This window comes from Campylobacter sp. W0014, assembly GCF_020135975.1.
Lineage (GTDB): Bacteria > Campylobacterota > Campylobacteria > Campylobacterales > Campylobacteraceae > Campylobacter_D.
Genome location: NZ_JACHTR010000006.1, coordinates 1 through 56,567 on the forward strand (window position 1 = coordinate 1; position 56,567 = coordinate 56,567).

Annotated in this window: 66 protein-coding genes and 1 pseudogene (1 of these 67 running past the window's edge); 32 read left to right on the forward strand and 35 right to left on the reverse strand. The window is 29.8% G+C overall.

What is annotated here, in order from left to right; genetic code table 11:
* Positions 1-115: 115 nt before the first annotated feature.
* The 20 genes from H2277_RS02930 to H2277_RS03025 all read right to left on the reverse strand — a co-directional run bounded on the left by H2277_RS02930 (position 116) and on the right by H2277_RS03025 (position 20,595).
* Positions 116-2,476 (reverse strand): flagellar protein, encoded by a 2,361-nt coding sequence (locus H2277_RS02930; protein WP_337200889.1) that lies wholly within the window; start codon positions 2,474-2,476, stop codon positions 116-118.
* Between the two features lie 12 nt (positions 2,477-2,488).
* Positions 2,489-3,859 carry an NADH-quinone oxidoreductase subunit N gene (locus tag H2277_RS02935; protein WP_337200891.1) on the reverse strand — a complete coding sequence of 457 codons (1,371 nt, stop codon included), beginning with the start codon at positions 3,857-3,859 and terminating at the stop codon, positions 2,489-2,491.
* On the reverse strand, positions 3,849-5,339 hold the full coding sequence (locus tag H2277_RS02940; RefSeq protein ID WP_337200892.1) for an NADH-quinone oxidoreductase subunit M: 1,491 nt from the start codon (positions 5,337-5,339) through the stop codon (positions 3,849-3,851). The genes H2277_RS02935 and H2277_RS02940 overlap by 11 nt, the downstream gene beginning before the upstream one ends.
* A gap of 1 nt (position 5,340) precedes the next feature.
* Complete coding sequence (gene nuoL / locus H2277_RS02945; RefSeq protein WP_337200893.1) at positions 5,341-7,131, reverse strand: NADH-quinone oxidoreductase subunit L; 1,791 nt, start codon at positions 7,129-7,131, stop codon at positions 5,341-5,343.
* 1 nt (position 7,132) lies between these two features.
* Entirely contained in the window at positions 7,133-7,426 is a 294-nt protein-coding gene (gene nuoK, locus H2277_RS02950; RefSeq protein WP_337200894.1) for an NADH-quinone oxidoreductase subunit NuoK, read from the reverse strand.
* Complete coding sequence (locus H2277_RS02955; RefSeq protein ID WP_337200895.1) at positions 7,423-7,941, reverse strand: NADH-quinone oxidoreductase subunit J; 519 nt, start codon at positions 7,939-7,941, stop codon at positions 7,423-7,425. The genes nuoK and H2277_RS02955 overlap by 4 nt, the downstream gene beginning before the upstream one ends.
* Positions 7,938-8,579: an NADH-quinone oxidoreductase subunit NuoI gene (gene nuoI, locus H2277_RS02960; RefSeq protein ID WP_337200896.1), complete on the reverse strand. Its 642-nt coding sequence runs from the start codon at positions 8,577-8,579 to the stop codon at positions 7,938-7,940. The genes H2277_RS02955 and nuoI overlap by 4 nt, the downstream gene beginning before the upstream one ends.
* A gap of 8 nt (positions 8,580-8,587) precedes the next feature.
* Entirely contained in the window at positions 8,588-9,586 is a 999-nt protein-coding gene (gene nuoH, locus H2277_RS02965; protein WP_337200897.1) for an NADH-quinone oxidoreductase subunit NuoH, read from the reverse strand.
* The gene (locus H2277_RS02970; protein WP_337200898.1) at positions 9,579-12,041 is read right to left on the reverse strand and encodes an NADH-quinone oxidoreductase subunit G; all 2,463 of its coding nucleotides are present in this window, start codon (positions 12,039-12,041) and stop codon (positions 9,579-9,581) included. The genes nuoH and H2277_RS02970 overlap by 8 nt, the downstream gene beginning before the upstream one ends.
* On the reverse strand, positions 12,038-12,730 hold the full coding sequence (locus tag H2277_RS02975) for a hypothetical protein (RefSeq protein WP_337200899.1): 693 nt from the start codon (positions 12,728-12,730) through the stop codon (positions 12,038-12,040). The genes H2277_RS02970 and H2277_RS02975 overlap by 4 nt, the downstream gene beginning before the upstream one ends.
* On the reverse strand, positions 12,727-12,954 hold the full coding sequence (locus H2277_RS02980) for an NADH-ubiquinone oxidoreductase subunit E family protein (protein WP_137624016.1): 228 nt from the start codon (positions 12,952-12,954) through the stop codon (positions 12,727-12,729). Before H2277_RS02980 ends, H2277_RS02975 begins: the two co-directional genes overlap by 4 nt.
* Positions 12,951-14,177, reverse strand: coding sequence for an NADH dehydrogenase (quinone) subunit D (gene nuoD / locus H2277_RS02985; RefSeq protein ID WP_337200900.1), 1,227 nt, complete (start codon positions 14,175-14,177; stop codon positions 12,951-12,953). Before nuoD ends, H2277_RS02980 begins: the two co-directional genes overlap by 4 nt.
* A 1-nt stretch (position 14,178) precedes the next feature.
* Positions 14,179-14,970, reverse strand: a complete 792-nt coding sequence (locus tag H2277_RS02990; protein WP_337200901.1) for an NADH-quinone oxidoreductase subunit C — start codon at positions 14,968-14,970, stop codon at positions 14,179-14,181.
* Positions 14,971-14,972: 2 nt separating this feature from the next.
* Positions 14,973-15,476 (reverse strand): NADH-quinone oxidoreductase subunit B family protein, encoded by a 504-nt coding sequence (locus H2277_RS02995; protein ID WP_137624019.1) that lies wholly within the window; start codon positions 15,474-15,476, stop codon positions 14,973-14,975.
* Positions 15,458-15,847, reverse strand: coding sequence for an NAD(P)H-quinone oxidoreductase subunit 3 (locus tag H2277_RS03000; RefSeq protein ID WP_337200902.1), 390 nt, complete (start codon positions 15,845-15,847; stop codon positions 15,458-15,460). The genes H2277_RS02995 and H2277_RS03000 overlap by 19 nt, the downstream gene beginning before the upstream one ends.
* 128 nt (positions 15,848-15,975) lie before the next feature.
* Complete coding sequence (locus tag H2277_RS03005; RefSeq protein ID WP_337200903.1) at positions 15,976-16,641, reverse strand: ATP-binding cassette domain-containing protein; 666 nt, start codon at positions 16,639-16,641, stop codon at positions 15,976-15,978.
* Positions 16,634-17,344, reverse strand: a complete 711-nt coding sequence (locus H2277_RS03010) for an ATP-binding cassette domain-containing protein (RefSeq protein ID WP_337200904.1) — start codon at positions 17,342-17,344, stop codon at positions 16,634-16,636. The genes H2277_RS03005 and H2277_RS03010 overlap by 8 nt, the downstream gene beginning before the upstream one ends.
* Positions 17,341-18,129, reverse strand: coding sequence for an ABC transporter permease (locus tag H2277_RS03015; RefSeq protein ID WP_337200905.1), 789 nt, complete (start codon positions 18,127-18,129; stop codon positions 17,341-17,343). The genes H2277_RS03010 and H2277_RS03015 overlap by 4 nt, the downstream gene beginning before the upstream one ends.
* Positions 18,122-19,057, reverse strand: coding sequence for an ABC transporter permease (locus H2277_RS03020; RefSeq protein ID WP_337200906.1), 936 nt, complete (start codon positions 19,055-19,057; stop codon positions 18,122-18,124). Before H2277_RS03020 ends, H2277_RS03015 begins: the two co-directional genes overlap by 8 nt.
* Positions 19,057-20,595, reverse strand: coding sequence for an ABC transporter substrate-binding protein (locus tag H2277_RS03025; protein WP_337200907.1), 1,539 nt, complete (start codon positions 20,593-20,595; stop codon positions 19,057-19,059). Before H2277_RS03025 ends, H2277_RS03020 begins: the two co-directional genes overlap by 1 nt.
* Before the next feature lie 372 nt (positions 20,596-20,967).
* On the opposite strand from H2277_RS03025, the pseudogene H2277_RS03030 reads away from it, so the two are divergent.
* From H2277_RS03030 to cgb, 7 genes and pseudogenes are all read left to right on the forward strand, one after another.
* Positions 20,968-21,237 (forward strand): annotated as a pseudogene (locus H2277_RS03030) (molybdopterin-dependent oxidoreductase); the annotation flags it as partial.
* A gap of 34 nt (positions 21,238-21,271) precedes the next feature.
* Entirely contained in the window at positions 21,272-21,913 is a 642-nt protein-coding gene (locus H2277_RS03035) for a molybdopterin-dependent oxidoreductase (RefSeq protein WP_337200908.1), read from the forward strand.
* 32 nt (positions 21,914-21,945) lie between these two features.
* Entirely contained in the window at positions 21,946-23,229 is a 1,284-nt protein-coding gene (locus tag H2277_RS03040; RefSeq protein ID WP_337200909.1) for a molybdopterin dinucleotide binding domain-containing protein, read from the forward strand.
* A 10-nt stretch (positions 23,230-23,239) separates the two neighbouring features.
* Complete coding sequence (locus H2277_RS03045) at positions 23,240-23,899, forward strand: DMSO/selenate family reductase complex B subunit (RefSeq protein ID WP_137622435.1); 660 nt, start codon at positions 23,240-23,242, stop codon at positions 23,897-23,899.
* Positions 23,886-24,752, forward strand: a complete 867-nt coding sequence (locus H2277_RS03050) for a DmsC/YnfH family molybdoenzyme membrane anchor subunit (protein ID WP_337200910.1) — start codon at positions 23,886-23,888, stop codon at positions 24,750-24,752. The genes H2277_RS03045 and H2277_RS03050 overlap by 14 nt, the downstream gene beginning before the upstream one ends.
* The gene (locus H2277_RS03055) at positions 24,752-25,303 is read left to right on the forward strand and encodes a molecular chaperone TorD family protein (RefSeq protein WP_337200911.1); all 552 of its coding nucleotides are present in this window, start codon (positions 24,752-24,754) and stop codon (positions 25,301-25,303) included. Before H2277_RS03050 ends, H2277_RS03055 begins: the two co-directional genes overlap by 1 nt.
* 76 nt (positions 25,304-25,379) lie before the next feature.
* On the forward strand, positions 25,380-25,802 hold the full coding sequence (cgb, locus tag H2277_RS03060) for a single-domain globin Cgb (RefSeq protein ID WP_337200912.1): 423 nt from the start codon (positions 25,380-25,382) through the stop codon (positions 25,800-25,802).
* A gap of 21 nt (positions 25,803-25,823) precedes the next feature.
* Here the strand turns inward: cgb and H2277_RS03065 are convergent, their stop codons facing one another.
* Entirely contained in the window at positions 25,824-27,458 is a 1,635-nt protein-coding gene (locus tag H2277_RS03065; protein WP_337200913.1) for a multidrug ABC transporter permease/ATP-binding protein, read from the reverse strand.
* Positions 27,459-27,584: 126 nt separating this feature from the next.
* Between H2277_RS03065 and fmt the strand changes: the two genes are divergently transcribed.
* From fmt to H2277_RS03190, 25 genes are all read left to right on the forward strand, one after another.
* Positions 27,585-28,502: a methionyl-tRNA formyltransferase gene (fmt, locus tag H2277_RS03070; RefSeq protein WP_337200914.1), complete on the forward strand. Its 918-nt coding sequence runs from the start codon at positions 27,585-27,587 to the stop codon at positions 28,500-28,502.
* Entirely contained in the window at positions 28,483-29,118 is a 636-nt protein-coding gene (locus H2277_RS03075; RefSeq protein ID WP_337200915.1) for a biotin--[acetyl-CoA-carboxylase] ligase, read from the forward strand. Before fmt ends, H2277_RS03075 begins: the two co-directional genes overlap by 20 nt.
* Positions 29,115-29,900, forward strand: coding sequence for a ParA family protein (locus H2277_RS03080; protein WP_137624032.1), 786 nt, complete (start codon positions 29,115-29,117; stop codon positions 29,898-29,900). Before H2277_RS03075 ends, H2277_RS03080 begins: the two co-directional genes overlap by 4 nt.
* Positions 29,901-29,904: 4 nt before the next feature.
* Entirely contained in the window at positions 29,905-30,744 is an 840-nt protein-coding gene (locus H2277_RS03085) for a ParB/RepB/Spo0J family partition protein (RefSeq protein WP_337200916.1), read from the forward strand.
* Between the two features lie 74 nt (positions 30,745-30,818).
* A complete protein-coding gene (locus H2277_RS03090; RefSeq protein ID WP_337200917.1) occupies positions 30,819-31,256 on the forward strand; it encodes a FoF1 ATP synthase subunit B' in 438 nt (145 codons plus the stop codon).
* A complete protein-coding gene (locus H2277_RS03095; protein ID WP_337200918.1) occupies positions 31,253-31,753 on the forward strand; it encodes a F0F1 ATP synthase subunit B in 501 nt (166 codons plus the stop codon). Before H2277_RS03090 ends, H2277_RS03095 begins: the two co-directional genes overlap by 4 nt.
* Position 31,754: 1 nt before the next feature.
* The gene (locus H2277_RS03100; RefSeq protein WP_337200919.1) at positions 31,755-32,276 is read left to right on the forward strand and encodes a F0F1 ATP synthase subunit delta; all 522 of its coding nucleotides are present in this window, start codon (positions 31,755-31,757) and stop codon (positions 32,274-32,276) included.
* Between the two features lie 11 nt (positions 32,277-32,287).
* Positions 32,288-33,793 (forward strand): F0F1 ATP synthase subunit alpha, encoded by a 1,506-nt coding sequence (gene atpA, locus H2277_RS03105; RefSeq protein ID WP_337200920.1) that lies wholly within the window; start codon positions 32,288-32,290, stop codon positions 33,791-33,793.
* A gap of 8 nt (positions 33,794-33,801) precedes the next feature.
* Positions 33,802-34,686: an ATP synthase F1 subunit gamma gene (atpG, locus tag H2277_RS03110; protein ID WP_337200921.1), complete on the forward strand. Its 885-nt coding sequence runs from the start codon at positions 33,802-33,804 to the stop codon at positions 34,684-34,686.
* A gap of 25 nt (positions 34,687-34,711) precedes the next feature.
* Complete coding sequence (gene atpD / locus H2277_RS03115) at positions 34,712-36,109, forward strand: F0F1 ATP synthase subunit beta (RefSeq protein WP_337200922.1); 1,398 nt, start codon at positions 34,712-34,714, stop codon at positions 36,107-36,109.
* 2 nt (positions 36,110-36,111) lie between these two features.
* On the forward strand, positions 36,112-36,498 hold the full coding sequence (atpC, locus tag H2277_RS03120) for an ATP synthase F1 subunit epsilon (protein WP_337200923.1): 387 nt from the start codon (positions 36,112-36,114) through the stop codon (positions 36,496-36,498).
* Between the two features lie 3 nt (positions 36,499-36,501).
* Positions 36,502-37,056 (forward strand): MotA/TolQ/ExbB proton channel family protein, encoded by a 555-nt coding sequence (locus H2277_RS03125; RefSeq protein WP_337200924.1) that lies wholly within the window; start codon positions 36,502-36,504, stop codon positions 37,054-37,056.
* 9 nt (positions 37,057-37,065) lie between these two features.
* Positions 37,066-37,455, forward strand: coding sequence for an ExbD/TolR family protein (locus H2277_RS03130; protein ID WP_337200925.1), 390 nt, complete (start codon positions 37,066-37,068; stop codon positions 37,453-37,455).
* 4 nt (positions 37,456-37,459) lie between these two features.
* A complete protein-coding gene (locus H2277_RS03135; protein ID WP_337200926.1) occupies positions 37,460-38,230 on the forward strand; it encodes a TonB C-terminal domain-containing protein in 771 nt (256 codons plus the stop codon).
* A gap of 19 nt (positions 38,231-38,249) precedes the next feature.
* Positions 38,250-39,461, forward strand: coding sequence for a Tol-Pal system protein TolB (tolB, locus tag H2277_RS03140; RefSeq protein WP_337200927.1), 1,212 nt, complete (start codon positions 38,250-38,252; stop codon positions 39,459-39,461).
* Positions 39,462-39,540: 79 nt separating this feature from the next.
* Positions 39,541-40,038 (forward strand): peptidoglycan-associated lipoprotein Pal, encoded by a 498-nt coding sequence (gene pal, locus H2277_RS03145; protein ID WP_337200928.1) that lies wholly within the window; start codon positions 39,541-39,543, stop codon positions 40,036-40,038.
* A gap of 3 nt (positions 40,039-40,041) precedes the next feature.
* A complete protein-coding gene (locus tag H2277_RS03150) occupies positions 40,042-41,001 on the forward strand; it encodes a tetratricopeptide repeat protein (RefSeq protein WP_337200929.1) in 960 nt (319 codons plus the stop codon).
* Positions 41,002-41,015: 14 nt separating this feature from the next.
* Positions 41,016-41,579, forward strand: coding sequence for a peptidylprolyl isomerase (locus H2277_RS03155; RefSeq protein ID WP_337200930.1), 564 nt, complete (start codon positions 41,016-41,018; stop codon positions 41,577-41,579).
* Positions 41,579-42,502, forward strand: a complete 924-nt coding sequence (fabD, locus tag H2277_RS03160; protein ID WP_337200931.1) for an ACP S-malonyltransferase — start codon at positions 41,579-41,581, stop codon at positions 42,500-42,502. The genes H2277_RS03155 and fabD overlap by 1 nt, the downstream gene beginning before the upstream one ends.
* Positions 42,499-43,185: a 5'-methylthioadenosine/adenosylhomocysteine nucleosidase gene (locus tag H2277_RS03165; RefSeq protein ID WP_337200932.1), complete on the forward strand. Its 687-nt coding sequence runs from the start codon at positions 42,499-42,501 to the stop codon at positions 43,183-43,185. Before fabD ends, H2277_RS03165 begins: the two co-directional genes overlap by 4 nt.
* Positions 43,182-43,937: a tRNA 2-thiocytidine biosynthesis TtcA family protein gene (locus H2277_RS03170; protein ID WP_337200933.1), complete on the forward strand. Its 756-nt coding sequence runs from the start codon at positions 43,182-43,184 to the stop codon at positions 43,935-43,937. The genes H2277_RS03165 and H2277_RS03170 overlap by 4 nt, the downstream gene beginning before the upstream one ends.
* Before the next feature lie 9 nt (positions 43,938-43,946).
* On the forward strand, positions 43,947-44,468 hold the full coding sequence (locus tag H2277_RS03175; protein WP_337200934.1) for a cysteine hydrolase family protein: 522 nt from the start codon (positions 43,947-43,949) through the stop codon (positions 44,466-44,468).
* Between the two features lie 23 nt (positions 44,469-44,491).
* Positions 44,492-45,106: a recombination protein RecO gene (gene recO / locus H2277_RS03180; RefSeq protein ID WP_337200935.1), complete on the forward strand. Its 615-nt coding sequence runs from the start codon at positions 44,492-44,494 to the stop codon at positions 45,104-45,106.
* Entirely contained in the window at positions 45,103-45,507 is a 405-nt protein-coding gene (ybeY, locus tag H2277_RS03185) for an rRNA maturation RNase YbeY (RefSeq protein WP_337200936.1), read from the forward strand. The genes recO and ybeY overlap by 4 nt, the downstream gene beginning before the upstream one ends.
* Before the next feature lie 95 nt (positions 45,508-45,602).
* Positions 45,603-47,060 carry a DASS family sodium-coupled anion symporter gene (locus H2277_RS03190; RefSeq protein ID WP_337200937.1) on the forward strand — a complete coding sequence of 486 codons (1,458 nt, stop codon included), beginning with the start codon at positions 45,603-45,605 and terminating at the stop codon, positions 47,058-47,060.
* Positions 47,061-47,409: 349 nt separating this feature from the next.
* Here H2277_RS03190 and H2277_RS03195 read toward each other — a convergent pair whose 3' ends face one another.
* From H2277_RS03195 to rpmE, 14 genes are all read right to left on the reverse strand, one after another.
* Positions 47,410-47,832, reverse strand: coding sequence for a hypothetical protein (locus H2277_RS03195; protein WP_337200938.1), 423 nt, complete (start codon positions 47,830-47,832; stop codon positions 47,410-47,412).
* A 10-nt stretch (positions 47,833-47,842) separates the two neighbouring features.
* Positions 47,843-48,049, reverse strand: coding sequence for a hypothetical protein (locus tag H2277_RS03200; RefSeq protein WP_337200939.1), 207 nt, complete (start codon positions 48,047-48,049; stop codon positions 47,843-47,845).
* Complete coding sequence (gene bamE / locus H2277_RS03205; RefSeq protein ID WP_337200940.1) at positions 48,042-48,365, reverse strand: outer membrane protein assembly factor BamE; 324 nt, start codon at positions 48,363-48,365, stop codon at positions 48,042-48,044. Before bamE ends, H2277_RS03200 begins: the two co-directional genes overlap by 8 nt.
* Positions 48,362-48,568 carry a YqaE/Pmp3 family membrane protein gene (locus H2277_RS03210; RefSeq protein WP_337195876.1) on the reverse strand — a complete coding sequence of 69 codons (207 nt, stop codon included), beginning with the start codon at positions 48,566-48,568 and terminating at the stop codon, positions 48,362-48,364. Before H2277_RS03210 ends, bamE begins: the two co-directional genes overlap by 4 nt.
* A gap of 315 nt (positions 48,569-48,883) precedes the next feature.
* Complete coding sequence (gene trxB / locus H2277_RS03215) at positions 48,884-49,822, reverse strand: thioredoxin-disulfide reductase (protein ID WP_337200941.1); 939 nt, start codon at positions 49,820-49,822, stop codon at positions 48,884-48,886.
* Between the two features lie 124 nt (positions 49,823-49,946).
* Positions 49,947-50,261 carry a thioredoxin gene (trxA, locus tag H2277_RS03220; protein WP_137624056.1) on the reverse strand — a complete coding sequence of 105 codons (315 nt, stop codon included), beginning with the start codon at positions 50,259-50,261 and terminating at the stop codon, positions 49,947-49,949.
* Between the two features lie 53 nt (positions 50,262-50,314).
* Positions 50,315-50,653 (reverse strand): YraN family protein, encoded by a 339-nt coding sequence (locus H2277_RS03225; protein WP_337200942.1) that lies wholly within the window; start codon positions 50,651-50,653, stop codon positions 50,315-50,317.
* Positions 50,654-51,901, reverse strand: a complete 1,248-nt coding sequence (locus H2277_RS03230; protein WP_337200943.1) for a homoserine dehydrogenase — start codon at positions 51,899-51,901, stop codon at positions 50,654-50,656.
* A gap of 2 nt (positions 51,902-51,903) precedes the next feature.
* Entirely contained in the window at positions 51,904-53,106 is a 1,203-nt protein-coding gene (locus H2277_RS03235; RefSeq protein WP_337200944.1) for an LL-diaminopimelate aminotransferase, read from the reverse strand.
* Between the two features lie 9 nt (positions 53,107-53,115).
* Positions 53,116-53,922: a hypothetical protein gene (locus H2277_RS03240; protein ID WP_337200945.1), complete on the reverse strand. Its 807-nt coding sequence runs from the start codon at positions 53,920-53,922 to the stop codon at positions 53,116-53,118.
* On the reverse strand, positions 53,916-54,854 hold the full coding sequence (locus tag H2277_RS03245) for a hypothetical protein (protein WP_337200946.1): 939 nt from the start codon (positions 54,852-54,854) through the stop codon (positions 53,916-53,918). Before H2277_RS03245 ends, H2277_RS03240 begins: the two co-directional genes overlap by 7 nt.
* The gene (locus tag H2277_RS03250) at positions 54,847-55,530 is read right to left on the reverse strand and encodes an RNA methyltransferase (RefSeq protein WP_337200947.1); all 684 of its coding nucleotides are present in this window, start codon (positions 55,528-55,530) and stop codon (positions 54,847-54,849) included. The genes H2277_RS03245 and H2277_RS03250 overlap by 8 nt, the downstream gene beginning before the upstream one ends.
* A 14-nt stretch (positions 55,531-55,544) precedes the next feature.
* Entirely contained in the window at positions 55,545-56,369 is an 825-nt protein-coding gene (gene rsmI, locus H2277_RS03255) for a 16S rRNA (cytidine(1402)-2'-O)-methyltransferase (RefSeq protein ID WP_337200948.1), read from the reverse strand.
* Positions 56,370-56,371: 2 nt separating this feature from the next.
* On the reverse strand, positions 56,372-56,567 hold the 3' portion of the coding sequence (gene rpmE / locus H2277_RS03260; RefSeq protein ID WP_137624064.1) for a 50S ribosomal protein L31. The gene runs 5 nt beyond the window's last position; 196 of the gene's 201 nt are visible here — the last part of the coding sequence; the start codon falls outside the window, past its right edge — the gene reads right to left on this strand; its stop codon occupies positions 56,372-56,374.

Below are 56,567 nucleotides of genomic sequence, written 5' to 3' on the forward strand. Positions count from 1 at the left end.
TTTTCATTAAGTCTTGCAAAATATCGGCGAAATAAAAATTAAAAAAATCTTTAATAAAGACTTTAAAAATGAAATTTGTCTACATAATAATTTAAATAAAAAATAATCAAAAAAATCATTTCAAAATTTGATTTTTATCGCGACATAAATTTTGCCAATTTGAAGGTTTTAATTTTAAACACTGTTGCAAACTTTCTTTTTCAGCTTCAATATTTTTCATTTTTTCGTAAGTTAAACTTTGTATATACAAAGCCCTTGCCCTATCATCATCAGAAAGTTTTAATTTTAACAAATCAGTTAAAACAGCTAAGGATTTTTCGTTTTCATTTATTTTAGTTAAAGTGTCAAGATAAATAAATTCAAGATTTGGGCTATAAAGATTAATTCCTTTTAAATTTTGATAATCAATAGCCTTGGGAGCATAAGTAAGAATGGTTGTTTGCATCTTGTGATCATGTGCGTAAGATAATAAAGCATCATAAGCTTCTACCATATTGAAATTCATTGGAAAAGTTTCTAAAATTTTTAATACATTAATAGCCTTATTATAATCATCTATTTTTAAATAAGATAAAAATTGTAAATAATAGGCTTTAAAATTTTCCTCATCGCTTTTTAAAATTTTTGAATCGGCTATTTCTTTAGCAATTTTTAAAACTTGTCCATACTGCTTGTTATCATAAAGTATTGAAGCTTTTTTTAATCCAAAAAATATAGAGTCTTCGTTATAATTTTTATCCGCATAATCCATAGCTTCTTCAATTTTAGAAGTTCTGATAAAACAATTTAACATATGTTTTTTATCGTTTATTTTTTGTCCTAATTCATAAGCTTTAAATTGTCCGAAAATAGCTGTTGCCTCAATACAATTATCAGATTTTAATTTGTTGTTTAAAAGATCAACTGCGGCTTGCTGTAGCAATTTTAAAGAATTAGGAAGTTTTCTTTCTTCTATTTGTTTTTTATATCCTAAAATAGCACTAAAATTTCCCTCTTTGTAATAAAGTTGTATATCTTTATCTAAAGCCTTATTAACTATATTTTCATCTTTTTGAGCATATTCTTTCATAAGCTTAGCATAATGTTTATGTGAAAGTGTAGAATTTTCATCATCCATCACAAAAAACAACTCATCTCTAACTTTTCTAATCTCATCTAAATACTTGCCATCATCTAGATATTCATTTAAATACAAATCAATATATTTTTTAGCTTCATCTGCTTTTCCTGCCAAAGACAAATTTAAAGCCAAATCTTTTAAAACTTCTTCATATTCTCGATTTACTCTTGACATCTTATCAAAGACATTTTGATAAATATTAGAGCTAAGATTATATTGTTTATTTTGATCAAAAAGTTTAGCAAGTTCTAAAGATCTAAATCTATCTTTTCCAAAATACTGCGGATTAGCTTTTAAAACCACATTTGTATATTCTATTGCTTTATTTATATTGTTATTTAAAATGTTATCTTTGGCTAAAGCAGTAGCTGCTCTAGCAGCTAAATCCAAATTCTTGGTATTTAGATAAATATCTTCATAAATGTCTATAGCTTTACTTCTTTCTCTTAAGCCATAAAGATAATCAGCATAATCAAGTTTTGCCAATTGAGAAAAATAATTATTAGACTGATTATTTAAAATTGACATCATATAATTAATATCAGAATTCTTAGATAAAGCAATATAAGCTCTTAACATTATATAAGATACTTCAAAAAAATTTCTATCACTTGTAAAAGTTCGAGTCCAGTTTTTAGCATCTGCAATCATTTTTTCTAAAATTTTTCTATCCCTAAAGCTAGGATCTTGAGTATAAAGTTGATTTTCAGCTCTTAATTTATAAAGAATAAATTCGCTCATAAAAATACTCTTTGTATAACGCTTTATTGCATTATCAGCATCAATAGCTACTTGTTGATAATTAGCTTTATCATACTCATCTTTAATACGCAAATAAGTATTAATATCGGCACTTTGTGGAATTATAACAGGATTAGAATTTAAATCAAGCGCTCCTACATAAGGTAAGCTTTCATAGGGAAAATTGATGCCAAAATTAAGCCCATCATATTCTTTTTTTCTAATCAAATTATCAGTAAAGATAAAAGTAAAGCCTTTACTTTTATGAGAAGTGGAATTGCTTAATTCTTTGTCGATGTATATATTTTGAGATAAATCAAACATTCTTGCATCTGTTTTAGGCAATATAATCATTTTAATTTTTTGAGTTTCTTTGACAAATTTCAAATCAAATGTTGCAAAATTTTGATTATTTAAAGGAGTGTCGACAACACCTGGAATAATGCATTCAAAACGTATTTTATTTTCAGTTGTAAATTTTTGACAAGTAAAATCTAAATCATTTTGAACATGCAAAACCGCGAAACTTTGCTTATTTTCGCGGCCTGTATTTAAAGTTAATTCAAAAGCAAAAAGAATATAAACATTCAGTAAAAGTAAAAATATAATTCTCATAAAATAATTATATTATATTTTTATAAAAATAACACCAAAAATACTTATTAATACACAAATAGCTAAAACAAAACCTTGTATAAAATTAAATTGCACACAAGAAGCTTCGGAGCTGCCTTTAATAAAAAGAGTATGGATGATTACTTTTAAATAAGAATAAAGCATAAGTACCGAAGCTAAAGCCATAAATACAGCTAAATACCAATAATCTTCAATAATTAAAGTTTTTAGAACGATAACTTTTCCCCAAAAAGCTCCAAAAGGTGGAATTCCTGCAAGTGAAAGCACACAAAAAGCGAGCGATAAAGCGATTAAAGGTTTTTTAGTCAATAAAGCATTAAGATTTTCAAACGAAGTGAAACGGAAATTACTTAAAATCAAAAACACCCCATAATTAGAAAAACTAAACAAAGTCCAATAAATAAATATAGGATTTAAAATCCCTTCTTTGGCATCAAATAAAGGGATACAAGCAGCCAAAACAAAACTAGAATGTACCACAGAACTATAAGCGAACATTTTTTTCACATCTTTTTGGCTTAATGCAGCAATCGCAGCAACTAACATGGAAAACACTGCTAATATACTGATAATATTTTCAAATCCGATATGATCAAAAAATCCAAAAAGTCTCAATACTACTACAAACATAGCTATTTTTGGCACTACTGAAATAAAAGCTGCTAAATTTGAATAAGTTGCAAAATATACATCTTTTAGCCAAAAATGGAAAGGAGCTAAAGAAAGTTTTACAGCGCATAAAATAAAAATCATCACTCCCGCAACTAAAAGCATAGGATCTTTTTCTAATGCCAATTTTGCATCCAAATCCAAAGTTCCGGTTTTCATATAAATCAAAGCTGAAGCCATCACGAAAAATCCAGAACCCACAGCAGCAACACTAAAGTATTTAATAGCACTTGAAACCGCATTATTGGTTCCACGCATTGCTATAAGAGTATAAAGAGCTAAAGATGATGATTCAAGTCCTATAAAAATTAAAACTAAATTTGAGCTTGAAACCATAAGCAATAAACTAGAAATCATAAACATAAACAAGCTATAAAATTCGCCTTTGTTTTCATCTTTTTGCATCAAAAGATATAAAAATGAAAAACATAAAATGATCAAAGAACTATAAAAAGAAAAGATGTCATTATTTAAAGTCCCTAAAAATGCCTTTGATGCGCCTAAACCAGAAGAAGATACATTGCTTAAAATTAAAAAGGTGCTAACGATTAAAGATAGAGCACAAATGCCCACATAAAATGTTCTATGAAATTTTCCAAAAGCCGAGCATAATAAAAGAACAATAGCAATAGCAATTAAAAACAAAAAAGGATAAGATAAGGAGATATTTAAATTACTGATATTATCTAACATTGTTTTCTCCTTTGATATGATTTAAAAAATTTATATTTTCTTGATTTATAGATCTCGTTTTCATCAATTCAACAAGAGAATTAACATTTTTTTCTAGTGGATCTAAGAAAATTTTTGGAGCTAAACCTAAAGAAAAAATTAAAAAAGCTATTATAATAAGAGTAATAATTTCTTTTGCCTGCAAAGAAAAATTTTCAAGATTTGTATCTTGTTGCATAAAAAACATTTTTCTAAACACAGCAAGCATGTAAATCGCTCCAAGTATGATCACAAATCCTGCTAAAAATGCATAAAGCAAACTTACTTTAGCTATGCCTAAAAGAGCTAAAAATTCACCTACAAAAGATATAGTTAAAGGTAAAGATATACTTGCTAATAAAATCAAAGTAAAAAAGATGCTAAATAAAGGTGCTTTACGTGCTAAGGAATGATAATATAAAATTTCTAAAGTTCCATATTTTTTATATAAAAGTTCAGCCATTAAAAATAAACTCCCAGTAACCAAACCATGCGCAAACATATAAAATATAGCTCCGGTAATTCCTAAAATATTTAAAGAAAAAATCCCTAAAACCATAACTCCAATATGAGAAATGGAACTATAAGCGATCAATTCTTTTAAATTTGAAGCACGATAAGCAATTAATGCATTATAAATAATACTTACGATACATAAGGCTGCGATTAAAGGCATAAAATAAATGCTCGCATCTGGAAAAAGCGGCAAGCAAAAATGTAAAAAACCAAAAGGAGCCATTTTAAAAGCAACCAGCATCATAGAAACTAAAATTGGCGAATTTGTATAAACTTTTGGCGCCCATGTGTGTAATGGAAAAAGGGGCGCTTTGATGGCAAAAGCGATAAAAAATGCTCCAAAAAGTAAAAGTTGTTCATTGAAACTAAATGCAGAGGCATTATTTTTCCAAATTTCTAAATCAAATGTGAAAACATTTAAAAGTTTATAAGTAGCATACGCTTGATAAATTAAGGCTAAAAGCATTAAAATAGAACCAGCAAAGGCATAAATGAAAAATTTAATACCCGATCTATAATCCTTACCATAAACACCCATGATATATAATAAAGGTAAAAGAGAAAACTCCCAAAATACATAAAACAATAAACCATCAAGTGAAGAAAATAACCCCATAATGGCAAATTCTAAAAAGAAAATACAAGAAACAATTGCCTTTTTTTCAATTTTTAAAAATAAAAAGCTTAAAAATATCATTAAAGAGCTTAAAAGCATCAAGATTAAAGAGATGCTATCTGCTCCAACATGGTATTCAAATAAATTAGCTATTTTAAAAGGGAGTTTGTATTCAAAATCAACTCCATTAATTCCATCAAAGAAAAATTTAGCATTTAAAGCAAGTATAATTAAACTCGCCAAAACACTAAAAATCTTCACTCCGCCACGATTTAAAATAAGAGTAATTAAACCCGCAGCCAAAGGAAATAAAATTAAATAATTTAGCATTTTACACCATCCTTGCCAAAATAAGTAAAATCACAAAACCGGCCACCAAAAATCTAAGCATTAAATTTAAGCTATTTGGCATAATCATTTTTTTAGAAATCAAATTAGCATAAAAAGAAATTTTTTCAACAATTGCATCGAAAATAAAAATATCACAATGCTTCATAATTGCACATAAACTTTCGTATTTATTTACTATAAATTTATGATAAAAATGCGGTATAAAATAATCATTACTTAAAAGTTTGTGTATTTTATTTTCTTCTATGCTTGGCTTAAACCAAGAAAATTTATACGCAATGATGGCCAAAAGTATTCCTAAAATTCCTGCCGCACTAGCACAAATCATCACGATATGATCTTGAGCATCTATAAATACAAGTTTAGAGCTGATATAATTAAAAAAGCTGTGCTCAAAAAATCCTGAAATAATCGCTAAAATCATCAAAGGAGTCATAGCCAAAAGTGCTATTTTGCTTGCCTCGTGTGGATGTGCATCGTGTCTTGAATTGGTAAAAAATACAAGCATTAAAAGTCTAAAACTATAAAAAGCTGTCATAAAAGCTGCGATTAAGAGCACTAAAAATATTCCATGATTATGAATTATAAAAGAATATCCCAAAATCAAATCTTTTGAGAAAAATCCTGCAAAAGGATAAATTCCCACCAAAGCTAAAGATCCTATAGTCATAAAAATAGCCGTGATTTTTAAAGGCTTAAATAATCCACCCATTTTTTTAATATCTAAATTATCATTCATAGCATGCATTACGTTTCCAGCACCTAAAAACAATAAAGATTTGAAAAAAGCATGGGTTGCTAAATGAAATAAAGCTATACCATAAGCTCCAAGTCCAGCTGCTACAAACATATATCCAAGCTGAGATAAAGTAGAATACGCTATGATGCGTTTTAAATCCCTTGCCACTAAAGCCATAGAAGCTGCAAATATAGCCACAAAAGCTCCAAGAATAGCTATAAAATAAGAAACTTCAGGAACTAAAGAATAAATTTCCCCTGCTCTAATAACCAAATAAACCCCTGCTGTAACCATGGTTGCGGCATGGATTAAAGCTGAAACTGGAGTAGGCCCCGCCATTGCATCAGCAAGCCAAGTATGAAAAGGAAATTGTGCAGATTTTCCCATAGCACCTATAAATAAACAACTTGCTATTAAAATCAAAGCATTATGATCAAGGTTTTGTACCTTAGAAAAAACTTCATCATAATTTAAAGTTCCTACTTGGATATAAAGCCAAAAAATTCCTAAAAGCATGCCTAAATCAGCAATTCTATTCATAATAAAAGCTTCATTAGCTGCAAAAGAATAAGTATTATTTTTATACCAAAAACCTATTAAAAGCCAAGAGCAAAGTCCAACGCCTTCCCAACCTACAAAAAGACCTAAGAAGTTATCACTTGTGATTAAAAAAAGCATAGAAAAAACAAAAAGTCCTAAGTAGGCAAAAAATTTGTTAAATCCTTCATCATGTGCCATGTAAAAAATACTATAAAAATGCACACAAGTAGCTACAATACCGACTACACACATCATTGTAAGCGAGATAGAGTCTATATTAAAACCAAAATTAACCCCTACAAACCATTCAAAAAAACTTATACTGCCATTAAAATTATTAAAAAGCAAATACAAAGAGCAAAAAGTTCCAATAGCTATAAGTATCCCACATATATAACCTACAAAAACCTTTCTTTGGCTTAAAGAAAAACAGCTTGCAAACAAAAAAGATATAAAAGGACTTAATAGTGAAACCAAAACTAAATTTTGCATACTAAGCCTCCTCTTTCAAACTTTTTAATTCTAATGTGCCATTTTTTCTATACCAAAGCACACACAAAGCTACCCCAACAGCAACTTCACAAGCTGCAATGCCTATGATAAAAAGTGCAAAAACTTGACCATTTAAATCTTGATGCATTTTTGAAGCTGCTACTAAAGCTAAATTTGCAGCGTTTAGCAAAATTTCACTTGAAATAAATAACATAATGAGATTTTGTCTTTTTAAAATTCCAATAAGTCCAACCACAAACATTAGAATGGCTATAAAAAAATATTTTTCTATCATTGTTTTTCCTTTAAAAGCTCTTTGTGAGTAAGCACTATGGCACAAACAAGAGCAATCAAGAGTAATATAGCTATAAATTCAAAGCCTAGAAGATATTTTGAGAAAACCTGCAAAGCAAGTTGCTGATTATTATCAAATAAAGTTAAATCTTGCAAAGGTAGATCTGTTTTTACATTTTGATATTTAAAACCTAAAATAGCAAATAAAAGAAAAATGGCGCTTAAAAATATCAAAACAAAAAAACTTTTTTTAGCTCTAATTTTTTCTTTAAATTCTTTAGAAGCATCAAAAAACATCATAGCAAAACTATAAATTCCAAGTACGGCTCCACCATAAACGATGATTTGTATTGCGCCCAAAAAATCTGCATCTAATAAAAAATAAAATCCTGATAAAAATACCATTCCTCCAGCTAAAGCTGAAAGAGAATAAAGCATAGTTTTGCTTAAAACCGCTATTAAAAAAAATCCTAAGACAAATATGCTAAAAAATACAAAGGCTAAAGTTTCTATCATTTGACTTCTCCTTGTGAATTTTGACCTTGAGTTTCTAAGGCTTTATTTTGCATTGCATCATAATAGTTTGGAGTTTTCTTAACCAATAAATCAGCATCTTTTCTTAGACTTCCAGCCCCTTCAAATTCTACTTGCTGTTTTAATTTATCAATAGGAGTTAAAAAATCTTGCTTATAACCAAAATAAGATCTTTGCTCTGCTGCGTTTTCATATTCTAAACCATGTACTATAGCAAGTTCTGGACATACTTCAGCGCAAAATCCACAATAAATACAACGCCCTAAATTAATACTATAATTATTTACTTTTTTACGTCCATCTTTATCTAAAGATGTCTCCATTCTTATACAATTACTGATGCAAATTTTTTCACAAAGTCCACAACCTATACATCTTTCATTTTCACTTTCTATAAAACGCATAAGTCTATGCACTGCACGATAACGATTATCAAGTTGGAGTTTTTCTAAAGGATATTTTATGGTTGCACTGTTATTTCTTTTAAGCATTTCACGCATCACCACCCATAAACCCACGAAAAGCTCGAGCTTGATACTCCTTCTTAGGGCTTGTAAAATTTTTTGCCATGTTGTAACAGGCGTTTTTCTTTTTTCATCAACCAAATAATAATTTCTCATTTAAACTCCTATAAAAGCACCGCTAAGGCTGTAATTAAAAGATTTAAAACTGCCAAAGGAATTAAAATTAAATAACACATTCTCATTACCTGATCAGGACGCAATTGAGGAAAGGCGGCTCTAGCCCAAAAATACCAAAAGAAAATAAATGCTGATTTTAAGATCATCATAATCCAACCAGGAATAATCCAAAAACTATTAAAACCTCCTAAAAATAACAAAGAAATTAAAATAGCACCCGCTATCATACTAGCATATTCACCGATGAAAAACATACCCCAACGAAGTCCGGAATATTCTGTTCCATAACCAGCAACGATTTCAGCATCGTTTTCTGTTAGACAAAGTGGAGTTCTATTAGTTTCGATAAAAAGAGCTATAACAAAAAGTATAAAAGCTAAAGGTTGTTTAAAAATAAGCCAAGATAAAATTCCATCGTTTTGATAATTGTTAATATCCACCAAAGAAAAAGAACCTACAAGCATCACAATAGCCATTAAAGCCAAAGCTCCAACGCTTTCATAAGAAATGATAGCTACAAGCCCTCTTGCAGCACCTAAAATAGACCATTTGTTATTACTTGAAAGCCCGCCTAAAAATACCGCATAAAAACAAAGCCCAGAAGTTCCTATAACAAAAAGTAAAGCCACATTAATATCAGAAATTAAAGGCTGAACAATATGTCCAAAGAGTGTAAATTCTGGCAACATTGGAATAGCTGCTAAAGAAACAAAGGCACAAATGGCAGACAAAAGAGGTGCTATTGCAAAAATAATTTTTTGAGAATTATAAGGAATAATATCCTCTTTTGTGAAAAGCTTGATCATATCAGCAACAAGTTGTATAAGCCCAAAAGGACCGACCATATCAGGTCCTATACGACGTTGAAAATACGCCAAGACTTTTCTTTCAGCATAGGTTGCAAGTCCTGCTAAAGTCGCAAAAAATGCAACTACGATAACGCATTTTATTAAAGTTACTAAAACAAAAAAAGCAAAATCACTCATTGTTTGCTCCTATTTTTTGTATTTGTGCTAAAACAAATCTTTGATCGAAAAAGCTCAAAGTATCTATCTTTTCATCAAAATATGGCAAATAAGCTCCGTTTTTTATATCCTTGTCTATACGCACACTTAAGCTTATTTCTTTATTATTGATTGTAATTTTTACTAAATCTTTATCTTTTAAATTTCTTTCATTGGCTAAATTTTCACTGATTCCAATAAATATTGCTTCATTGATCGCACTTGCACGATTTGAAAATCTACCAAATTGATAACTAGGATTTGCACTATAAAGTAAAATATCATTATCTTTTGGCTCTAAAGTATTGGAATTTGGAGCTAAAAATTCTTTCTTAGCGTTTTTCTTAAAACAATCTAAATTAAGCTGATAACCCCTTTTGCATTCTCCGCCATTGGTGTAATAATTTTCCAAATTATCAAATTCAATAGGAGAGAAACCTTTATCCATAGGAAGTCTCTTTGTATAATCAATGGTATATTCTTGATCAAACCCTAAAGCATTAGCTAGATCATTTAAATAATATCCGCCAAATTCTAAAGCAGCGTTTGTTGGAACCACTCTTTTATCGTAATTTAAAAATGTTCCTTCTTGCTGATTTAAACTAGAACTTGCTAAATCAGCGTGTTCCTCATAAGAAAATGTAAAATCTCCTTTTTCATTATAACCCAAAGTTTTACCTTCTGCTTTATCAGCACTTAAATCACAAATCATCGCTACACCTAAAGTATTAGTATGTGTAGGATTTAGAAAAACTTTAAAAGGAGTGCTTGTTTGTATCAGTGCTAATAACTTAGCAAGTTTTTTAGCATCATGATGGAAGTAAAAATCGCTACCAACTACAAGAGTAAATTTAGACTTTTTAAGCAATAAATCCTCAAGCTTATCTTCATCTAAACCTAAATTTTTAGCAAAAGCAGAACGTTGTGCTTCTATATTCTTTTTTACTTTTTTTGGAACAATTTTTTTCACTTCTTTTTCGATCTCATTGCCTTCTTCATCTTTTTCTATAACTTTTTCAATCACTTCTTCATTGATTGTTTCCTCAATTTCTTTATTTTCTTTAACAAAAAATTCAGCTAAATGAGCCTTAATGCTTTCATCTGTTGTAAATTTTTGAAGTAAGAAATATAAAATTTGCTCTTCATTTCCACTTTTATGGACACATGAAAGAAAATTCTTGGAATATTTTTCAACACCCAAATCTCCTATAGGATGAAAATAAAGCCCTGCTCCTTTATTCATCACTAAAGAATTGTTAACTTTGTAACTTAAAGTTGGCGCATCATATCTTAATAAAGTTCCTAAAACCACTAAAAAATCGCTCTTAGTGATATCATCACTTACAGCATTATACATTTCTCCCGCATTTTCTATAAATTCATTAAGAAATTCTTTAAATTTTAAAGCCTCTTCATTGATAAGATTGAGATTAAACTTATGCTTTAAATTTTGCAAAATCAAAGCTTCTTCATTGGTTATAAAGCTATTGAATTTAATATTTTTAATTTCATTTTTTTCAAAAAGTGCTACAAGTTCATTAAAAGCTTTTTCGTCTTTTATAGCTTCATTTTCAGTATCAAAACCAAATCTTGCTGCTTTATTTAAAGTTGTAAAAGCAAAGTCATTACTCACGCGATAAATTTTAGGTTTTTGATTGCTAATTCCACTTTGTTTGATATCATAATACATAAGCTCACAATCACTAGAATGAGGATTTGCCGCTGGGATTCTTGTAAGCTCCCAAGCATTAGAGCTGTATTGAAATTTTGATCCGATCAAAGCTCCTGTTGGACATACACTTGTACATTCTCCACAAAAAGAACAATTTAAACTTTCACCATTAGATGGGCCAATTAAATTTTTTTGGAATTTTGTCCAAATCGCATAAGCATCCTTACCCATTGTTTCTTTAAAACCAGCATCTACAGCATCTCCTCCACGTGGAACGGTTTTTAAAGCACTTTCGCCGATCTTATCCTTACAAACTGTAACACAGCGTTCGCAAACTATACAAAGAGCTGGATCATAATTAATCATCCCCCAATGTTTATGTGGTTTATGAGTGTCTTTTATCCAATGTCTTTGCACATTTACTCTTGATTTGTGTGTGAAATTTTGAAGCTCGCATTCACCGGATTTATCACAAACTCCACACTCTAATGGGTGATTGATGCAATAAGCTTGCATAATCTCATTTCTCTCATCCCATAAATTTTGCAAATCACTTTCTACAACCATACCATCTTTTGCTTTGGTATTGCAAGAATAAACCTTTTTACCATCAGCCTCTACCATACACATACGACACGCTAAAGTAGGGCTACAACCGGTCAAATAACAAATTGCAGGAATAAAAATATCATTTCTTCTTGCTATGTTAAGGATATATTCGCCTTCTTCAAAGGCGCAATCTATACCATTTATTTTAACTGTCATTTTGCTTCCTTTATGCGAATTTGAGTAAAATCAAAACCAAAATTTTCATGCTTTAAAAAACCGATAGTGCCTTGTAAATTTTCATCTAAACAAAGTGTGGTTTTAAGATTGAAATCTTTGGCTAAAATTTCTACTTCGCTTTGATCTTTGCATTTTGAAATTTGTAAAAATTGCTTCGAGCAATGTAAATTATTGTCATCCAAATCAGCCTTAAAAAGCACCAATCCATCGTAATTATCCAATTCTTTTAAAGGATTAAATTTTGCATTTTCAAAATGGCATTCTTTTTCATTGCTGTCTAAAATTTTAAGCTGATACTTTTGGCTTAAAAAATTTAAAAAATATTTTATATTTTCACTGTCTTTATATAAATCAATATTTTTATCTATGATTAAATATTTTGCCGTTTTTAAAAAATCCAATGTATCGCTTGCTTCTTCTTCTCCAAAACAAGATTCAGCACTTAAATAACCTTCATCTAAATCTTGAAAAGCATTTTCATCGCTCATTTTACAAAGCAAGGCTAAAACAAAACTCAAACTTGCAATTTCACATTTGTAAAATTTAGCTTTTAAAAACTTATCCTCTAAGCAAGAAATATTAATATTCTCGCCTTGAATTCTTGTGCATAAATCTTTATTTTTAATGCTTGGCATATCTAAAAAACAAAGTGCCTTTTCATAAATCATACACTTTCCTTTTTTATAACGATAGTCCAATCGACTTGATTGAATTTTAAAGAATTAAGAAGTTCACATCCATTTTCTTTTACAAAAGAAAAACTTTTTTCTACAGCAGAAAAATCACCGATTTCAAAAAGAATCACCAATACTTCCCCTACCTTAGCCTCTTTAATAGTCTGTGCTAAATCCTCAAAGAGCGCTTTGCTCTTTCTTAAATCTACCCTTCTCATCGATCAATCTCACCTAAAACTATATTCACATTACCCATGATCGCAACCACATCCGCTAAATACGTTCCCACTAACATTTCTTCAAAAAAAGAACAATGCCAATAGCTAGGGGTTCTAGCTTTTAAACGATAAGGTCTCCCGCTTCCATCACTATGGATAAAAAAACCTAACTCGCCTTTTGGACTTTCAGTAGGCACATAAACTTCACCTTTTGGGGGCTTTAAGCCTTGAGTAACTAAAACAAAATGTTGCATGAGTGAATAATTTTGTGTCAAAATTTGCTCTTTTGAAGCGCTAACATATTCTGGATGATTGGCTAAAATTTCAGGAGGTGTATCTTTATAAAGGGCTGCGCATTGTCTTAAAATTTTAAGACTTTCTCTAAATTCTTGCATATAAATTTTATATCTTGCATAAGAATCGCCTTGAGTTGCATAAGGCACACCAAAATCCACTTCATCATATAGCAAGTAAGGTTCTTCTTTGCGTATATCATAGCAAATTCCACTTCCTCTTAAAAGCACTCCACTACAACCCCAATTTAAAACTTGTTCCTTAGTTACCACGCCGACATTTTCAGTTCTTAAACGCCAAATTCGATTATCATCCAATAAAGCTTCATAATCAGCGATATCTTTAGGGAATTTATCGCAAAAAGCTAAAAGTTCTTGCAAAAAGCCTTCAGGTAAATCAAGCATTACCCCGCCAATTCTCATTGAAGAATGTGTAAGTCTTGCTCCACAATACTTTTCAATCAAATCTAAAACATATTCTCTTTCTCTAAAACAATATAAAAATACAGTCATAGCTCCGATATCGAGTGCATGGGTTGCAAGCCAAAGCAAATGCGATCCTATACGATTAAGTTCTAATAGTATCATACGAATCACTTGGGCTCTGCGTGGAATTTCTAAACCGCATAATTTTTCAACTGCAGCACAATAAGCATAGTTGTTTGAAGAAGCTGCAACATAATCCATCCTATCGGTTGTAGGAATAAATTCTTGATAGATCATATTTTCAGCCATTTTTTCCATACCGCGATGCATATAACCTATGGTTGGACGTGCCTTAACAACCTGCTCTCCATCAAGCTCTAAAATAAGACGTAAATTTCCGTGCGCTGAAGGGTGCTGAGGCCCTAAATTGATGATCATTTTTGAATCTTCTTGCTCAAAAGCTATATTTTCATAATAAGGTTTTAACTTGCTAGGAATTTGCATTTTAACGCCTTTTCTCTAAAATTTTTGCTTGATCGCGTTTGACTTTTTTCACAAAAGCAACGCCTTCTTCTTCTTGATATTCTTGTTTGAAAGATATTTCTTTAGGATTAGCTCCTTTGGCGGTTTCATGATAAATTCTTGCAAAATTAAGAGTATCTTTATCATCCACAAAGCCAGAATCTCTTTGTTCAGGTCCAACAACTTCACGATATTCTTTTCCAAAAATTCTATCAATTTCATACCATTGCGCAAACTCATCTCCCTTTAAAGGATAAGTTTTTAAAAGAGGATGGCCATACCAATCATCAGGCATTAAAATACGTTTTAAATTTGGATGATTGATGATAAATATTCCATACATATCATAAATTTCTCTCTCACTCCAATTAGCTCCCTTAAAAACACCAGTGACACTTTGCAATCTTTCTTTGATACCTACAAAAGTTTTAACCCTTACTCTTAATTTTTTATCAATATTTAAAAGCTGATAGAAAACTTCAAAACCATTTCTAGAAGCGACAAAATCAATAGCACTAGCTTCAGTGAAAGATACATAGCCTAGATTTTTAAGAATTTGCAAGGTTTTAATATTGTCTTCTTTGTTGATTTGAATCACCCAAAAATCAAGTTCTATAAAAGAATCTAAAATTCCAATTTGCTCTTTTAAAATTTGATAATCTTGTTTAAATTTACTCTCGTCAACATTAATCTTAGTTGTATGCGGAGCATGATAAAATCTATCTTTATAATAATTTTTTAATTGAACATCTTTTTTATCGCTATATTTTCTCATCTTTATACCAACCTTTTTGGTGCAATTTTACGACTTGCTTTTTCTTTTCGAATTCTTTTTTGCAAAATCATCAAAGCAAATTGAAAACTTTCAGGACGAGGAGAACAACCTGGTACATAAATATCTACCGGTATAATACGATCCACTCCTTGCACCGTAGAATAAGTATTAAACATTCCTCCAGTATTCGCACAACTTCCCATTGAAATAACCCACTTAGGTTCAGGCATCATATCATAAAGTCTTCTTGTAAATTCAGCGTGTTTTTTACTCAAAGTTCCTGCGATAATCATCACTTCACTATGACGCGGAGAAGCTCTAAAAATAGTTCCAAAGCGGTCAAAATCGTATCTTGAACCCCCAGCTGCCATCATTTCTATAGCACAGCACGCCAAACCATAAGATAAAGCCCATAAAGAGTTACTTCTACCCCACTGAACAAGCTTATCAACGCTGGTTAAAACTACTGGTAAACCGCTAGCATAATTTATTTGATGCTCTGCCATGCAAACGCTCCTTTTTTATATGCATATAAAAAACCTACTCCTAAAAGTAAAATAAAAATTAATACCTCTAAAAGTCCAAACCATCCTAGGCTTTTAAAAATCAAAGCCCAAGGAAATAAAAATACGACTTCAATATCTAAAAGAATAAATATCAAAGCGACAATAAAAAACTGAGAATTAATTTTATTTGCTTGTTTAACAGGTATAGGACCACATTCATAAATTCCAAGTCCTAATCTTTTTCGATTTTTTGAAGCAAAATTATTGCCAATTTTTGAAGCTAAAAAAACTAATCCGAAAAAGATCATACTAGCAAGCACTATCATTAAAAAGATACCAAAATAAGGGTGTGCTACATCTATATGAGACATTTGCTCTCCTTCTTAATTTAAACATTTTTTATTGTCTCGCAATAAAATTTTATTACACAAAGGATAACATTTTACTCTAAATTTTCTATATTAAAACTTAGAGTAAAAAAAATTATATTAATTTTATGTTAAAATTGGATTTCTTTATACTTAAATTTATCAAATAAATTTTTATGATGAGTAATAAAAATGTAGGAAATATTATATTTTTGCTGGTATTGATTTAAAAAACAAAGAATTTCGTTAGAATTTTTTGTATCAAGCATTGAAGTTATTTCATCTAAAATCAATAATTTAGGTTTTAAAATTAAAGCGCGGATAAGTCCTATACGAGAAGCTTCTCCGCCGCTTAATTCATAAGGTTTACATTCTAAAATTTGTCGCTTTAAGCCAAAACGATCAAAAAAATCAAAAATCACCTCATCATTCTTTTTTAAATTAAAATTTTCCAAACCATCCTGTATTAAATTCTTAATTTTTTTATAGGGATTTAAAGCCATTTTTTGATCTTGAAAGCAATATTGCATTTCTTTTCTTAAAAGTCTTTGTTTTTCTTTGTTGATCTTATGTACATTGTGATTTTCATATAAAACTTCACCCTCGTTTGGATTTTCTAAAAAACAAAGTATTTTTGCCAAAGTCGTTTTTCCACAGCCACTTTGTCCTAAAATCATTAAATTTTCACCTTGTTCTAGAGAAAAATTGATATTTTTAAAAACTACATATCTTTCTTTTTTTAAATACCAATGTTTTTTTATCTCATAGAATTTACTCAAATGATGCACTTTAAGCATTAATATTTCCTAAAAATTGATCCAAAGTATAAAGTTTAGTTTGATCTTTTTCTATTAAAAGAATTTCATCAGTCAAAGAATGCGCTAAATCTAAATCGTGAGTAATACAAACTAAAGCAATATCTTTTTTTAACTCTTTTAAAATTTGGATGATTTTTTGATTATTTTTCTCATCCAATGAAGCATTTACCTCATCGCAAATTAAAATTTCTGGCTTGTGCAATAAAGCTAAAGCCAAACTTACCCTCCTAGCCATCCCTACACTTAATTCATGAGGATAAGAATGCCACAATAAATCTAATTTTTCAAAACCTAATTTTTCAAAATAAGAAAAAACATATTTTTTATACTCTTTTTGATTTAAATTTGTATGAGTTTTTAAAATAAAAAAGCATAATTTTCCTATGTCCATATAAGGATATAAACTTAACTCGCTATCTTGCAATACCAATGCAACCTTAGATCTAAATTCTCTAAGTTGATTTTTCTTTAGCTTTAAAATTTCAACCCCATTGAAACTAAATTCATCAGCAGTTAAACTAAATTTAGAATCCAAAAGCCTCACTAAAGCTTTACTTAATAAACTTTTTCCTACTCCACTTTCTCCTAACACCGCTAAAGCTTGACCTTTTTTTAGCTCAAAGCTAATATTTTTTAGTAAAATTTTATTTTTAAAGCTTATATTTAAATTTTTAACTCTCAAGATCTCACTCCCCAACGATCCTGTAAAAAATTACCTAACCATAAAAGCGGTAAAAAAAGTAATATAAGAGTTAAAAGTGGAAAAAATATCACCCACCAAGCTCCTACAAAAACTGCTTTTGAAAAATCATTTAATAAAATTCCTAAAGTTGGAATTTCAAACCCTATACCAAGCCCAAAAAAACTTAAAGTGGATTCTGTGGCAATAGCATGGATAATATTAAAAACAAAAAGTGTAAAAATCAATGATTTTAAAGCCGGTAAAAGATCTTTTAAAAAAATTTTCAAAGGAGTTCTTCCTAAAACTATACTTGCTTTATAAAATTCCAAACTCTCTAATTTTTTTAATTCACTCTCAAGCATCCTAGCGACGAAGCACCAATGTATTAAAGCAATTAATACGCTCATGAGTAGCATATTTATACTCATAAAATTTTGAAAAAACATCAATAATAAAAAAGCAGGAAAGGCTAAAAAAAGATCTAATATTCTCATCCAAAAAGTATAAAAAAATAAACGCGCTAAAAAAAGATAAAAAATCGCAAAAAAAATGGATAAAAATGAACTAAAAACTCCTATTAATAAAGAATTTCTCAAAGCAAAAAGCAAACGAGAATACAAATCTCTACCCAAAAAATCCGTACCTAAAATATAAATTTGATTTGGAGCTTGATAAGTATTTTGCAAATGTATTGATAAAATATCAAACGAAGCTAAAAATGGCGCTAATAAAGCCAATATAGATAAAACGATTAAGGGTAAAAGATAAATAAAAATCTTAAACAAAAGAAAACTTTCTTAACTTTGGATTTAAAATTTGAGAAATTATATCACTTAAAAAACTTAGCAATGTCGCAAAAAGAACACTTAAGAACAATAAAGCCAAAACTACAGGAAAATCTTTATAAATAATACTTTGAATCAATAAAAATCCAATGCCGCTAAAATTAAAAATATTTTCTACAATATAAGTTCCCATGATGAAATTTAAAGCAGTAGCTCCAAAATAAGAGATAATCGAACCTAAACAATATTTTAAAACCAAATGATTAATATCACTTTGTTTTAAAGCTCTAGCATAAAGATTTTGTATAAAAATTTGAGAAAAACACTCATGGATGAGATTTCTTGCTATTCTTAAATATAAAGCCAAATGAGATAAAACAAGAACCAAAATAGGAAAAATAAGATGTTTTAAACGACTAAAAAAGTCATTTTTAAATTCTATATCACCGATTGATAAAAAATGGCCAAAAAAGCTAAAAATAAATATAAAAATCAATGCGATCGCCAAAGGAGGCAGGGCGAAAAAATTTAATGTTGCAAAAGTAATGATTTTTTCTATAAAACTATTTTTAAAATGATACTCCACAAAAGCCAAAAAAATACTCAAAAAAAATAAAATGCCTAGGGCGCTAAAACTTAAAATCAAAGTATTTAAAAACCTTTCTTTTATAATCTTTAACACCCTTTCTCCGCTTAAAAAAGATACGCCAAAATCTCCTTTTAAAGCTTTAAAAATCCAATTTCTATATTGAATCAATAAAGGTTTATCAAGTCCTAAATTTTTTTCCACTCTTTTAACAAATTCTTTGCTTTGAGTATTGCTACCATTAGCATAACTTACATTAACTTTACTAAAATGCAATATTGTAAAGCATAAAAAAGTGCTTAAAAAGGCTACTAAAATACCAAAAAATAAACGCAAAAGCACTATTGCTTAACCCATTCATAAATATTTGAAGTAAAACCCACACCATGATGACCCAAAATTCTAGGCTCAATGCCTTTAACCTTAGTATCATAAACTAAAGCAAAATCTAAATAAACAAGAAAAATAAAAGGGGGATCATCATATAAAGCATCAATAAATTCTTTATAGTATTTTTTGCGTTCATTTAGATCAAAAGTATTTCTAGCTCTAAATAAAGAATCATCAACTTTTTTATTATGATAATGCCCAAAATTCCAACCTTGTTCATTTAAATCACTATCTTGAGAGCTTTCAAAAACTCTAAAAGTATGAAAGTCAGGATCAAAAGGACTCCCCCAGCCGATAACAAAACTATCAGCCTTGGAATAATCAAAACTACCGGCTGGCTTTGCTACAACCTGTGTTAAAACCCCAATTTTTCTAAATTCACTTTGTAAAATTCCTGCTAAACTTACCCTTAAAGGATCATTACTCATAGCATAAATTTGAAATTTCAATTCTTTTTCATTTTTTTGAAAAATTCCATCTTTATTTTTAGTAAAACCAGCATCTAAAAGTAATTTTTCTGCCTTTAATGCATCATAATTAAAAGAATTAAAATGTTTAGGATTTGCCCAAGAATTTTGCAAAGGATGAAAGGCAACCATGCCATATCCATGCAAGAGATTTTTCACTATACTTTCTCTATCTACGGCATAATTTAACGCTTTTCTTACTCTTACATCTTTTAAAAATTCATTATTTAAATTAAACATTAAAGCTCTATAATCAACCGATTTTTCTCTTAAAATCTTAAATTTTGGATTATTTTTAAAGATATTTAATAAAGAATTGTCGATCAAGGCAGCATCTATAGTACCATTTTTAAGTTCTATGCTCGCAATTAAAGGATCAAAAATATGCTTTATGATTAATTTTGGAGTTTTAACCTTAGCTCGATAAAATTTATCATTAGCTTCTAATTTTACATATTCTCCTTTTTTCCACTCAACAAATTTATAAGCTCCTGTTCCTATAGGATGTTCATTAAAAGAAGCTGTATTTAGATCTTTATTTTCAAGCAAATGTTTTGGCAGTATTCCTATACTTAAAGCATCTAAAAAAGCCGGATAGGGTTCAAAAAGCGTGATTTTTATGTGATAAGGATTGATTATTTCTATTTTTTTTACATTATCAAAATTAACATACAATGGAGAATTATTTTTCGAATTTTTAAAAGCATCTATACTGAATTTAACATCTTGGGCGCTAAATTTTACTCCATCATGCCACAAAACATCATCCCTTAAAAAAATATCGTAAACTAAACCATTTTTACTGATTTTCCAAGACTTTGCTAAATCTGGTTTTAAACTCATATTCTGATCAAAATAAACAAGTCCAGAAAAAATAAGATTAATAAGCACATCATGATCTTCACTATACGCAGGATTTATCCTTGAAATTTCATTTTCTACTGCGATGATTAAAGTATCTTTTGGAATCTTTGCTTGCAAATTCACAAACAAAACCAAGATAAAAATCCAAAATCTAAACATCTTTTTCCTTAAAAATTATATTTATTTAAATTATAAAATAAAACCAAACAAGCCACAAGCCCCTAGAGGGGATAAATCAATATAAAATTTTTACATTACAAAATTTAAATATTTATAAAAACTAAAATAAATATAAATATTGGTTAAATATCAAAATTATACAAGTAAATCCCTATTTTAAAATATTTTTAGTCTTAATTTTACTTGAATTTTATATTTTTTTGGAATATAATGATTAAATATTTTGTAACAAAATATAAAGGAGCACACATGCAGCAAAATCGTAGAGATTTTTTAAAATGGAGTTCTTTATTTGGTGGTTTAGCTTTAACCCCTATGCAGTTAAGTTCAAATTTATTAAAAACCTCGCCTATGATAACAAAATGGGCAGGGTGCAATGTAAATTGTGGAACAAAATGCCCTATTAAAGTTCATACTCAAGATGGGGTTGTAAAATACGTTAGCACAGACAATGAAGGAGAGGACGAGTTTAAAACACGTCAAGCCAGAGCTTGTATTAGAGGAAGAAGTTCAAGATATAAGGTTTATAATGCCAATCGACTTAAAAGGCCTTTAAAAAGAGTGGGTAAAAGAGGAGAAGGTAAATTTATGCCTATTTCTTGGGAACAAGCTTTCGATGAAATCGCTTCAAAAATGAAAGAGGTAAAAGAAAAATATGGAAATGAAGCATTTTTTTATCACCTATGCTACAGGAACCACTGGAACTATTATCAATCGCTGCACTTCAGGCCCTTGGGCAAGACTTTTGAGTCTATACGGAGGCTATTTAAATTATCACAACACTTACTCAACAGCACAAATTTCAAATGCGATGAATTATTTTTATGGAGGATCTCCCGCAAGCGATATCGCGACTCTACGTTCTGCAAAACTCGCTATCTTTTTTGGTGCTAATCATGTAGAAACGAGAATGGGCGGAGGTGGCATAGGCTATGCTTATCATAAAGCTTTAGAAGAAAGTGGTTGTAAGATTATCCATATTGATCCAAGATATAATGATTCTTGCATAGGACATTGTGATGAATGGATTCCAATAGCCCCTGGAACAGATGCGGCCTTAATCGCAGCTTTAGCCTATGTGATGATTAAAGAAAATTTACTGGATAGAAAATTTCTTGATACTTACACTATAGGTTTTAGCGAAAATACCTTACCAAGCGATGCACCTAAAAATTCAAGTTATGAAAGTTATGTTTTAGGAACTTATGATGGTATAGAAAAACTCCCGAATGGGCGAGTAAAATCACAAAAATTCCATCTCGTCGCATCACTCAACTTGCAAGAGAAATCGCTTTAACTAAGCCTTGCTTTATTGAACAAGGCTGGGGAGTGCAAAGACATTCTAATGGGGAGCAAAATGCGAGAGCTATTGCAACTTTAGCTTGCATGATAGGAAGTATAGGCATAGAAGGAGGCAATACAGGTTGTCGCACCGGATCAAGTAAAACTTATGATATTATGGGAATGCCTTATAAAAATCCTATTAAAGATTCTATTCCTTGTTTCTTATATACCGATGCTATTTATCGCGGTAAAGAAATGACGGATCTTAGTGATGGGGTGCGTGGAACAAAGCAACTCAAGCAAAATATCAAATTTATCTTCAATACAGCAGGAAATTGTTTAACCAATCAGCATAGCGCTATTAAAGAAGTCGATCGTATTTTAAGTGATGAAAGTTTGTGCGAATGTATCGTTGATATCAATGTTACAAGAACGCCATCTAATAATTATGCTGATTATATTTTGCCTGATGCAACTATGCTAGAACAAGAAGATTTTATTAGACCTAGCGCAGGATATTATAGTAATAGACCTTATATTATCTATTGTCAAAAAGCTATAGAACCTGTGGGTGAGGCAAAACCTATTTATGAAATGTGTATTGAACTTGCTAAAAGATTAGGTATAGAACAAGAATTTAGCGAAGGAAAAACCCAAAAAGATTGGTTAAAATATCTTTATGAAGAAAGTATGAAAAAAAATCCACTCTTGCCAAGTTTTGAAGAAATGTGCGAAAAAGGACTTGTAAAATTTGATCCGGTTAAACCTGTTGTCGCACTTGAAAGTTTTATAAAAGATCCTATCAATCATCCTTTAAAAACTCCAAGTGGTAAAATCGAAATTTACAGCAACGAACTTGCAAAAATGCAAAAAACTTGGAAATTAAGAGAAGGACAGCAAATCGTTCCTATTCCTGTATTTGAAAGCCAAAGAGAAGGCATACTTGATCCTTTAAAAGAAAAATATCCCTTACAATTTTATGGATATCACTATAAAGGAAGGACTCATTCTAGTTTTTGGGAAATTCCACAAATTAGAGAAACAAACCCTCAAGAAATTTGGATCAATCCTATTGATGCACAAGCAAGAGGTATTAAAACAGGAGATATGATCCAAGTTAGAAATGATTTAGGTATTATCCAAGGAATGGCCAAAGTAACACCAAAAATCATACCAGGTTGCGCAGTCACTCCTCAAGGAGCTTGGGCTAAATATGCAAATGGTATCGATGTAGGAACTTGTGTTAATTCTTTAGCTAGTATAGTGCCAACTGCTATTTCAAAAGGCAATGGACAACATTCTATTTTAGTAGAAATTGCAAAAGTTTAAGGAGTGTAAAATGAATTTAGAAGAAAACTCACAATTTGGTTTTATGCTTGACCAAAGCAAATGCGTAGGCTGTAGAACTTGTTCTTTATCTTGTAAAGATTATAAAAATATGCCTGTTGGAGTAAATTTTCGCCGTGTTTTTGAAACAGAAGGTGGTAATTGGACTTGCAAAGAAGAAGATGGGAGCGTAGAGCAAAACGTTTTTGCTTATTATACCTCTATATCTTGCAACCACTGCTCTGATCCAGCCTGTCTTAAAGCTTGTCCAACGGGTGCAACTATGAAGGTAAAATGGGGCATAGTGAAGGTTGAAGATAGCATGTGTATAGGATGTAAAGCTTGTGCTATGGCTTGTCCTTATGGTGCTCCACAATTTAATCACGAAAGTGGGCACATGAGCAAATGCGATGGTTGTTATGATAGACTTAAAGAAGGAAAAAATCCAATTTGTGTGGATTCTTGTCCTTTTAGAGCCTTAAAAGCTGGAGATATTGCTAAATTAAGAGAAAAACATGGAAATTTAGCTTCAATCACTCCTTTACCTGATGCAAGCATCACGCATCCAAATTTATGTATAGTGCCTGAAAAACATAGCTTACCTTCAGGAAATAAAAGCGCAATTTTTCATTTGCCACAAAATTATCAAGGAGTAAAAAATGACATCCTTTAATCATATTTTTAGCGAAATGCCTTTAGTGCTTTTTACCATACTCGCGCAAGCCTTTATCGGGCTTAGCTTTGTCTATGCTCCTGCTTTTTTAAATGGCTATAAAAATTTTACTCATTTAAAATCTTTTGGGCTTTTTTTAGGTATAGCTATGATCGTAGCTTTTATACCTTCTTTTTTTCACCTAAATGACATAACACATATTTTTAATGTTCTTAACCGACTTGGATTTTTTTATGCTAATAATCAATGGTATGTAGGTTGGATGAATAATGAAATTTTATTCTCTTCTCTTGTTTGTGTTTTTGGCTTTTTACTTTATTTTAAAAATAAAAAATGGATCTTTTTTCTAACATTGCTATGCGGAATTTTAGGAATTTTCTTTATGAGTGGCGCTTATGGTTCTATGCAAAAAAGTGTGCCGACTTGGGATTTTAAAATCACTTTGCTTTATTTTTTTACTAGTGCGATTTTTTTGGGTTCTATTCTTTATTATTGCTTCTTTGAAGAAGGTGAACACGAAAGAAAAATGTCTTTTTTTGCAGGACTTATTGGTATAGGCTTATTAAGCACGGCTATTGTTTTACAAACCTTGCACGTAGGACAAACTTGGATTATGGGGCTTGTCAATCCTTTTGAGCTTTTAAGGGGAACTTATATTTGGTTTATAGGATCATCTTTTGCATTTTTGGGATTAAGTATCACTTGTTGGTATTTAAATAACTATCTTTATGAAAAATTCCAAAGTAAATTTTTTACCTATTTTGCCCTATTGTGTGCTTTTATAGGAGTATTTATCACTAGAATGCTATTTTATGGTCTAATAAGCACACAAATTATGTTAGGGCATCCTTAATGAAACATCTAGCAATAGATATTTTCATTACTTTTTTAAAAAATCCACCTAAACAAGATTTGCTAGAGAAAATTCAAGAAGAGCAGCTCTGGCAAAGGTGGTTTTTAAAAAATGAAAATCCTTTGCAAAAAGAAGCTTTAGGGTTGCTAAGTCATTCTAAAGAAGATGAAAAGGCAATAGGATATGATTTTACTTGTCTTTTTTTAAGCGATATTAATTTTGTTAAAGCTCCACCTTATGCTTCTTTTTATCTCGATAAAGATAAAGAAATTTACTCAAGTAATTCCGAAAAAATCAAAAATATCTTCTTAAAATACAATTTTTTAAATTTTTTAGAAAATGAACCTCAAGATAGTTTGATTAATGAACTTTTATTTATTAAAGAATTGCTAAAAAATGATGATAAAAAAACCTTGAAAGAATTTTTAGAAAAAGAGTTTTTTACTTGGTTTAATATGTGGAATAATGACTTAGAAAAAGGAGCAAAAAGCGATTTTTACAAAGGCTTAGCTATGCTTATGAGAGATTTTTTTAATGATTTGGAAAATTAACATAGGTTATTTTTTTACTCTTTAATTTTATATATAATTGCTTTTTTGTAATTAAAAATATATTAAAAGGAAAAATATGACTCAAGAACAAATTCAAATCATCAAAGATTGCATACCAATTTTACAAAAAAATGGAGAAGATTTAACTAAAGAATTTTATAAAATCATGTTTAATGATTATCCCGAAGTAAAATCTATGTTTAACATGGAAAAGCAAAATTCAGGAGAACAACCAAAAGCTTTAGCAATGGCTATTTTGATGGCGGCTAAAAATATAGATAACTTAGAAAATATGAGATCTTTTGTAGATAAAGTTGCTACAACTCATGTAAATTTAGGAGTTAAAGAGGAGCATTATCCTATAGTCGGAGTTTGTCTTTTAAAAGCAATTAAAAATCTTTTAAATCCAGATGAGGCTACTCTTAAAGCTTGGGAAGTTGCTTATAATCAAATTGCTAAATTTTATATTGATATAGAAAAAAAACTTTATACAAAATAATTTAAAGCCTATTTTTAGGCTTTAATTAAAATTTTCTACTAAATTTTTTGCCAACTCTTTAATATTTTCACCCTTTAACTCATTTATATTGCCTTCTTGTGCAAGTAAAATTCGATCAGCACTATCAAAATAAGCATCATCATGAGTAATGGCAAAAATAGTTTTACCTTGTTCTTTTAATAAAGGTAAAAGTTTTTTATAGAAAAATTTTCTAAATACAGGATCTTGATCTGCTGCCCATTCATCAAGAATCAAAACATCCCTTTGCTCGAGTAAGGCTATAAGCATGGCCAAACGTTTTTTTTGCCCTGTAGAAAGCTTGGTAAAAGTTAATTCATTATCTACAACATTTGTTTTATTTTCAAGCTCTAAAAAATTAAGCCAAAAAGCGATTTTTTCCTCACTTGCAAAACCATTTTTACTTAAGGTTTTGCTAAAAAGATGAAAATCGCTAAAAACTGCAGAAATAAGTGATCTATATCGACTCAAGCTTTTTTCATTATCAATTCGCATATTATCCACATAAATTTCGCCGTCACTCGGTTTAAAAAGTCCTGCTAAAAGCATACAAAAGGTTGATTTTCCACTTCCATTTTTACCAATTAAAAATACAAGTTCTCCTTTTTTTATATCAATATTTACAGGATTTAAGCTGAAATTCTCCTCATAAGAAAAAGAAACATTTCTAAAAGAAATTTGTTTCCAATCTTTAATATAATCTATCTCTTTAAAACCTTCTTTATATTCATCTAGTTCTAATTTTTCGATTTTATCCAAAGCAATTTTTGCTAAAAGTAAGGTAGGAAAAGAAGAGATCATAGAAACCAAAGGAGTTCTTAAAAATAAAATAGAAAGAGCTATAGTGGTTGCTTCATTTACACTTGCTAGATTATATTTTAAAGCTAAAAAAAACTCCATACCCACTAAAGCTAAAAGTGTTACATTTGTCCAATTGTTTGATAAATTATTAAAAAGATTGCCTAAAGTGCTATTTATCTTTTTTGCTTTTGCGTTATTTTCAAATTCAAGCTCGTAATAAAGCTTGGCTCTATCTTGATTGATTAAAAGTTCTTTATGGCCATCAAGTATATTTTGATAATTGTTTTGCAAAGCATCATCATTTTCTCTAGCCTTACGAAAATAATAATAAACTTTCATCATTAAAAAATGATTTGTTATAAAAACAATTGCGATCCAAACCGCACAAAAAATAAAAATTTCAACAGAAAGATAGCACAAATAAACACTCGTGCAAAAAATCAAAATGCTTGATTGCAAAAAATCAGGCAAACGCAAAAGCCCAAAAGATATATTTCTAACATCAGATCCTAAAGATGCTAAAATTCTTGCTTTTCCTACCTTAGCCACTCGAAGCAAAGGAGTGTCTAAAATTTGCTTTACAATACGCTTTTGCATTTTAAAAATAAAATTTTGTCCAAAAATACTCAATCCAAGTTCTACTATAGTCGAACTCACAAAAAAAACTAAAAGTAAAATTAGAAAATAAAAAATAGGTATATTTTGCACACTTTTAAGCAAATAATCATTGATAAAAATTAGAGTAAAAACCCCTACAATACTCGTTATAAAAGAAAAAAACAAAAAGGATAAAAATTTTAACTTATTATTTTTAAGCATTTCAATAATAAAAGACATTTTTCCAACTCCAGATAATTTTTATTATAACATTTTTAAAATGATAAAAAATAAAGAATGGTTAAAGATAAAGCATTTTTAAATTCAAATTAGATACCATTTCAAAAAAATATCAAGATGGATCTAATGAAAAAAATAATTTTTATGGGAACCCCAGCTTATGCAACTTGCATTTTAAAAGCTCTTTTAGAAAATGAGAATTTTAACATCATGGCACTTTTTACTCAACCTGATAAAGCAGTAGGTAGAAAACAAATTTTAACTCCAAGTCATACAAAAGCTTTTTTAAGCAATCATTCTTCTTGTGTTCCAATTTTCACACCTAAATCATTAAAAGATGAAGTAATCATTAAACAAATTAGCGACTTAAAACCCGATTTTATCGTAGTGGCCGCTTATGGAAAAATTTTACCTAAAGCCATTTTAGATATAGCTCCTTGTGTAAATTTACATGCCTCTTTATTGCCAAAATATCGCGGTGCTAGTCCTATTCAAAGCGCGATTTTAAATGGTGATGAAAAAAGTGGAGTTTGTACTATGCTTATGGAAGAAGGACTAGATACAGGTGCTATACTTGAAAGTTTAGAATGTGATATTAAAGATAAAAATTCAAGCGAAGTTTTTGAAATATTAGCCAATTTAGCTGCAAAACTTATCATTTCTACTCTTTTAAATTTTGAAAATTTAATCCCTAAAAAACAAGATGAAAATTTAGCAACCCAATGTGCAAAAATAAAAAAAGAAGATGGGATGATTACATTAAACAATGCAAGAAAAATTTATCAAAAATACCTCGCTTTTACCCCTTGGCCAAATATTTTTTTAGCTAATGGTTTGAAATTTTTAGAATTAGAACTTGTAGATGAAAATAAAATATTTAAACAAGAAGGAGAAATTTTAGAATTAGACAAAGAAAGTTTTTTACTATCTTGCAAGCAAGGTATTTTGCGTATAAAAAAATTGCAAGAAAGCGGAAAAAAAGTCCTTGATGGGCGTACTTATTTAAATGGAAAAAGGTTGAAAGTTGGAGATTATTTGCATTGAAAGTATAAATTCAACCCATCTTTTTTTATGTGAGCAAATTCGCAGTGGAAAAATAACAAAAAATACTGCTTTATACGCCCTAGAACAAACTCAAGGAATAGGAAGTAGAGAAAATTCATGGCAAAGCTCAAAAGGAAATTTGCATCTTTCTTTTTGTTTAAAAGAAGAAAACTTACCTAAAGATTTGCCTTTAGCTTCGGTTAGTATTTATTTTGCCTATTTAATCAAAGAAATTTTAGCAGATAAGGGTTCTAAAATATGGCTTAAATGGCCAAATGATTTATATTTAGATGATAAAAAAGCAGGTGGAATTATGAGTACAAAAATTTCTGATTTTATCATCGGAGGAGTGGGATTAAATATCGTTTTTGCTCCGAAGAATAAAGCTTTATGTGATATTAAAATTTCGATTGAAAATTTAGTTAAAGAGTTTATAAAAAAGCTAGAAAAAAAAATTTTATGGAAGAATATTTTTAGCAAGTATATGTTAGAATTTGAAAAATCAAGACATTTTAGCGTCCATTATGAAGGCAAAATTTTTTCACTTAAAGATGCTTGTTTATATCAAGATGGATCAATTTTATTAGATAATAAAAGGGTGTATAGTTTAAGATGAGCGAGATTATCACAATAGCAAATCAAAAAGGCGGCGTAGGCAAAACAACAACAGCTGTAAATTTAGCAGCTTCTTTAGCGGTAGCAGAAAAAAAAGTACTTTTAATCGATGTCGATCCTCAAGCCAATGCTACAACAGGACTCGGCTTTAACCGCAATAATTATGAATATAATATTTATCATGTTTTTATAGGTAGAAAAAAACTTTCTGATATTATTTTAAAAACGGAATTACCACAACTTCATTTAGCCCCATCAAACATTGGACTTGTAGGTATTGAACAAGAACTTGCTAAGGGTGAAAATAATGAAAAGAAAACTGTATTAAAAAATCAAATTCAAGAGGTTTTGGATGAATATGATTTCATTATTATAGATTCTCCACCAGCACTTGGAAGTATCACTATCAATGCTTTTGCGGCGAGCGACAGCGTTATTATTCCTATACAATGCGAATTTTATGCGCTTGAAGGTGTTGCCATGGTTTTAAATACTATTAAAATCATCAAAAAAACTCTCAATCCAAAACTTAAAGTAAGAGGTTTCTTGCCAACTATGTATAGCTCTCAAAACAATCTTTCTAAAGACGTAGTAGAAGATTTAAAGCAAAATTTCAAAAAACAGCTTTTTACAATTAATGGCAATGAAGATGATTTTATTGTTATTCCGCGTAATGTTAAATTAGCAGAAAGTCCTAGCTTTGGCAAACCTATCATACTTTATGATATAAAATCGCCTGGATCTTTAGCTTATCAAAATTTAGCTTATTCAATTTTAGGATAAAAAAATGGGATTAAATAAAGACAGAGGCTTAAAAAGCCTTATGGGAAATGTAGAAGAGGTATATACTAGAGAACTTGGACTTGATAAAAATCAGGTCAAGCTTATCGAAATTGAAAAAATTATCCCAAATCCCTTCCAGCCAAGAAAAGTTTTTGATGAAACAGCTTTAAATGAACTTGCAAATTCTATCAAAGAATACGGATTAATACAGCCTATTATTGTATTGCAAAAAGAGGATAAATTTATTTTAGTCGCGGGTGAAAGAAGATTAAGAGCGACTCAAATTTTAGGCGAAGAAAATATATTAGCTTTTGTATCCGATAGAGATGAAATCAAACTCAGAGAACTTGCTCTGATAGAAAATATACAAAGAGAAAATTTAAATCCTATAGAGCTTGCTCATTCTTACAAAGATTTAATTGAAGTGCATAATATCACTCAAGAAAATTTAGCCGAACTTATTCATAAAAGCAGAACGCAAATTACCAATACTTTAAGACTTTTAAATTTAGACAGCCGAACTCAAAAACTTATCATCGAAGGTAAAATCTCTCAAGGCCATGCTAAAGTTTTAGTTGGCTTAAATGAAAAAGATGAAAAAATGCTCGTTGATAGCATCATAGGTCAAAAACTCAATGTAAGAGAAACGGAAAAAATTGTTCAAAAATTAAAAAATAAAGAAAAAGTCCAAGAAAAAGAAGATATGGAATTTGAAAATTCTATGCAAAATTTAAAACAAACTCTAAATAAAATCGGCTTCTCTTGTACTCATAAGAAAAATAATTTTATTATTCATTTAGAAAATATCGCTGAAATTAATAAGTTAATTAAAATTTTTAATTAATTTAACGCAATTCTTATGTTTTATATGTTACAATAAAAAGTTTTTAGGAATTATAGCAAAAAAGGGAATTTTTTATGTTTGAAGATATGCATCCATCTATAATGTTTGCTACTATGGCTATTTTTTTGGCTATGATAGTTATTTTAAATACTATGCTATATAAACCTCTTTTAAAATCCATAGATGAAAGAAATGATTCTATTAGAAATGATGAAAATAAAGCAAAGCAATATTCTCAAGATATATCAAGTGCAAATGATGAGATTGATGCAATTTATACCAATACTAGAGAAGAAGTTTTTAAAATTAAACAGCAAGCTATGAATGCTGCCAAAGAAGAGGCGCAGCAAGCTATTAAAGCTAAAAAAGAAGAATTGGAACGAAGGATGAGTAGTTTTTATTTAGAACTCGAAAATCAAAAAAAAGAATTTAAGGAAAATTTAGATCAGTATTTGCCTGATTTAAAGCAAACTTTGCAAAATAATATTAAAAAAATAGGAACAAAAGAATGAAAATTTTATATAGTCTCATCTTATTAAGCCCTATATATGCAATGGCTTCGACTGAATATGATATTGTTCCTAGAACTATTAATTTTTTAATTTTTATAGCCATTTTATATTATTTTTCAGCAAATGCTTTTAAGAATTTTTACAAAAATCGTATCATAAAAATTTCTTCTAAAATTGATGAAATTCAAAAAAATCTTTTAGAAAGCAAAGCAAAAAAAATCGATATAATGAAAAAAATTGAAGAAGCAAAAGCAAATTCTGTAGCGGCTATATCTATAGCTAAAAAAGAAGCAGATGCTCAAGCTCAAAAAATCAAAGAAGAAACCCAAAACGAAATTGCTCTACTTGAACAAAATTTTGAAGAACAAAAAAAATACGAATTAAGAAAAATGAAAAAAGAAGTAGTTTCTTGTGTTTTACAAGAAATTTTTGAAGATCCAAGTATAAGCTTAAAACAAAACGAAATTATAGATATTATATCAAAGAAAGTGTCTTAATATGGATAATTTAATTGCAAAGAAATACGCAAAAGCTATAATCGAAAGAACAGATATAGAAGATTTTTACCATCGTTTATCTGTTTTAAATTCTGCTTTTTGTATGCCTAAATTTAAAGATATTATTAATTCTAGTCAAATTCAAAAAGATAAAAAATTGGATTTATTAAATTCATTTTTTGAAAAAGCAAATCCAAATTTCATCAATTTTTTAAAAATATTATTAAAAAATTCAAGGCTTGATTGTATTCCGCAAATTTTCAAGGAGCTCCAAAGACAAAAAGCCCTCAAAGAAAATATATGTCAAGGTGTCGTGTATTCAAAAGAAACCTTGAGTGATGATAAAATAAAAGAACTTGAAAATAAACTTAATTTGAAATTAAAAACAAAAATCAAACTAAAGAATGAAATAGGTCAAAACGATGGTGTTAAAATTTACTTGGAAGAATTAGGTTGCGAAATTGCTTTTTCAATGAAAGCTTTTCAAAATAAAATAAGTGAATATATACTTAAAATTATTTAAGGAGAATATGTATGAATTTTAAAGCTGATGAAATCAGTTCTATTATAAAAGAAAAAATCGAAAATTTTGATTTAGATCTTGAAATCGAAGAAACAGGAAAAATTATCTCCATAGCAGATGGAGTTGCTAAAGCTTATGGATTAAAAAACATTATGGCCGGAGAAATGGTTGAATTTGAAAACGGCGATAAAGGTATGGCTCTTAATCTTGAAGAAAGTAGCGTCGGTATTATTATACTTGGAAAAGGCGAAGGTTTAAAAGAAGGCTCTTCGGTAAAACGCTTAAAAAAACTTCTTAAGATTCCAGTAGGTAATGCTTTAATTGGAAGGGTTGTTAATGCCCTAGGAGAACCAATTGATGCTAAAGGTCCTATTGATAGCAATGAATTTCGCTGTGTAGAAGAAAAAGCTAAAGGTATCATGGCAAGAAAAAGCGTTCATGAGCCTTTGCAAACTGGAATTAAAGCGATAGATGCCCTTGTTCCAATCGGTCGCGGTCAAAGAGAGCTTATTATCGGTGATAGACAAACAGGAAAAACTACCGTAGCTATCGATACTATTATAGCTCAAAAAGGACAAGATGTTATTTGTATTTATGTTGCTATTGGACAAAAACAAAGTACAGTCGCTCAAGTTGTAAAAAAACTTGAAGAACATGGGGCAATGGATTATACCATAGTAGTTAATGCTGGTGCAAGTGATCCAGCATCTCTTCAATATATCGCACCTTATACCGGTGTTACCATGGGAGAATTTTTTAGAGACAATGCTAAACACGCTTTAATTGTTTATGATGATTTAAGCAAACATGCTGTAGCTTATCGTGAAATGTCTTTGATTTTACGTCGTCCTCCGGGTCGTGAGGCTTACCCAGGTGATGTATTTTACCTTCACTCAAGACTTTTAGAAAGAGCAAGCAAATTAAGCGATGAGTTAGGTGCGGGCTCTCTTACTGCTTTACCGATTATAGAAACACAAGCAGGAGACGTTTCAGCCTATATTCCAACCAACGTTATTTCCATTACCGATGGACAAATTTTCTTAGAAACAGATTTATTTAACTCTGGAATTCGTCCTGCAATCAATGTCGGTTTATCAGTTTCTAGGGTTGGTGGAGCTGCACAAATTAAAGCAACTAAGCAAGTATCAGGGACTCTAAGATTGGATCTTGCACAATATAGAGAACTCCAAGCTTTTGCTCAATTTGCCAGCGATCTTGATGAAGCAAGTAGAAAACAGCTGGAACGCGGTCAAAGAATGGTGGAACTTTTAAAACAACCTCCTTATGCACCAATCAGCATAGAGAAACAAATCGTTTCGATTTTTGCTGGCACTAAAGGACATTTAGATGATATATCGGTTTCAAAAATTCAAGAATTTGAAAGTGGAATTTATTCATTTATTGAAACAAAATATCCAGATATTTTTGAACAAATTCGTTCCAAAAAAGCTCTAGATGCAGAATTAGAAGAAAAATTAACTAAAGTCATTAATGAGTTTAAATCAAATCAGCTATAAGGTCTTTTATGTCTAATTTAAAAGAAATTAAAAGAAAAATAAAAAGCGTTTATAACACACAAAAAACGACCAATGCTATGAAGCTCGTTTCTACAGCTAAATTAAAAAAAGCTGAAGAAGCAGCTAGAAAATCAAAAATATATGCTGAAAAAATTGATGAAATGCTAAGTGAAATTTCATTTCAAATCAATAAAATCATTTACAATGAAGATGACTCAAGATTTGCTTTATTTCATAAAAGAAATAAAATTCAAAATGTTGATTTAATTTTCATCACAGCAGATAAAGGACTATGCGGTGGATTTAATATCAAAACTTTAAAAGCTGTCAATGAATTATTAAAAGACTATAAAGCAAAAAATATCAATGTTCGTCTAAAAGCTATAGGCAAAACGGGGGTTGAATATTTTAGTTTTCAAAGAATAGAATTATTTGAAAAACATATTGGATTAAGCTCTACGCCAAATTACGAAAAAGCTTGTTCGATTATCCATTCTTCCGTTAATGATTATATTGATGGAACTACAGATGAAGTTATTTTAATCCATAATGGATATAAAAATATGATCACTCAAGAATTAAAAGTTTCTCATCTTATTCCAGTTGAACCTAAAAAAGTTGAAACAGAACCAAGTTCTCTTTTAGAACTTGAACCGGATAATGTTGGCTTGCTAGAAGATTTAATGAAAACTTATTTAGAATATAATATATATTATGCATTAATTGATTCTTTGGCGGCTGAACATAGTGCTAGAATGCAAGCGATGGATAATGCAACCAATAATGCCAAAGCTAGAGTAAAACAGCTTAATCTTGCTTACAATAAGGCAAGACAAGAATCCATTACCACTGAACTTATAGAAATTATCAGTGGTGTTGAATCAATGAAATAGTAAATTTTTAAGGAGAGTAGTAATAATGCAAGGATTTATTTCACAGATATTAGGTCCGGTTGTTGATGTAGATTTTGATAACTATTTACCTCAAATCAATGAAGCCATTATCGTTAATTTTGAAAGCGAAGGAAAAAAACATAAACTTGTTTTAGAAGTAGCTGCACATTTAGGAGATAACAGAGTTAGAACCATTGCTATGGATATGACAGATGGTTTAGTTAGAGGAATGGAAGCTCAAGCTTTAGGAACTCCTATTAGTGTGCCTGTTGGTGAAAAAGTTTTAGGAAGAATTTTCAATGTTACAGGTGATTTGATAGACGAAGGTGAAGAAATTGCCTTTGATAAAAAATGGGCAATCCACAGAGATCCACCAGCTTTTGAAGATCAAAGCACTAAAAGTGAAATTTTTGAAACCGGTATTAAAGTTGTTGATTTATTAGCTCCGTATGCAAAAGGTGGTAAAGTAGGACTATTTGGTGGTGCTGGTGTTGGTAAAACAGTTATTATTATGGAACTTATTCACAATGTTGCCTTTAAACATAGCGGATATTCAGTTTTTGCTGGTGTTGGTGAAAGAACTCGTGAAGGAAACGATCTTTACAATGAAATGAAAGAAAGTAACGTTTTAGATAAAGTTGCCTTGTGTTATGGACAAATGAATGAACCACCAGGAGCAAGAAATCGTATAGCTTTGACAGGTCTTACAATGGCAGAATATTTTAGAGATGAAATGGGACTTGACGTATTGATGTTCATTGATAATATCTTTAGATTTTCTCAATCAGGTTCTGAAATGTCAGCTCTTTTGGGAAGAATTCCTTCAGCTGTTGGTTATCAACCAACCCTAGCAAGTGAAATGGGCAAATTCCAAGAAAGAATCACTTCAACCAAAAAAGGCTCTATTACTTCAGTACAGGCTGTATATGTTCCAGCTGATGACTTAACCGATCCAGCTCCTGCCACTGTGTTTGCTCACTTAGATGCAACAACTGTTTTAAATAGAGCTATTGCTGAAAAAGGAATTTATCCAGCCGTTGACCCATTAGACTCTACCTCAAGAATGCTTGATCCAAATATTATTGGAGAAAAGCACTATAAAGTAGCACGTGGAGTACAATCTGTTCTTCAAAAATATAAGGATTTACAAGATATTATTGCTATTTTAGGTATGGATGAACTTAGTGAAGAAGATAAGCTTATCGTTGAAAGAGCAAGAAAAATAGAAAAATTCTTATCTCAACCATTTTTCGTTGCTGAAGTCTTTACTGGTAGCCCAGGAAAATATATTTCTCTTGAAGAAACTATAGCAGGTTTTGAAGGAATTTTAGAGGGTAAATATGACCATTTACCAGAAAATGCTTTCTATATGGTTGGTAATATTGAAGAAGCAATTGCAAAGGCTGGTAAAATCAAAGGTTAATAATGGATAATTTATTTAAAATTGAAATTATCACACCTATGGGTGTAATTTACGAAGGTGATATAAAATCAGTCATTTTGCCAGGAAGTGAAGGGGAATTTGGCGTATTAAAAAATCATGCGGCCTTAGTTTCTTCATTAAGTTCTGGCATTATTGATATAGAAAAAGAAGATTTAAGTCATGAATTAATTGCAATTGATGCAGGACATGTTAAAGTAGATGAAGATAAAACCAGTGTTTTAGCAAAAGGGGCGGTTTGGATTTCAGGGTCTAATGAAAGTGAAATAGAAAAAAATCTTTCCAAAGCCAAAGAATTGATCAAATCAATGAGTTCAGATAGCGTTACCTTAGCCGCTACTTTTTCTAAAATAGACAATCTAAAAGGTTAATAAATGAATTTTGAAGCAATATTTAATTTTTTTGGCAATTCGAGCATTATTACTTATGTAGTTCTTATTTGGCTTTCTTTGTATTTCATTCTCTCATTTGCGATTTTTTTTGCAAGAATCAGCTATATAGCAGCTTGGAGAAATAAAGAAAAAGAAAGTTTAGAAGCTTTGCTTTTAGGAGAAAAAGATTTAAGTCGTACAGATTCTATTTTAAGAAAATGCACCGGCACAAGTCTTAATCATTTAGAAATTTATAAAAATTTAGCCACTCGTCGTGCTTCAGGTGGCTTAACTTGGCTTAGTATTGTTGCTTCAACCTCTCCTTTTATAGGTCTTTTTGGAACGGTTATTTCTATACTAGAAACTTTTGGGGGCCTTGGAAGTCAAAATTCTTTAAGCATTATCGCACCACAAATTAGTGAAGCTTTGGTTGCAACAGGTTGTGGGATATTAGTTGCTATTCCTGCTTACACTTTTCATCTTATTATTAAAGCTAGAGCTTTTGAACTTTTAAGTATTATCGATAGTGAAATTAAAGTTTTATCCAATAACCACTAAGGCCTTGCAATGCTATTTGAAGAACATAAACCAGAACTTAACATTACACCTTTGGTGGATATCATGCTTGTTTTACTTGCTATATTGATGGTTACAGCTCCAAGCATCACCTATGAAGAAAAAATCAATCTTCCTCAAGGGAGCCAAAAGTCTACAAGCGCTCCAACCTTAAAAAGCTTAATTGTAAGCATCAATTCTAAAAAAGAGATTTTCTTAAATCAAGAAAAATATAATTTTGTAAGTTTTGCCGATAATTTGGCACAAAAAAAATCACAATTTAATATCGATGAGCCTGTTTTTATCAGAGCTGATAAAAACTTAAAATATGACGATGTTATTTATGTTTTAAGAAGCATTAAAAATTTAGGTTTTACTAAAGTTGCATTACAAACAGAATAAAAATATGAAAAAATACGGCTTAAGTAATTTAAATTCTTTCTTATTAGCCTTAGCGGTTTATTTGATTGTTATTGCTTTTGTTTTTTTTAGACTTATAACCCAAATTGCCCCTGCTATACAATATACAGATTTAAAAGATAGTTTTATTGATATCGAACTTTCGGAACCTTCTAAACAAACAGCTGCTAATCTAAATACTTCAAAAAATTTACAAAAACCAGATGATCAGGTTGATATCAATAAACTTTTTGCACAAACAACAAATCAAAGTGTTAAAACCGAAGATATGGATCAGCAAGCAAACAATTTTAATGAGCTTTTTGGTAATATAGAAGAAATGCAAGATGCAAAAACAACAAAAATACAAGCAAACGCTCAATCGGCAAGCTCAACAACTCCTAAACCTCAAGCTTCAGAGCTTATCAAAAAGCTTAATGATAGTTTAATAGAAGAACAAAATCTCACTCAAGGTGAAAGCACTAAAACTCAAAAAATGGGTGTTTATGATGAATTTTTGGGCAAAGTTGTACGCGTTATTACCCAAAGATGGAAACAATACTATCCTAATAATAAAGAAATCAGTGTGAGAGTAAAAATCTTTATTGATGAAAATGGGAAATTTGGTTATACTTCAGTGGAAAAAAGCGGTGATTCTTTATATGATGCTAAAGTGGCGGAATTTTTAGAAAGTCAAAAAGGAAAATTTATAACTTATCCGCCACAAAATAAAAGCATAAGTATAATTATGAATTTAAAAGATGAGATAAAAAATTAACAATAATTTAGGAGAAAAAATGAAAAAATTCTTTGCTGTTTTCTTGCTTTTTTTAGGTGTTCTTTGGGCTGAAGATCCAACGATTACAGTTGTTAACTCAGGTGTGGTTTTACCAAAAATTATCGTTAAAGATAATTCTAATATAAGTGATATCGCTTTAAAACGCAGTTTTTATAACATAATCGTCAATGATTTAAAAGTAAGTTCAAATTTTGATGTTGTAAGCGATGCTGCTGAAAAAAGTAATTATGTTTTTGAATATGCTCTAAGCCAAAATGGAAATAGCTTAAATTTGAATGTTAAAATTAAAGCCGGAGGAATTGAAAAATCAAACCAAACTTATACTTTAAATGGTATTGAGCAATATCCTTTTTTAGCACATAAGAGTATCAAAGCTTCTGTTAGTGCTTTAGGCTTACCTCCAGTTGAATGGATGGATCATAAAATTTTAATAGCTAGAAATTCAAGTTCCAAAAGAAGTCAAATTATCATGGCTGATTATACTTTAACATATCAAAAAGTTCTTATCGATGGTGGTTTAAATTTATTTCCAAAATGGGGAAATAAAGAACAAACTATATTTTATTATACAGCTTATGATAACAATATGCCTACACTTTACCGCTATAATTTAAATTCTAATAAAGCTAGTAAAATTTTATCAAGCGGTGGTATGGTTGTGGCTAGTGATGTGAGTTCAGATGGAAGTAAAATGCTTATAACTATGGCTCCAAAAGATCAGCCTGATATTTATTTATATGATCTAAACGCTAAAAAATTAACCCAACTTACCAATTATTCTGGCATCGATGTTAACGGTAATTTTATAGGAAGTAATGATGATAAAATGGTTTTTGTAAGCGATCGTTTAGGTTATCCAAATATATTCTTACAAAATTTAGATGGCTCTAGTGGTGCTGAACAAGCTGTTTTTCATGGAAAAAATAATTCAGCAGTTTCTACTTATAAGGATTTCTTGGTATACTCTAGTAGAGAGGTTAATCAATATGGAGTTTTTAATATTTACTTAACTTCAATTAATGGCAGTGATGTAAGACAGCTTACAGCTAATGGAAAAAATATATTTCCTAGATTTTCTAGCGATGGAGGTAGTATAGTTTTTATTAAATATCTTGGCGCACAAAGCGCTTTAGGTGTTATAAGAGTTAATGCAAATAAAACTTTTTATTTTCCTTTAAAGCTTGGGAAAATTCAATCCATTGATTGGTAAAATTAGTATTAATTAGTTGCAATTAATAAAAAATTTAGATATAATATATCCAAATCTATTCATATTGGAAAGGTCGGAAATGAAAAAAATTCTTTTTGGTTCAATTGCTGCATTTGCAGTAGTTATTAGTGGATGTAGCACGAAAAGCACAAGTGTAAGTAGTGATACTAGTGTAGATTCTAATAGGGGTTCAAATGGAACAGATAATTGGGATATTGATTCAAGAATTTCTCAACTTAATGATACTTTAAATAAAGTATATTTTGATTTTGATAAATTTAACATTCGCTCAGATATGCAAAATGTTATCAATAACAACGCAAATATCTTCAATACCCAAGTAAGTGGTGTTAATATCACAGTTGAAGGTAATTGCGACGAATGGGGAACTGATGAATATAACCAAGCTTTAGGTTTAAAAAGAGCAAAAGCTGTTAAAGAAGCTTTAATAGCTCAAGGAGTAAATTCAGATAGAATTTCTATTAAAAGCTATGGTGAAACAAATCCAGTTTGTACAGAAAAAACAAAAGCTTGCGACGCACAAAACAGACGTGCTGAATTTAAACTATCAAAATAATCTATGAAAAAAATACTTTCAGTAGCTCTTTTTATAGGAGCTACTTTACTTCATGCTGAAAACTCGGCTTTTGGCGCAGGAGATGTAACCAGCAATAATGCTTATGGTCTAAGCTCAAGTGAAAGATTAATCAAAGAAAAACTTGATTCTTTAAGTAATAGCAATTCTCAAACAAATGCAAGAATTGATGAAATACAAGAAAGAATTGAAGGTTTGCAAAGCACTTTGGAGGGTATAAATTCTCAATATGCCAAATCTAATTCTAGATTAACTCAACTAGAAACAAAAAATGATAGCTTAGAAAATAATTTAACTGCAGAAATTCAAAATTTAAAAAAATACGTTGAAGAAAGCAGAAAAATTCAAGAAACTAATAATAAACAATTTAAAAAAATCTTAACAGAACTTAGTTCTTTGGTTGATTCTATCAATGCAAATTATGTATCTAAAGAAGAACTTAAAGATATAAATTTAAGTATAAATAATATTTCATCAAACGCTTCACATAAAAATATTGAAAATATTTTAGATGAAAAAAAAGACAATAATGCTACAACAAATACACCAATTAAAGATACAAATAAAACCATAGATGATTCATGGAAAAAGAAAAAAAATAATGAAATTTTAGATTTAGCAATACAAGATCTTCATAAAGATTTATACGAAGAATGCAAAACTAAATTAAATTATCTTATAGCGCAAAAATATAAACCAGCAAGAGCAAATTTTTGGTTAGGGGAGATAGAATATAAACAAAAAAATTACAATAACGCTATTGTTTTTTACAAAAAAAGTTCTACTATAAGCTCTAAAGGAGATTATTTTCCAAAGCTTTTATACCATACTGCAATTTCACTAGATAAAGTAGGCAATACAAAAACAGCTAATGGATTTTATAAGGCTTTAAAGAAAAATTATCCAAACACACCTGAAGCAAAAGCTTCACCAAATAGAAAATAAAAAAAAGGAAAAAAATGCCAATAGAAAAAAATAATGTTGTTTCGATGTTTTACGAACTTAAAGATGCAAACACTCAAGAAGTTTTAGAGTCAAATTTATACGCTCAACCTATTTCATTTATAGTTGGCAAAGGACAGATTTTAGAAAGCTTGGAAGAAGAAATTATGAAGCTTGATTGTCCAAGTAATAGCGATGTTTTAATTAAAAAAGAAAAAGGTTTAGGTGAATATGATGCTAACGCCATCCAAACATTACCTAAGGAACAATTTGCTGGAATTGATTTGAAAATAGGTATGGAACTTTTTGGTGAAGGTGAAAATGGCGAAACTGTTCGCGTAACCGTTAAAGAGATCAATGAAAACGATGTTGTTGTTGATTATAATCATCCTTATGCTGGAAGAGATCTACTCTTTTCACTTAATATCGTGGATGTTAGACCAGCTAGCGAAGATGAAATTTTAACAGGCATTGTTGCAGGAAGCCATAGTTGTGGATGTGGTGGAGGACATCATGATCATGATCATCATCACGGAGGTGGCGGTTGCTGCGGTGGTGGCGGAGGTTGCGGTTGTCACTAATGAATATTGCCTTTATATTCCCAGGACAAGGTTCCCAAGTCACTGGAATGGGAAAAAGCTTTTATGAAAATTCTAAAAATGCAAAAGAACTCCTTGATAGCGCAAGCGATTTTTGTAAGATTGATTTTAAATATTTGCTTTTTGAGGAAAATGATCAGTTAAATAAAAGCGAATTCACTCAACCTTCTATTGTATTAAATTCTTTGATGGCTTATACAGCCTTAATCGAACAAAAACCAGATTTACAAGCTACATTTTCCCTAGGTCATTCTTTAGGGGAATTTTCAGCTTTAGCTGTAAATGGAGCTTTAGAATTTTTGCAAACTCTTACCTTGGTTAACAAAAGAGGATTTTTCATGCAAGAAGATTGCTCTAAAGTTGAAGCGGGAATGATGGTTGTTTTAGGATTAGATGATCAAATCGTAGAAGATATTTGCAAAAAAGCCCAAGAGGAAAATAAAAAAATATTTGCAGCGAACTACAACTGCGATGGTCAAATTGTTGTAGCGGGTTTAAAACCCGATCTTATAAGCTATGAAAATGAATTTAAAAAAGCTGGAGCAAAAAGAGCAATGCTTTTAAACATGAGTGTTGCAAGTCATTGTCCTTTACTTGAAAATGCTTCGTCAAAACTTTGTATCGAGCTTGAAAAAACACTCAAACCAAATTTTAAAGCCGTAGTTTCAAATGCAAATGCAAAAATTTATACTGATAAAGAGCAAGCGTTAAAATTACTCAAATCTCAACTTATTTCTCCTGTTCTTTATAAACAAAGCATTAAAAATTATGAAAATGAAATCGATTGTTTTATAGAATTTGGTGCAAGCATTCTTAAAAGTTTAAATAAAAAAATAAGCTCTAAAGAAACTTATTCTTTGAGCAATTTTAACGATATTGATGAATTTTTAAAGGTTATAAAATGAAAATAGCAATTTTAGGCGCAATGCCAGAGGAAATAACCCCTTTACTTGAAATTTTAAGAGAATACAAAAGTGTTGAATACGCAAACAATACTTATTATCTAGCAAATTATAAAAATCATGAACTTATTTTAGCTTATTCTAAAATAGGAAAAGTCAATTCAACTCTAAGTGCAAGTATAATGATTGAAAAATTTGGAGCTGAAATTTTACTTTTTACAGGTGTAGCAGGCGCTTTTAATCCGGAATTAGAAATAGGTGATTTACTCTACGCTACACAATTAGCTCAATATGATCTTGATATAACCGCTTTTGGGCATCCGCTTGGTTTTGTTCCAGGAAATGAAATTTTTATAAAAACAGATGAAAAATTAAACAATATTGCTTTAGAAGTTGCAAAAGAATTAAATATTAAACTAAAATCAGGAATCATTGCAACTGGAGATGAATTTATCTGCGATGAAGCAAAAAAAGCAAAAATAAGAGAAATTTTTAATGCTGATGCTTGTGAAATGGAAGGTGCTAGCGTCGCTTTAGTTTGCGATGCTTTAAAAATACCTTGTTTTATTTTAAGAGCTATGAGTGATAAAGCCGGAGAAAAAGCTGAATTTGATTTTGATGAATTTGTGATTAATTCTGCGAAAATTTCGGCTAATTTTGTTCTTAAAATGTGCGAGAAATTATGATAAACCTTAGCAAAAAGCTTATACGACAAGTTGCCCAAGCAAACGCTAAATTTGGACTTATTAAAGATGGCGATCGCGTTCTTTTAGGCTTAAGTGGAGGTAAAGATTCTTTAGCTTTGGCGCATCTTTTAAATCGTATGCAAGCTCACGCTCCTTTTAAATTTAATCTTGAAACTATTACTTTAAGTTATGGTATGGGTGAAGATTATTCTCAATTGCATGCACATTGTGAAGAACATGGTATTAAACATAGTGTTCTTGACTCTAATATCTATGAAGTGTCAGGCGATACTATAAGAGAAAATTCTAGTTTTTGTAGCTATTTTTCAAGAATGAGACGTGGAGCTTTATACACTTATGCTCTTGAAAAAGGTTTTAATAAACTTGCTATTGGTCATCATTTAGACGATGCGGCGGAGAGTTTTTTTATGAATTTTATCCACAATGGATCTTTAAGAACCCTAGCTCCGATCTATAAAAGCAAACGTGGTATAATAGTGATACGCCCTTTGATTTTTGTTAGAGAAAGACAACTTAGAGACAATGCGATACAAAATGAACTTCAAGTTATAGGAAATGAGTTTTGTCCCGGCATGAAACTCAGCGAAAAAAATGTTAAATTTCCACATGCAAGAGAAGAATCCAAACAACTTTTAGCAAATTTAGAAAAAGAGCATCCTAAACTTTTTACGAGCTTGAAAACTGCCTTTTCTAACTTGCATACAGAAACTTTTTGGATGAAACAAATATAAAAAACTCTTATGAAAAAAGCTTTTATTATTGTTGATTATCAAAATGATTTTATCAACGGAAGCTTAGGTTTTAAAAAAGCTTTAGAAATTAAAGAAAATATTCTTAACCACCTAAATCAAATCGATTTTAATACCACACACTTACTCATCACTTGCGATACGCATGATCAAAATTACTTAAAAAGTAAAGAAGGATTGAACCTTCCTATAAAGCATTGTATTAAAGATACTTTTGGTTGGAAAATGCCTGATGAATTTGATCCATTTTTAAAAAAAGCTCATAAAATTTTTTATAAAAATACTTTTGGTAGTTTAGAATTTGCTAATTTTATCAACCAAAATCAATATAAAGAAATTTATTTTTGCGGCCTTGTTTCGCATATTTGTGTATTTTTTAATATTATCTTAGCTTTTAGTGCAAATCCTAATTCTAAAATTATTTTATATCAAAATTCTACAGCCAGCTTTGATAATGATTTAGAACATTCAGCTTTTTCTTTGCTTAAAGCCTATGGAGTTGAAATAATATAAATTAATTTCTTATGAGTTAATAAATGCAAGGTTTTATACTTTATACTCAAAAAGTAAAAGATGAGGATTTAATTGTTTCTATTTTGAGCCCAAAAAAATTTATAAAAACTTATCGTTTTTATGGACTCAGACATTCTAGTATTTTAAACGGATATAAAATCGATTTTTCCTTAGATGAGCATCCAAGCTTTTTACCGAGACTTAAGGACGTATTGCATTTAAATTTTTCTTGGATTTTAGATAGAGAAAAAATGTTTATTTGGCAGGAATTTATTGGTCTTTTATTTAATCATTTAAAAGATATAGAAACGATTGAAGAGTTTTATTTTTTGCTTTTAGAAGAATGTGTTAAACGCTTTGAAAAGCAAAATCCTAAAAGAGTCATAGTGGATGCTTATCTTAAAATTTTAGAATTCGAAGGTCGGTTGCGTCAAGATTTTATTTGTTTTTCTTGTGAAGAAAAAATCCAAGATCAAATCACCCTTATAAGGGCTTTTTTACCTTCGCATAATCACTGTGCTTTAGGATATGAATTTAAAGAAGAAAAAATTAAATATTTTTATGAAAATAAAAATTGTCGAATTTTTGACGATAAAGAAATACAAAATTTATACAATTTAGTCAAGGAAGGTTTATGATACTCAGTGATGAAAAATATGAGTTTTTAGAGAAAATAGCGAATTTTTTAAGTCCAAAGGATATTGAACTTATTTTTGTTGACAGTCAAGAAATGCAAAAAATCAATCTAAGCCAAAGAAATCAAAATAAAACAACCGATGTTTTATCTTTCCCACTTGAAAGTGTAGATGAAAATATCCCCTTGGGTTCCATAGTCATTAATACAGAATTAGCCAAAGAAAAAGCAAAAGAATTTGGACACAGCTACGAAGAAGAAATAAGTTTGTTATTTATTCACGCTATGCTTCATTTATTAGGTTTTGATCATGAAAAAGATAATGGAGAAATGCGAAAAAAAGAAGAAGAGCTTATAAAATACTTCAAATTACCTGCAAGTTTAATTATTAGAACTATAAATTAAAAATTTATTTTTAATTTTAAATATTTTATTAATTTAAAATTAAAATATAAGATTTTTAGGATATAATTTATTTTTAAATTCTAAAAAGGATAATTATGTTTTATGTAAAACTTTTGACACCTTTTATAGTTGGATTAATTATTTATTTTATTCCAGTTCCAGAAGGTTTAAATTCTAATGCTTGGCTTTATTTTAGTATTTTTATAGGCCTTATTATTGGTTTGATTCTAGAACCAATTGCACCAGCATTAATCGGAATTATAGCTGTTACTTTGGCTGTCTTATTTAAAGTTGGACCTGTTGGTTCTAATAATATAGAAACCATTGTTAAAGATTCTGTTGCAATAAAATGGGGACTATCAGGATTTTCTGATTCTGTAGTTTGGCTTATTTTTGCTGCTTTTACCATAGGACTTGGTTTTTCAAAAACAGGGTTAGGTGAAAGATTAGCCCTTTATCTCGTTTCAAAACTTGGAAAATCTACCTTAGGCTTGGGTTATGCTATTGCTATAGTGGATTTAGTTTTAGCTCCTTTCATTCCTAGTAATGCTGCAAGAAGTGGAGGAACGGTTTATCCTATAGTCAGCAATATCTCCCCTATGTTTGAAAGCTATGCGGATAAAAATCCTAGAAAAATCGGTGCTTATCTTGTATGGATGGGTCTAGCAAGTTCTTGTCTTACAAGTTCTATTTTTCTAACAGGTCAAGCTCCAAACCCACTTGCCCTCTCTTTGATCTCTAAAAATGGAGTTATGGTTGTAGATTGGCTTAGTTGGTTTTTAGCCTTTTTACCAGTAGGTTTAATACTTTTTATTATTACTCCGATTTTGGGATATTTTATATACCCACCAGAAGTTAAAGGATCAAAAGAAATAGCTATTTGGGCAAATGAAAAATATCAAGCTCTAGGAAAGATGCCAACTTCTCAAATTTTTATGCTCCTTATTGCTCTTATTGGATTAGTGCTTTGGGTTGGATCAAGCTTTTTTAAAATCAATGCTACAACTACAGCCTTAATCATGATCATTTTAATGATAGCTTGCAAAATAATTACTTGGCAAGATTTTTTAGGCAATAAACCAGCTTGGAATACTCTTGTATGGTTTGCAACCCTTGTTACAATGGCAGGCGGGCTTAAAAATGTCGGATTTTTGGATTATTTAGCTAACTCTTTAGGACATAGACTTTCAGGTTTTGAACCGTTCGTTGCCACCATTTTACTTTTGATGTTATTTTCTTGGCTTAGATATTTCTTTGCTTCAGGAACTGCTTATGTTACAGCTATAATCGCTGTTTTTGTATCTTTAGCTAGCTCTATTAAAGGTGCAAATCCGGCAGAAGTTATGCTAATACTTACATTACCGATGGGCTTTATGGGTATTATCACTCCTTATGGAACAGGTTCTTCTCCTTTATGGTTTGGAAGCAACTACATCAAAGGACCTCAATTTTTCTTACTGGGTGGAATATTTGCTGTAATTTACATGGCAATTTATTTTCTTGTTGGAATGCCTTGGATCGGATTTATAATGCCTCATCTTAACTTTCATTAAAAATTAATTTTTCTCCTTAATTGGAGAAAATCACTTGTTTTATTATTTTATCTTGCTTGATTGAATTATAATATTTAGAAAAATAAAATATAGCTAATATATATTTTATCTATTTTAAAAATATTCTTATTAATTACTATAAAATTTTTGCGTTTGTCTTAAAAGCCATATAATGCAATAGATTACAAAAATACTAGCTCCCATTCCACTAAACAAGGCGTTATGAACGCCTTGAAACATTTTTTGAAACATAGGCGATACTGCATTTTTATTGTATAGCTTATGGTATCTATCCAGTTTGAAGGCAATTCAGAAATAGTTAATTCATTCATTTTATTTCTTTATTGATTTATTTTTGTCTGATTAGCATTTCATTTATATTGCAACGTTCAGGATTGTTTATTACTAAGCCAAAAGGATTTTTATATTTACTTGCTTTGGAACATTCCACTACTAAAATTCTATATCTTCCATTTTTTTCTAGCAAGATATAATTACTATAATGTGTTTCATCATTTTTGAAATATTCTTGTTTGCTTCCATAAACATAATTTTCAATTTTATTATAAATTTGCTTTGCATTATCGATACTTGAAATATTTTCTAGCGATTTCCATGAGTAAAGATTATAATCTGGATATTTTTCTTTAATAAGATTATTTGCCTTTTCAAATAATTCTTTATTTCCTTTTTCGTATTCAAATTTAACAAGTTTATCTCCACCACAAGCAATAAAAAATACTGCAACTATCGCAAATAAGATTTTTTTCATTTTTCTTCCTTTATCTAGTAATTTGGTATGTTTCAGTCTTGATGATTTCTTCTTCTCCATCAGGACTGATTGATGTTTGAGTCTTTACTCTAAATAATTTATTGTTTTTATTGACAATTTCTTCTTTTTCTATAAAAACTCTTTCTTTTTTAGTGTAAAGATCGCTTCTTTTCCTAACTTCTTCCTTTGTGGTGTATTTTTTATTTAAATTAACCACCTAATAAAGGATTTGAGTTTCCAGAGCCTGTAGTTTTATATTTTTTAACCACTATACCTTTTTTATTAAATTCAAAAACTGTACTTTCATCTTTATCAAATCCAGGAAGAGAAGAAATTCTAGTAAAATCGTAATACCATACCTCTTTATTACCCAAACTTGTTTTTCTTACAGGATAACCTATAATTTTTTCCACATCTTCTTGCGTACTCTTTCCTATAACAATAGAATTTAATTTATCTTGATTAACTTCCAAACCTTTTTGGTAACAAGCGCTTAAAATAAAAGCTAAAACAATATATAATAAATACTTCATTGATTCCCCTTATCTTGTTCTTTTAAAATTTTTGCAATTTTTTTATCTGTTTTATATTGATTAAGAGCGTATACAGCCCAAACCATAGCAGGTATCCAGCCAATAAGAGTGATTTGCAAAATAAAACATATAATTGCGGAAAAAGGTTTTCCTATAGTAAAAAAACCGAGCCAAGGTAACAAAATACAAATGATTAGTCTCATTCTTTCTCCTTAAATTAAATTCAAAAAATTATAACCCCCCCCCCTATTAATTTATACTGAAATTAAAAAAATATTAGATATAAAATTATTCTCATATGAATTACTTAATAATAAATTAGATTTCTCAGTGAATTTTTAGTATAAAATTTGATGAATTGATTTATTAAATAATGAAATTAAAATGATGTTAAATATTTAAATAACACTTCTGCATTGATATAAAAATTTTAAATTATTTTTAAAATAAATTTTATATTTTAAAGGAAATTTTTATAATTATCGAATTAGGTTAGAAAATTTCTAACCTAAAAAATATTAATGCAAGCTTTCTATATAAGCCATAGCACTAAGTGCAGCTATAGCACCATCTCCTGCAGCACAAATGACTTGCTTAGGAGCATCTTTTCTCAAATCTCCTGCAGCAAAAAGTCCTGAGACATTGGTTTGCATTTTAAGATCAACACTTACTTGGCCACCTTCTTCCATAGCACATAAAAATTGACCATTATCTTGCTTTAAAATTTCATTTCTTACATTTAAACCAACAAAAGTAAAAATTCCTGGAACTTTTAAATCTCTAATATTGCCATCTTTTAATTTTACTTTTACTCCACTTACTCCCATTTTATCACCATAAACCTCATCAATACTTGCACTAGTAATCAATTCGATTTTCTCATTTTTCTTAACTTTTTCAACTGTTGAGGGAGCAGCTCTAAATTCATCTCTACGATGGATAAGATAGACTTTAGAGCAGATATTAGCAAGATATAAAGATTCTTCTAATGCTGTATCACCACCACCTAAAACCGCAACTTCTTTATTTTTGTAGAAAAATCCATCGCACGTTGCGCAAGTACTCACTCCTTTTCCAAAAAATTCATCTTCCCCTTTAAAACCAGCTCTTTTAGGAGCTGATCCTGTACAAACAATTACAGCTTTTGCTGCTTGTGTTTTTCCACCTTCTAATTTAATCATAAAAGTTTTATCATTATTTTGCAAAATTTGCTCTACACCAACCATTTCATGTTTAAGTCCAAAACGCATACATTGTTCATTCCAAGGAGCCATAAAAGAAATCCCATCCATAACTTGTGCCACGCCTGGATAATTTTCAATTTCGGAACTTGAAGTGATTTGCCCTCCTGGCATACCTTTTTCAAACATCACTACATTTTTTAAACCGCCACGAGTCGCGTAAAGACCGGCACTAAGACCAGCAGGACCTCCACCTATAATTGCTAAATCTAACATATAATTTCCTTTTGTTTTTATTTTTTATCAGTAATAATATAAAAATTACTCTTAATAGTAGATAATAAAAATTATTATTTAGTATAAATTTGAAAAAAAGCTAGCATATACTAGCTTTTTAGGATTAAAGTAGTGAATTAAGTTTATCGGTAATAGCTTGTTTTGACTGTGCGCCTACAAGTTGATCTACAACCTCTCCATTTTTAAAAAATATCAAAGTAGGAATTGATCTTACTCCGTATTCTGCTGCTAAATCGCCTTGTTCATCTGTATTGATTTTACAAATTTTTGCTTTTCCATCAAAATCATTTGCAAGCTCATCAATCACAGGAGCAAGCATTCTGCAAGGACCGCACCAAGGAGCCCAAAAGTCAACTAAAGCAACACCTTCTTTTACTTGTGAAAAATTTTCAGAAGTTAATTCTATATACTTTCCCATTTTCTTCCTTTCGTATTTTTATCTAATTTTAATTTATTTTTTTAAATATCAGCTTAAAAACTAATATTTTGAATAAATTCTATTATATTATCCTTAATACAAATTAGATCAACTTGAAAATCATGATTTAATCTTTTTTTCAAGAGATAAACTTCAATAGTTTTGATAATTTTTTGATATTTGTTATAATTAAAACGTTCATAAATATTATAATTATTTTGAGTGAATTTAACTTCTATAAAATGTAATATATCATCTTTTATAGCAATAATATCAATTTCGCCAAATTTGGAGTGAAAATTTCTTTCTAAAATAGTAAAATTGTGTTTTTTTAAAAAAACACAAGCCCTATCTTCTCCTTTGATACCATCAAGATAAGCTTGTAATCCCATTTACTCTTCTATGCGCATCATAAAAGGTTTATCTTTAATAAAGTCTTGTTTTTCCAATATTTCAAGCAAAGCTTTGATGCTTTTTTCATAAGTAAAATGCGTAGTAAAAAATAAAGTTGCATGATTTTCATCTTTTTTAGATTTTTGTAAAAAACTATCTATCGAAATTAAATTTTTAGACATAAGCTGCGTGATTTCAGACAATACACCTATTCTATCTTCAACTTTAATTCTTAAATAATATTTTGTATAAATTTCATCTTGTTTCAAAAGTTTAAATTCAATATTTTTTCTAAAACCTAACATAGGTGATTTAAGGTTTTCTTTTGCAATATCAATAAGATCTGAAATGACTGCACTTGCAGTTGCCATTCCACCAGCTCCAGCTCCATAGTACAAACTTTCTCCTAGCAAATCTCCTTCGATAGAAACTGCATTCATCACTCCATCTACTTTTGAAAGAATTTTATCTTTGCTGATCATGGTAGGATGAATTCTTAACTCCACACAAGAATCTTTTAACTTAGCAATGCCTAAAAGTTTAATTGTAAAATCAAACTCTTTAGCAAAATACATATCTTCAGATCTTATATTTTCAATACCTTCTATTAAAATATCTTCTGGCTTAGCATCAAGATGATAAGCGATGCTGGCTAAGATTAAAAGTTTATGAGCTGCGTCTTTACCTTGTATGTCAAAACTTGGATCTGATTCAGCATATCCTAATTCCTGAGCTTTTTTTAAGGCATTATTAAAATCCATTCCTTGTTGCATACAAGTTAAAATATAATTGCAAGTTCCATTTAGAATACCTTTTATACTTATAATATTATTAGCACTCAAACCCTCTTTTAAAACTTTAATAATCGGAATACCCCCAGCCACACTAGCTTCATATCCAAAAGCTAAATTTTTAGCCAAATTTTCAAGCTCGTAACGATGATAAGCTAATAAAGCTTTATTAGCCGTTACAACGCTTTTTCCTTTTTTTAAAATTTCACTTATAAATTCAAAAGGTTTATCAATTCCGCCCATAAGTTCAACAAAGACATCGATATCATCTCGGTTTAAAATTTCATTGAAATCTGTTGTTACTGGAATTAAAGCATTGTTTTTTGGAGTTTTTGCTAGGGCAATTACAGGAATAATATCCTGCCCGCATCTTGCCTTAATGATTTTTTGATTTTCCAATAAAGTTTTAACAACTGCACTACCTACAGTTCCATAACCTAAAATCGCGACTTTCATTATCACTCTTTAAGATATTTTTTTATATTTCTAGCAGCTTGGCGTATGCGATTTTCATTTTCTATTAAAGCAATACGCACATAATCATCACCTGCTTCTCCAAAACCAACCCCTGGACTAACAGCTACATTAGCTTCTTGCAAAAGTTGCTTTGAAAATTCTAAACTTTTTAAATGAGCTTTTTGGGGTGGAAGTTTAGCCCAAATAAACATACTTGCATTAGGTTTTGACAAATTCCAGCCTATATTAGAAAAAGATTCGATTAAAACCTGCATTCTTTTTTCATAATTTAATCTGATATTTTCAACACAACTTTGATCAGAATTTAACGCAACCGTTGCTGCTACTTGTATAGGAGTATACATCCCATAATCAAACCAAGATTTAATTTTTTTCAAAGCACTGATCAAACGCTTATTTCCTACGACAAATCCAACTCTCCAACCGGCCATATTATAAGATTTTGAAAGCGTGTAAGTTTCCACAGCTACATTCTTAGCGTCATCAATTTCTAAAATTGAAGGAGTTTTGTAAGAATTGTATGTTAAATCAGCATAGGCAATATCTGAAATAATATAAAATCTTTCTTTTTTTGCAATTTGAACTAATCTTTCATAAAAACTTTTTTCACAAGTTACCGTTGTGGGATTATGTGGAAAATTCACAACTAAATACTTAGGCTTTGGAACGCTTTCTTGTAAGGTTGTGTTTAAAATTTGAAAGAATTTATCCTCATCTAATTCAAATTGATCATTATAAGCTAAAGGCATTTTAACCACATTGCCTCCAGCTATAATAAAAGCTTGAGTGTGTATAGGATAAGCAGGAGTTGGGACTATAGCTACATCGCCTGGATTAATCACTGCTCTAGCAAGATTAACAAATCCTTCTTTAGAGCCCATAGTAGCAACAACTTCACTTTCAGGATCAAGACTAACATTATATTTTCTTTTATACCAATCACAAATTGCTAATCTTAATTTAAAAATTCCAATAGAAGCAGAATATCCTGATGTTTTATCTTTATTAGCACTTTCGCATAATTTATCAATAATATGCTGTGGGGTTTTTCCATCTGGATTTCCCATAGAAAAATCGATAATATCTTTCCCTAAACGTCTTGCACTCATTTTTATTGCATTAACTTCAGCAAAAACATAATTAGGCAATCTTTCTATGGTATTAAAACGAATTTCATCAAACATTTTTTTCCTTTATTTCTTCAAAAGCACTTTTAAACCTCTGCGGATATTATCTAAACTATACATATCGCTCACTATAACATAAACCGATCCACTTGGGATGAATTCTTCAAAATGGTTATTTTGTTCATTATTTTTTATGCTTTTAATCAAATTAAGATTTTTATCCAAAAATAATACTTTAGGAAACCAAAAGTCAGAATCACTTGCATCTATAATCAGTTTAGAGGCATTTTTGGTTGTGAAAATATAATCTTTAAGAGGTCTTTCCAAAATGGTTAAAGAATTTAAAGAGATATTGACATTAGTATCTAGTTTTGCATTATCAAAATTTAAATCGTATTGATAAAAATAAGGCCCTATTTGTTTAATATTGTCTATATAAACTGAATTTTTTTTCAATAATTTATATAAGGTTTCTGGATCTAATATATATTGAGAATCAACCTGCACTGTATAATCAATATTTCCCTCATGTAAAATTAATTCTGTAGGGATAAAATAAACATATCCGCTTTCAATCAAAGCATCAAATAAAATTTTAAAAAAAACAACTGAATCAGCTTTAGCTCTAAAATTTAATTTTAAAGTTTGAGAATTTGATAAATTTAAATTAAGTAAAGAATTAATTTTTAAAACTCTTGAAATTTTAGCAATATCTAAATTTCCCTTATCATCTAAACAAGAGGAATTTGTAAATAAAAGTTTAAGTTGAGAATTTTTACTGGCATCATTGACTAAATTTTGAGCTAATTCTAAACTTGAAACCGCAAAAGCTACTTGCGTAAAAAAGAAAAAAAGAAAGACGATCCTTACCATTCTCTACCTTTATTAAGCTTCATAAATTCACTCAAAGAGATACTTTTAATTTTTCCATCTTTAATCAAGAAGCGCTTAGGGCTTCCCATTGGAAATTGATGTTCTTTGTTATTTTCATCGATAACACTTAAAGCAGAAGGGCCTGTTAAAATTAACTGATCAGTGTCTAAAGGAAGAGTAAAATCTTCACTTTTTACGAAACTTGTTTTTTTATATTTTTGCAACTCAATAATGCCAATCCAAGTTTTAGTAGAAATTTTAAAATGAGCATTTTTATTAGCACTTTCTAGTGGGATATCTTGCTCTTTATATTCGGCATCTTCAGTGGTTTGATTGTTTTGTATTGTTGTGTTTTCATCCACTTCTTGAGTTATATTTTGCTCTTGTGTTTGAGCATCTTGAATATTGGGTATAATCCCAGCACTTGTATTTTCATCTGATTTTTCTTTAGCTTTATTATCGATTACAATAACATTGCTTTCTAAAGACTTTAAATTGCTTTGTGCTTTTCCTATGATATCTACAACTGCTAAACTAGAATTATTTTGTTCGTTTTTAAAGAAAATCTTAATCGTGTCAAAATAATAAATCCCTAAAGCCAAAATAATAGCCACAATACAAAGCATAATCAAAACAATAAAATTGGTTGATTTTTGATGATAAACATCAAGCTTTGGGGTTGTAATTTTTATATTATTATTTTTAACTGAATTTAAATTATTTTCATTCAAATAAGCTTCATATTCTTCATTAAAATCAGTAAAATCAAGATCGTATTCTCGACTCAAAATTTTTACAAAACCTTTTACATTAAAACGGTGTAAAGTTGAAAAATCTTTTTTAATTAGAGCATTTAAAAAATCAATTTCAATTTGTGTTTTGCTCATAACTTCTTTTAAATTTAAATCTTCAATTTTTTTCCAATTAAGCATTTATCATCCTATCGCAAAGTATTGCAAAAGCTGCACTGACATTAAGACTATCAAAACCATGTTTCATTTCTATGCCCACACATTCATCGCATTTATTTATTATTTTTTGACTCAATCCTAAACCCTCGCTTCCTAAAATGAGAGCTTTCTTACTTTTTTCAAATTTAAAATCATGAATTTCTTTCCCCCCATTTGCACTGGCAAAAATTTTAAATCCCACCTGTTTTAACTCATTTATAACCGATAAAATATCACGACTTAAAACGATATCAAGATCTAAAGCCGCACCGCTACTTGTGCGTATCACCCCTTCCATATTTAATCTTTCTCCGATAAAAACAATTCCACCAGCTCCTAAAGCATATGCAGTTCTTGCTATAGATCCTATATTTCCAACATCACTAATACCACAAAGTATAGCTATAAAATCACTTTTTTTTAAAGAATTTAATTCTTTAAATTGATACTCTTCAATATCAAGCAAAAAACCTTGATGATTTCCGCCTCTAGCATAAGCTTGAGCTGTTTTAAAATCAAGTTTTTTAATTTTAAATCCAAAATTTGCAATCTTTTTAAAATCTTCTTTATCACATTCTTTAGCCAAATAAAGTTCTTTAACCAAATCTTTGTGATGTTTTAAAATGTAAAAAAATATTTGCTTTCCATAAACTATCATGACTTTGATTCTATCTAATTTTGACTTAAAAGCAGTTTTGCGTAAATTTCTTTTGGATTTTTTCCATTGATTTTTGCTAGAAGTTTACTTTTAGCCTTTAAAGGAATATCAAGTTCCAAAATATCACTTTCTAATAAAGAATTATAGTCTAATTTATGATAATTTTTTGAAATGACAAGTACCCATTCTCCATTTAAATTTGCTTGTTTTAATTTATCAAAAACTTCTTTAGCCGTGCCTTTAAATTTGGTTTCAAATTTTTTAGAAATTTCTTTTATTGCAAAAATTTCGCGATTTTCATCTATAAGTAAAATTTGCTCTACTAAAGATAAAATTCGCTTAGGTGACTCATAAACAATGCTCGCATAAGGATGATTTAAAGCTCTTTGGATATCTTTTATACGCTCTTTGCCTTTATTGGCTAAAAAACCTATAAAAACAAATTCTTTTTCACTTAAAGCTGAACTTACAAGAGCAACTAAAGCTGCATTTGCACCTGGCAAAACTTCAAATTCAATGCCATTTTTTAAAGCAAAATCAGCCAAAGTATATCCTGGATCACTAATACCTGGCATACCCGCATCGCTTAAAAAAGCTACATTTTGAGAAAAAAATTCTGGATTTAGATTCTTTAAAATTTCCTTTTCATTATGGGTATGAAAAGCAATCATTTTTTTAGTTTTAAAATCAATCTGAAATTTATGAGAAAGTGATAAAAGTAGAGACTTGCTTACTCTTGTATCTTCACAAAAGAAAATTTCACAAGTCTTTAAAAGCTCTAAGGCTCTAAAAGATATATCGCCTAAATTTCCTATCGGAGTAGGAATAAAATAGAGCATAATTATTGCATTGCGTATTTTTTCTTAAATTTCTCTACACGACCCGCAGCATCAACTATTTTTTCACTTCCTGTAAAAAAAGGATGACAACTTGAACAAATATCCACTCTTAATTCATTTTTATTAGACTTAGTTACAAAAGTATTGCCACAAGCACAACTAACTTTACATTCTACATATTCTGGATGAATTTCTTTT

Excerpts from the sequence above, each read along its gene's own strand:
- H2277_RS03135 (WP_337200926.1), top strand. The coding sequence starts at position 37,460 with ATGAAAAAATACGGCTTAAGTAATTTAAATTCTTTCTTATTAGCCTTA.
- H2277_RS02940 (WP_337200892.1), bottom strand. The coding sequence starts at position 5,339 with ATGCTAAATTATTTAATTTTATTTCCTTTGGCTGCGGGTTTAATTACT.
- H2277_RS03250 (WP_337200947.1), bottom strand. The coding sequence starts at position 55,530 with ATGATAGTTTATGGAAAGCAAATATTTTTTTACATTTTAAAACATCAC.
- recO (WP_337200935.1), top strand. The coding sequence starts at position 44,492 with ATGCAAGGTTTTATACTTTATACTCAAAAAGTAAAAGATGAGGATTTA.
- nuoL (WP_337200893.1), bottom strand. The coding sequence starts at position 7,131 with ATGCAAAATTTAGTTTTGGTTTCACTATTAAGTCCTTTTATATCTTTT.
- pal (WP_337200928.1), top strand. The coding sequence starts at position 39,541 with ATGAAAAAAATTCTTTTTGGTTCAATTGCTGCATTTGCAGTAGTTATT.
- nuoH (WP_337200897.1), bottom strand. The coding sequence starts at position 9,586 with ATGAGTGATTTTGCTTTTTTTGTTTTAGTAACTTTAATAAAATGCGTT.
- H2277_RS03055 (WP_337200911.1), top strand. The coding sequence starts at position 24,752 with ATGAAACATCTAGCAATAGATATTTTCATTACTTTTTTAAAAAATCCA.
- H2277_RS03130 (WP_337200925.1), top strand. The coding sequence starts at position 37,066 with ATGCTATTTGAAGAACATAAACCAGAACTTAACATTACACCTTTGGTG.
- H2277_RS03190 (WP_337200937.1), top strand. The coding sequence starts at position 45,603 with ATGTTTTATGTAAAACTTTTGACACCTTTTATAGTTGGATTAATTATT.
- H2277_RS02930 (WP_337200889.1), bottom strand. The coding sequence starts at position 2,476 with ATGAGAATTATATTTTTACTTTTACTGAATGTTTATATTCTTTTTGCT.
- H2277_RS03080 (WP_137624032.1), top strand. The coding sequence starts at position 29,115 with ATGAGCGAGATTATCACAATAGCAAATCAAAAAGGCGGCGTAGGCAAA.
- H2277_RS03165 (WP_337200932.1), top strand. The coding sequence starts at position 42,499 with ATGAAAATAGCAATTTTAGGCGCAATGCCAGAGGAAATAACCCCTTTA.
- H2277_RS03025 (WP_337200907.1), bottom strand. The coding sequence starts at position 20,595 with ATGTTTAGATTTTGGATTTTTATCTTGGTTTTGTTTGTGAATTTGCAA.
- H2277_RS03210 (WP_337195876.1), bottom strand. The coding sequence starts at position 48,568 with ATGAGACTAATCATTTGTATTTTGTTACCTTGGCTCGGTTTTTTTACT.
- trxB (WP_337200941.1), bottom strand. The coding sequence starts at position 49,822 with ATGTTAGATTTAGCAATTATAGGTGGAGGTCCTGCTGGTCTTAGTGCC.
- H2277_RS02990 (WP_337200901.1), bottom strand. The coding sequence starts at position 14,970 with ATGAGAAAATATAGCGATAAAAAAGATGTTCAATTAAAAAATTATTAT.
- H2277_RS03175 (WP_337200934.1), top strand. The coding sequence starts at position 43,947 with ATGAAAAAAGCTTTTATTATTGTTGATTATCAAAATGATTTTATCAAC.
- H2277_RS03170 (WP_337200933.1), top strand. The coding sequence starts at position 43,182 with ATGATAAACCTTAGCAAAAAGCTTATACGACAAGTTGCCCAAGCAAAC.
- nuoK (WP_337200894.1), bottom strand. The coding sequence starts at position 7,426 with ATGATAGAAAAATATTTTTTTATAGCCATTCTAATGTTTGTGGTTGGA.
- bamE (WP_337200940.1), bottom strand. The coding sequence starts at position 48,365 with ATGAAGTATTTATTATATATTGTTTTAGCTTTTATTTTAAGCGCTTGT.
- fmt (WP_337200914.1), top strand. The coding sequence starts at position 27,585 with ATGAAAAAAATAATTTTTATGGGAACCCCAGCTTATGCAACTTGCATT.
- H2277_RS03235 (WP_337200944.1), bottom strand. The coding sequence starts at position 53,106 with ATGTTTGATGAAATTCGTTTTAATACCATAGAAAGATTGCCTAATTAT.
- H2277_RS02970 (WP_337200898.1), bottom strand. The coding sequence starts at position 12,041 with ATGACAGTTAAAATAAATGGTATAGATTGCGCCTTTGAAGAAGGCGAA.
- H2277_RS03005 (WP_337200903.1), bottom strand. The coding sequence starts at position 16,641 with ATGCTTAAAGTGCATCATTTGAGTAAATTCTATGAGATAAAAAAACAT.
- ybeY (WP_337200936.1), top strand. The coding sequence starts at position 45,103 with ATGATACTCAGTGATGAAAAATATGAGTTTTTAGAGAAAATAGCGAAT.
- H2277_RS02935 (WP_337200891.1), bottom strand. The coding sequence starts at position 3,859 with ATGTTAGATAATATCAGTAATTTAAATATCTCCTTATCTTATCCTTTT.
- nuoI (WP_337200896.1), bottom strand. The coding sequence starts at position 8,579 with ATGAGAAATTATTATTTGGTTGATGAAAAAAGAAAAACGCCTGTTACA.
- H2277_RS02955 (WP_337200895.1), bottom strand. The coding sequence starts at position 7,941 with ATGATAGAAACTTTAGCCTTTGTATTTTTTAGCATATTTGTCTTAGGA.
- H2277_RS03240 (WP_337200945.1), bottom strand. The coding sequence starts at position 53,922 with ATGGTAAGGATCGTCTTTCTTTTTTTCTTTTTTACGCAAGTAGCTTTT.
- H2277_RS03125 (WP_337200924.1), top strand. The coding sequence starts at position 36,502 with ATGAATTTTGAAGCAATATTTAATTTTTTTGGCAATTCGAGCATTATT.
- H2277_RS02980 (WP_137624016.1), bottom strand. The coding sequence starts at position 12,954 with ATGAGAAGGGTAGATTTAAGAAAGAGCAAAGCGCTCTTTGAGGATTTA.
- tolB (WP_337200927.1), top strand. The coding sequence starts at position 38,250 with ATGAAAAAATTCTTTGCTGTTTTCTTGCTTTTTTTAGGTGTTCTTTGG.
- trxA (WP_137624056.1), bottom strand. The coding sequence starts at position 50,261 with ATGGGAAAGTATATAGAATTAACTTCTGAAAATTTTTCACAAGTAAAA.
- cgb (WP_337200912.1), top strand. The coding sequence starts at position 25,380 with ATGACTCAAGAACAAATTCAAATCATCAAAGATTGCATACCAATTTTA.
- H2277_RS03050 (WP_337200910.1), top strand. The coding sequence starts at position 23,886 with ATGACATCCTTTAATCATATTTTTAGCGAAATGCCTTTAGTGCTTTTT.
- H2277_RS03095 (WP_337200918.1), top strand. The coding sequence starts at position 31,253 with ATGAAAATTTTATATAGTCTCATCTTATTAAGCCCTATATATGCAATG.
- H2277_RS03090 (WP_337200917.1), top strand. The coding sequence starts at position 30,819 with ATGTTTGAAGATATGCATCCATCTATAATGTTTGCTACTATGGCTATT.
- H2277_RS02995 (WP_137624019.1), bottom strand. The coding sequence starts at position 15,476 with ATGGCAGAGCATCAAATAAATTATGCTAGCGGTTTACCAGTAGTTTTA.
- H2277_RS03155 (WP_337200930.1), top strand. The coding sequence starts at position 41,016 with ATGCCAATAGAAAAAAATAATGTTGTTTCGATGTTTTACGAACTTAAA.
- H2277_RS03230 (WP_337200943.1), bottom strand. The coding sequence starts at position 51,901 with ATGAAAGTCGCGATTTTAGGTTATGGAACTGTAGGTAGTGCAGTTGTT.
- H2277_RS03195 (WP_337200938.1), bottom strand. The coding sequence starts at position 47,832 with ATGAAAAAAATCTTATTTGCGATAGTTGCAGTATTTTTTATTGCTTGT.
- atpG (WP_337200921.1), top strand. The coding sequence starts at position 33,802 with ATGTCTAATTTAAAAGAAATTAAAAGAAAAATAAAAAGCGTTTATAAC.
- rsmI (WP_337200948.1), bottom strand. The coding sequence starts at position 56,369 with ATGCTCTATTTTATTCCTACTCCGATAGGAAATTTAGGCGATATATCT.
- H2277_RS03045 (WP_137622435.1), top strand. The coding sequence starts at position 23,240 with ATGAATTTAGAAGAAAACTCACAATTTGGTTTTATGCTTGACCAAAGC.
- H2277_RS03150 (WP_337200929.1), top strand. The coding sequence starts at position 40,042 with ATGAAAAAAATACTTTCAGTAGCTCTTTTTATAGGAGCTACTTTACTT.
- H2277_RS03065 (WP_337200913.1), bottom strand. The coding sequence starts at position 27,458 with ATGTCTTTTATTATTGAAATGCTTAAAAATAATAAGTTAAAATTTTTA.
- H2277_RS03225 (WP_337200942.1), bottom strand. The coding sequence starts at position 50,653 with ATGGGATTACAAGCTTATCTTGATGGTATCAAAGGAGAAGATAGGGCT.
- H2277_RS03100 (WP_337200919.1), top strand. The coding sequence starts at position 31,755 with ATGGATAATTTAATTGCAAAGAAATACGCAAAAGCTATAATCGAAAGA.
- nuoD (WP_337200900.1), bottom strand. The coding sequence starts at position 14,177 with ATGCAAATTCCTAGCAAGTTAAAACCTTATTATGAAAATATAGCTTTT.
- atpA (WP_337200920.1), top strand. The coding sequence starts at position 32,288 with ATGAATTTTAAAGCTGATGAAATCAGTTCTATTATAAAAGAAAAAATC.
- H2277_RS03245 (WP_337200946.1), bottom strand. The coding sequence starts at position 54,854 with ATGCTTAATTGGAAAAAAATTGAAGATTTAAATTTAAAAGAAGTTATG.
- atpC (WP_337200923.1), top strand. The coding sequence starts at position 36,112 with ATGGATAATTTATTTAAAATTGAAATTATCACACCTATGGGTGTAATT.
- H2277_RS03085 (WP_337200916.1), top strand. The coding sequence starts at position 29,905 with ATGGGATTAAATAAAGACAGAGGCTTAAAAAGCCTTATGGGAAATGTA.
- H2277_RS03035 (WP_337200908.1), top strand. The coding sequence starts at position 21,272 with ATGGAAATGAAGCATTTTTTTATCACCTATGCTACAGGAACCACTGGA.
- atpD (WP_337200922.1), top strand. The coding sequence starts at position 34,712 with ATGCAAGGATTTATTTCACAGATATTAGGTCCGGTTGTTGATGTAGAT.
- fabD (WP_337200931.1), top strand. The coding sequence starts at position 41,579 with ATGAATATTGCCTTTATATTCCCAGGACAAGGTTCCCAAGTCACTGGA.
- H2277_RS02975 (WP_337200899.1), bottom strand. The coding sequence starts at position 12,730 with ATGATTTATGAAAAGGCACTTTGTTTTTTAGATATGCCAAGCATTAAA.
- H2277_RS03000 (WP_337200902.1), bottom strand. The coding sequence starts at position 15,847 with ATGTCTCATATAGATGTAGCACACCCTTATTTTGGTATCTTTTTAATG.